This window comes from Nonomuraea spiralis, assembly GCF_014648435.1.
Lineage (GTDB): Bacteria > Actinomycetota > Actinomycetes > Streptosporangiales > Streptosporangiaceae > Nonomuraea > Nonomuraea spiralis.
Genome location: NZ_BMRC01000027.1, coordinates 57,672 through 113,716 on the forward strand (window position 1 = coordinate 57,672; position 56,045 = coordinate 113,716).

The window sequence follows — 56,045 nt, forward strand, 5'->3', positions numbered from 1 at the left end:
GCGCCAGGTGGTCGCGCATGGTGTCGATGACCTGGTTGGGCTTCTGCGAGGAGTTGCCCGAGTCGAGGTAGACGAGCGGGCGCCCGTCGGGCAGCTCGCGGGAGAAGATCGGGAAGTCCTTCCTGATCTTCTCCACGTCAAAGCTGGTGGAAGTCATGCAGACGCCTTCGTGTACTGCTCGTAGCCCTCGGCCTCGAGCTTGTCGGCCAGCTCCGGCCCGCCCTCCTCGACGATCCTGCCGCCGGCGAAGACGTGCACGAAGTCGGGCTTCACGTACCGCAGGATGCGGGTGTAGTGGGTGATCAGCAGCACGCCGGTCTCGCCCGAGTCGCGGAAGCGGTTGATGCCCTCGGAGACCACGCGCAGCGCGTCGACGTCGAGGCCGGAGTCGGTCTCGTCGAGCACGGCGATCTTCGGCTTGAGGAGTTCGAGCTGAAGGATCTCGTGGCGCTTCTTCTCACCGCCGGAGAAGCCCTCGTTGAGGTTGCGCTGGGCGAAGGCGGCGTCGATGGACAGGGCGTCCATGCCGGCCTTGAGGTCCTTGGCGAACTCGCGCAGCTTGGGCGCCTCGCCGCGGACCGAGGTGACGGCCGAGCGCAGGAAGTTGGACACCGAGACGCCGGGGACCTCGACCGGGTACTGCATGGCGAGGAACAGGCCGGCGCGGGCGCGCTCGTCGACCGACAGCTCCAGCAGGTCGACGCCGTCGAGCAGCACCTGGCCGCCGGTGATCGTGTACTTGGGGTGACCGGCGATCGCGTAGGCGAGCGTCGACTTGCCCGAGCCGTTGGGGCCCATGATGGCGTGCGTCTCGCCGGACTTCACCGTCAGGTTGACGCCGCGCAGGATTTCCTTGTCCTCGACGGCGACCTTGAGGTCACGGATCTCTAGGGTGGACATGTTGTTATGACTCCTTCGAGAGCGAGACGAGGACGTCATCGCCGTCGATCTTGACTGTGTAGACGTTCACGGGCTTGATGGCGGGCGGGCCGGTCGGCTTGCCGGTGCGTACGTCGAAGCACGAGCCGTGCAGCCAGCACTCCAGCGTGCCGTCGTAGACCTCACCCTCGCTGAGCTTGACCTCGGCGTGGGAGCAGACGTCGTGCAGGGCGAAGACGTCGTCGCCCTTGCGCACCAGCGCCACCGGGGTCTCGCCGACCTCGACGCCGATGACACCGCCGTCGGGGATGTCGGTGACCTGGCAGACCTTCTCGAAACTCATCGCGCGAGCTCCGCCTCCACCGCCGACAACACGCGGTCGCGGATCTCCTCGATCTGGATCTTCTCGATGAGCTGGCCGAGGAAGCCCCTGATGACCAGGCGACGGGCCTCGTCGTAGGGGATGCCGCGGGCCTGGAGGTAGAAGATGTGCTCGTCGTCGAGGCGGCCCGAGGCCGAGGCGTGCCCGGCTCCGGCGACCTCGCCGGTGAGGATCTCCAGGTTGGGGACCGAGTCGGCGCGGGCGCCGTCGGTGAGGATGAGGTTGCGGTTGAGCTCGTAGGTGTCGGTGCCCTCGGCCTCGACCCGGATGATCACGTCGCCGATCCAGACGGCGTGCGCGTCCTGGCCCTGCAGCGCGCCGCGGTAGTCGACGTTGCTCTTGCAGTTGGGCTGGGAGTGGTCGACCAGGAGGCGGTGCTCCAGGTGCTGGCCGGCGTCCACGAAGTAGACGCCCGACATGTCGGCGTCGCCGCCGGGCGCGGTGTAGGCCACGCTGGGCGACAGCCGGACCAGGTCGCCGCCGAGCGTCACCACGAAGCTGCGGAAGGTGGCGTCCTTGGCGAGCTGGGCGTGGTGGTGGGAGACGTGGACGGCGTCGTCGTCCCAGTCCTGAAGGCTGACGACCTTGAGGTTGGCGCCGTCGCCGACGACGAACTCGATGTTGTCGGCGTAGACCGCGCTGCCCTTGTGGTCGAGCACGACCACGGCCTCGGCCATCGGCTCCACCTTGACCACGATGTGGCCGTAGGCGGCGCCGTCGCCCTCACCGGTCAGGGTGAGGACGGTCGGCCTGGAGGTGACGGCCTCGCGCGGCACCGTGATCACGGTCGCCTTCTCGAAGCTGTTCCACGCCTGGGCGCTGACCCGGTCGGTGGGCGTGAACGCCTTGCCGACGCGGGCGTCGTCGCGCCCGACCGTCTCCACGACGACCTCGGGCGCGGCCTCGACGTCGAGGCGCACGTGGCCCACGGGCTCGGCCTTGCCGTTGTGCAGGCCCTTCAGGCGGGAGAGCGGCGTGAAACGCCACGACTCCTCGCGCCCGATCGGGACCTCGAAGTCGCCCAGGTCGAAGGACGCCTTCTCGTGCAGGGTCGACAGGGGCTTCTCGTTCAGGCCCATCAGCCGACGGCTCCTTCCATCTGCAGCTCGATCAGCCGGTTGAGCTCGAGCGCGTATTCCATGGGCAGCTCACGGGCGATCGGCTCGACGAAGCCGCGCACGATCATCGCCATCGCCTCGTCCTCGCCGAGCCCGCGGCTCATGAGGTAGAAGAGCTGGTCCTCGCTGACCTTGGAGACCGTGGCCTCGTGGCCCATCGAGACGTCGTCCTCGCGCACGTCGACGTACGGGTAGGTGTCGGAGCGGCTGATCTGGTCGACCAGGAGCGCGTCGCACTTGACGGTGCTGGCGCTGCCGTGGGCGCCCTCCTCGATCTGCACGAGACCGCGGTAGGAGGTGCGGCCGCCGCCGCGCGCCACCGACTTGGAGATGACGCTGGAGCTGGTGTTGGGCGCCAGGTGCACCATCTTGGAGCCGGCGTCCTGGTGCTGGCCCTCGCCGGCGAAGGCGACGCTCAGCGTCTCGCCCTTGGCGTGCTCGCCCATCAGGTAGACGGCCGGGTACTTCATCGTGACCTTGGAGCCGATGTTGCCGTCGATCCACTCCATGGTCGCGCCCTCGTAGGCGACGGCGCGCTTGGTGACCAGGTTGTAGACGTTGTTCGACCAGTTCTGGATGGTCGTGTAACGGCAGCGGGCGTTCTTCTTCACGATGATCTCGACGACGGCGCTGTGCAGCGAGTCGGAGGAGTAGATCGGCGCGGTGCAGCCCTCGACGTAGTGGACGTAGGAGTTCTCGTCCACGATGATCAGGGTCCGCTCGAACTGGCCCATGTTCTCGGTGTTGATCCGGAAGTAGGCCTGCAGCGGGATCTCGACCTCGACGTTCGGCGGCACGTAGATGAACGAGCCACCCGACCACACGGAGGTGTTGAGCGCGGCGAACTTGTTGTCGCCGACCGGGATCACCGAGCCGAAGTACTCCTTGAAGAGCTCCTCGTGCTCCTTCAGGCCCGTGTCGGTGTCGACGAAGATGACGCCCTTCTCCTCAAGGTCCTCACGGATCTTGTGGTAGACGACCTCCGACTCGTACTGGGCCGCGACGCCGGCGATGAGGCGCTGCTTCTCCGCCTCGGGGATGCCGAGCTTGTCGTAGGTGTTCTTGATGTCGGCGGGCAGCTCGTCCCAGGAAGCGGCCTGCTTCTCGGTCGAGCGCACGAAGTACTTGATGTTGTCGAAATCGATGCCGGTGAGGTCGGAGCCCCAGGTGGGCAGCGGCTTCTTGCCGAACAGACGGAGGCCCTTCAGGCGAAGGTCGAGCATCCACTCCGGCTCGTTCTTGAGCGCGGAGATGTCGCGGACGACCTCCTCGGACAGGCCACGCTTGGCCGCCGCGCCCGCGGCATCCGGGTCGGCCCAGCCGAACTTGTAATTCCCGAGGCCTTCCAGCTCCGGGCGGTCGGTGACAGTCACCTTCCGGTCTCCTTGCTCTTGTCTCTGTGTGCGGATTCAGCCAGCGACTTGGGGCTCACGTGCGTCGTGCACACCCCGTCGCCGTGCGCGATCGTGGCCAGGCGCTGCACCGGGGTGCCGAGCAGTTGCGCGAACGCCTCCGTCTCGGCCTCGCAGAGTTGCGGGAACTCCGCGGCCGCGTGAGCCACCGGGCAGTGGTGCTGGCAGAGCTGGTCGCCGCCCGACTTGGCCTTGCTGGCCGAGGCGGCGTATCCCTCTACCGACAGCGCCTGCGCCAGCACCTGTACGCGCTGGTCGGCCGGCACCGTCCGCATGACCGGCTCCAGCCGCCTCAGCAGGCTCGACACCTGCGAGCGGGCGAAGTCGGTCACCGCTTCTCGTCCCATGCGCTCGGCCAGGAAGCGCAGCGCGCTTCCGGCGAGATCGTCATAGGCGTGCTCGAAAGCACTGCGCCCCGCGTCGGTGATGGCGAACAGCTTGGCGGGCCGTCCGCGTCCGCGCTGACCGCGCGGCCTGACCGTGCGAGGCTCTATCATTCCCTCGGCCAGCAACGCGTCGAGGTGCCTGCGCACCGCGGCGGGCGTCAGCCCCAGCCGCTCGCCGAGCGAGGCGGCCGTCACGGGACCATGCTCAAGGATCAGCCTGGCGACACGGGCGCGTGTGCTGCGCTCGCTGCCGGGCTCGATCGTGGGCATGTTTTTCACAACATCAGTGTGCCTTAATTCCTTCCCGCTCCACAAACGAATCGGAGCAGGCCGGCAATGGAATTCCTCACGCAGGTAAGGCTTACCTAACCTTTCGGCGTCCCAGAATCGCGAACACCAGCGCCGAGCAGGCGATGAGCCCGAGCATCACGACGGCCATCGGCAGGGCCGTGCCCTCGCCCGCCAGCCCGACCAGCGGGGCTGCGACGGCGCCCAGCGCGAACTGGAGCACGCCGAGCAACGCCGAGGCGCTGCCGGCGATCTGCGCGGGCTGCCCGGCCAGCGCCAGCGCGCCGGTGCCGGGCAGGACGAGTCCCTGACCCAGCATGATCACGAACAGGCCCGTCACGATGCCGGCCAGGCCGAGCCCGGCGAGCGCGGCGGTCAGCAGCACCCCCGCCCCGACCAGGCCGGTGACGAGCCCGACGACGACCAGGCGGGCGGGCTCCACGCGGCCCGACAGCCGGCCGCCGAGCTGGGCCATCGCGGTCAGGCCGAGCGCGTTGAGCCCGAAGATGAGCGAGTACTGCTGCGGGGTGGCGCCGTACACCTGCTGGAGGACGAACGGCGAGCCGGAGATGTAGGCGAACATCGCCGCGAAGGCCAGCCCGGCGGTGAGCGCGCAGCCCATGAACGAACGGTCGCGCAGGAGCTGCCAGAAGATGCGTACGGTGTGGCCGAGCCCGCCGCTCTCACGCTGCTCGGCGGGCAGCGTCTCGCGCACGCCCGGCAGTACGGCCAGCAGCAGCACGAGCCCGGCCACGCTGAGCGCCACGAACACGCCGCGCCAGGAGGTGAAGGAGAGCAGCTGGGCGCCCGCGATGGGAGCCAGGATCGGAGCCAGGCCGCTGACCAGCATCAGCGTGGCGAAGATGCGGGCGATGGCGGCGCCGTCGTACAGGTCGCGCACGACCGCGCGGACGATGACCAGCGCGGCCCCGCCCAGGACGCCCTGGAGCAGCCGCAGGACGATGAGCACGGGCACCGACGGCGCGAACGCGCACAGCAGCGAGGCCACCATGAACCCGGAGACGCCCACGAGCAAGGGGCCCCTGCGCCCGCGTACGTCGCTGACCGGCCCGGCGACGACCTGGCCGACGGACACGCCGATGAGGCAGGCGGTGAGGGTGAGCTGCACCTGCGCCGGGGCGCTGAGCATCTCCTCGGTGATGGCGGGCAGCGCGGGCAGGTACATGTCGATGGACAGCGGGCCGATCGCCGACAGCGCGCCCAGGATGACCAGGAGCAGCCCCCGGCTCCCCCCGCCCTTGCGCTCGACGGCGGTGGACGTGGCTTCTGCCACGGACATGCGTGAACCCCTCTCCCTCGCAGGCCGATGACCCACGAGGGCCGAGAGATCCAACCGGGATTCGGTCCTCCTAATTCCCGCTTATCAGATATTTCAGGCTGTTTCGTTGAGCTGGATGACGCCGAAGGCCGCGCCCTGCGGATCGATGAGCTGCGCGAACCGGCCGGGAGGGGCCTCGGTCACGCCCACGAGAACGTTCACGCCCACGTCCTCGGCGCTGCGGAGGGCGGCGTCGAGGTCTTCGACCGCGAAGTAGGTCAGCCAGAACGACGGCAGCTCCGCCGGGGCCTGCTCGGGCATCGCCATCATGCCCGCGACGCTCGTCTCGCCCGCCAGCCACTCGGTGTACGGCATGCCGCCCATGTCCGACGTACGGGCGGTCCAGCCGAAGACCTGCGCGTAGAAACGCTCGGCGGCCGGCACGTCGCGCGTGTACAACTCGTTCCAGCAGAACGCGCCCGGCTCGTTGACCAGCTCGGCGCCCGGGTGGGCGGCCGCCTGCCAGCCGCAGGCGAAGGAGCCGTCGGGGGCCTGGAAGACGGTCATGCTGCCCTCGTCGAAGATCTCCATGGGCTCGGCCACGACGGTGCCGCCGGCGTCCTTGACCCGGGCGGCCAGCGCGGCGATGTCGTCGGTGGCGACGTAGGTGTTCCAGAGCGAGACCGGGCGGCCGTTCCTGGCGGGGCCGACGCCCGCGACCTTCTTGCCGTCGTGGAGGAACATCCCGTACCCGCCGGCCTGCGGGTCGTCCACCATGTCGGCCTGCCAGCCGAACAACTCCCCGTAGAACCGGGTCGAGCCGGGGACGTCGGTGCTGGCCAGGTCCACCCAGCACGGGACTCCAGGGTCATATCCACTGCGTCGCGACATGCAACCTCCTCAGACGTGAGGCTCATCGCCGGACTTCCCCCCGTTCTCACGCCTTTCCGGGGAACGGTCCGGTCAAGGGCCGTCCATTTCCGGACAGGGCGCCCGGCAGCCGCCCGCCGGGCCCGTACCTGAGGGGCGGACCGCCCGGCGCAGTCCCTAAACTCGTGGCCATGGATTCCCCAGCCGTCGAGATCGTCGACCTGGTCAAACGCTACGGCGGCAGGACCGCCCTCGACGGCCTCACCCTGCGGGCCGGCCGCGGCGCGGTCACCGCCGTCCTCGGGCCCAACGGCGCGGGCAAGACGTCCACGGTCGAGATCTGCGAGGGGTTCCGCAAGGCCGACTCCGGCACGGTCCGGGTGCTCGGCCTGGCGCCCACACTGCCCGAGCTGCGGCCGCGTGTCGGGGTGATGCTCCAGGCCGGCGGGGTGCCGCCGGCGATGCGCTGCGCCGAGTGGCTGCGCCTGGTCTCCCGCTTCTACGCCCGCCCCCTCGACCCGGACGCGCTGCTGGCCCGGCTCGGGCTGGCCGAGCACGCGCGCACCGCCTACCGGCGGTTGTCGGGCGGGCAGCAGCAGCGGCTCTCGCTGGCCGCGGCCGTGATCGGCCGGCCGGAGCTGGTCTTCCTCGACGAGCCGACGGCGGGTCTCGACCCTCAGGCCCGGCACGCCTGCTGGGAGCTGGTCGGCGAGCTGCGCGGCGCGGGCGTGTCGGTGGTGCTGACCACCCACCACATGGACGAGGCCGAACGGCTGGCCGACCACGTCGTGATCATCGACAGGGGGCGCGTGGTGGCCGAGGGCAGCCCCGCCTCGCTGACCGGGGCCGAGCGGCAGCTCAGGTTCAGGGCCAGGCCGGGGCTCACGCTGGAGGAACTGCTCAACGCGCTCCCGGCGGGCAGCGCGGCCAAGGAGTCGCCCGCCGGCCACTACATCATCGAGGGCCAGGTCGGGCCCGAGTTGCTGGCCACGGTCACGGCCTGGTGCGCGGCCGAGGGCGTCACGGCCGACGACCTGCGCATCGAGCGCCGTACCCTCGAAGACGTCTTCCTCGAACTGACCGGCAGGGAGCTGCGATGACCGCCGCGCTCGACCTCACGCCCGCGCCGGGCGCCGCGCCGTTCCCGCGCATGGTGCTCGCGCAGGCCGGCGCCGAGATCCGCACGATGTTGCGCAACGGCGAGCAGCTCCTGCTCACGCTGATCATCCCGGTGCTGCTGCTGGTGGGCTTCTCGCTGGCGCCGCTGGTCGACGTCGGCGGCGGACGGCGGGTCGACTTCCTCGTGCCGGGCGTGCTCGCGCTTGCCGTCATGTCCACGGCCTTCACCGGGCAGGCCATCGGCACCGGCTTCGAGCGCCGCTACGGCGTGCTGAAGCGGCTGGGCGCGACGCCGCTGTCCAGGGCCGGGCTCATGCTGGCCAAGACGGCCGCGGTGGTGGCCGTGGAGGTCATCCAGGCCGTGGTGATCGTCGGCGTGGGGCTGGCGCTGGGGTGGCGTCCGCACGGGTCGTTCCTGGCCGCGGCGCTGCTGATCGTGCTCGGCACGGCGGCCTTCAGCGGGCTCGGGCTGCTCATGGCCGGCACGTTGCGGGCCGAGGCGACGCTGGCCGGGGCCAACCTGGTCTACCTGGTGCTGCTCGGGGCGGGCGGGGTGGTGTTCCCGCTGTCGAAGTTCCCCGAGGGCGCGCGGCCGTTCCTGGAGCTGCTGCCGATCTCGGCGCTCACCGGCGGGCTGCGTACGGTGCTGGCCCAGGGGGCGGCGCTGCCGGTCGGGCCCGTCCTGGTCCTGGCCGGCTGGGCCGTGGTGACCCTCGCCCTGGTCTCCCGCCTGTTCCGCTGGGAGTGAGCGGCCCAGGTCAGGCGTAGCACCCCGGATGCGGAGAAGTCCTCCGAGGTCAGTACGCTCTGACGACTGCTCAAGCTTCTCCCGAGGTGTTCCCCTTGACCGAATTCGCCCTGGACGATCCCTTCGATCGCCGCCCGGCGCTGCCCGGGCCAGGACGCCTGCTGCGCCAGGCCGCGGACTCGATCCCGCCCTCGTCGCTCGTGCTGCTGGCCATCGTCTCGGTGCAGATCGGCGCCGCGTTCGCCAAGGATCTGTTCGCCACGCTGCCGCCGAGCGCCGTGGTGTTCCTGCGCATCGCGACCGGCGGCCTGATCATGGCGGCGGTGGCCCGGCCCAAGCTGAAGGGGCTGAGCTGGCGCGACTGGGCGGTCGGGGTCGGCTTCGGCGTGACGCTCGCCCTGATGAACCTGTCGTTCTACGAGGCCCTGGCGCGGCTGCCGATGGGCGTCGCGGTGGCGATCGAGTTCCTCGGTCCGCTGGGCGTGGCCGTGGCGGCCTCGCGGCGCCGGCTCGACCTGGTGTGGATCGGCCTGGCGGGGCTCGGCGTGGCGCTGCTGGCGCCCTGGGGCGAGCCGGTGTCGGCGGGCTGGTGGCTCGGCATCGGGTTCGCCCTGGTGGCGGGCGCGGGCTGGGCCGGCTACATCCTGCTGTCGGCGGCGGCCGGTCGGCGTTTCCCCGGCACGACCGGGTTGTCGTTCGCGATGATCGTCTCGGCCGTGGTGATCGCGCCGGTGGGCGTCACGAGCGGCGGGGCCGACCTGTTGCAGCCGCACCTGTTGCTGATCGGGCTGGGGGTCGGGCTGCTGTCGTCGGTGATCCCGTACTCGCTGGAGCTTCAGGCGCTGCGGCGCATGCCCAAGCACGTGTTCGGCATCCTGATGAGCCTGGAGCCGGCCGTGGCGGCGATGGCCGGCGTGCTGCTGCTGGGCGAGGTGCTGCACGTGCAGCAGTGGACGGCGATCGTGTGCATCGTGGCCGCCAGCCTGGGCTCGACCCGGATGACGACCGGGCGGAAGTAGGTGCCGCCGCGCGCCCGTGGGATGGGGTTCTCTCGGGCGCGCGGCGGAGGGCTCGGCGTCAGGTGGGCGGTCGCCGAGCCCGGGAAGGCCAGCGGAGCGGGCTTCCGCGTGACCAGGGCCTGTGCGGCTGAATGTCAGCGTGCCCAAAGATTACCGCAAAACGGACAAATCCTCTAATTTTGGACAGTAAAACCTGTGGTCCGTGTCAGTGTTCGGCCCAGATGCCGCGTACGTGCCCGATGTGCTCGGCCATGAGGTGGGCGACCGCCGCGGCGTCGCCGCTCTTGAGCGCGTCGAGCAGGGCCAGGTGCTCCCTGGCCGAGTCGGTCAGGGAACCGCGCTCGGCGAGCTGGGACAGGCCGTAGAGGCGGGCCCGGTTACGCAGGTCGCGCACCACCTCCACCAGGTGGACGTTGCCGGACAGTGCCAGCAGCTCCAGGTGGAAACGCAGGTCGGCGTCGACGTAGGCGAGCAGGTCGGCGCGGTCGGCGGCCGAGACGATCTCCTGGGCGACCGGGCGCAGCCGTTCGAACTCCTCGGCGCGGGCGCTGTCGGCCAGCCGCGAGACGGTGGGCACCTCGATCAGCTCGCGGATCTGGGTGAGCTCGTCGAGGTCGCGGTCGGACAGCTCGGTCACCCGGAAGCCCTTGTTGCGCACGGCCTCGACCAGGCCCTCCTTGGCCAGGTCGAGCATGGCCTCGCGGACCGGCGTGGCCGAGACACCGAACTGCGCGGCGAGCACGGGCGCGGAGTAGACCACCCCCGGCCGCATCTCGCCGGTGATCAGCGCGGCCCGCAGCGCGTGCGCGACCTGCTCACGCAGGCTCTGCCGCTCCCCCACCATCGGCAGGTCGAGCCGGTCCTCGGCAGCCATCCGCCTTCCCTCCTACATCCACGCCTCGTACGCGGCCGCGGCGACCACCAGGTCCTCCCACGCCATGCCCGTGCTCTTGAACACCCGCGGGCCAGGATCGGTCACCACCCTTCCGGCGATCAGCTCGGCGAGGTTTCCGGCGAGATGACCAGAGGTGATCGTACCGTGGCGGATCGGGATGATCACGTCACCGGCTTCGTCCAGGGCGGCCGCTCTGGCCTCGACGACCAGGGTGGCGCGGGCGACGAGGTCACCGTCGAGCTCGCGGGCCCCGGGCTCGTGCGAGCCGACCGCGACGACGGTGACGCCGTCGCGGGCGAGCTTACCGGGGAACAGCGGTTCTCTGGCGGTGGTGCAGCAGGCGACCAGGTCGGCGGCCCGGATCGCCGCCGCCGTCCCGGGCTCCCCGGCGGTCAGCGCCTCGGCGGTCAGGCCCAGGTCGCGGCAGCGGGCGGCCAGGGCTTCGGCGCGGGCGGAGTCTCGGCCGACGACCGTGACGTGCTCGACGGGCCGTACCTCGCGCAGGGCCAGGACATGGCCCCACGCCTGCGGCCCGCTGCCGAACACCACCAGCCGCCGCGCGTCCGGCTCGGCCAGGTGCGCGACCGCCAGCGCCGAGACCGCGGGCGTGCGCAGGGAGGTGAGCGCGATCCCGTCGAGCGCGGCGAGCGGCGCCAGGGTCTCGCCGTCCAGCAGCAGGTACGTCCCCTGGATCCGGGGCAGCCCGCGCCCGGGGTTGCCGGGCGCCACGCTGACGGCCTTGACCCCGGCGTAGCGGCCGGCGGCGGCCGGCATGAGCAGGAGCTGACCGGCGGGCAGATCCACGCCGGTCCGCGGGGGCGTCAGCTCGGGGTCGAGCCCGGCGCGCAGGGCCTCTTCGAGCAGGCCCACGGCCCGGCCGACCGGCACCAGCCGCTCCAGCGCGGCCCCGTCGAGGTAGGGGAGCGTGCTCATCGCAGCGTGAACCCCGTTCCGATCGGGTCGGCCGGATCGAGCTCGAAGACGTGCCTACCGGTGCGGTAGGCCATGCCCTCGATCTCCGGCACGATCCCCTCGCCGGTCACCCGGGCCACGCGCGCCCTGAAGACGGACCCGACGACGCTCTCGTGGACCAGCGTGCCGCGCAGGCCCGCCTCGTGCAGCAGCGCCATCCGGGCGGCGCTGCCCGAGCCGCACGGCGAGCGGTCCACCTCGCCGTCGGCGAAGACGGTGACGTTGCGCTGGCGGGCATGCCCCTCGTCGTCGTCCGGCAGTTCGTCGTAGAAGATCACGCCGTACACGCCGGACAGGCGGTCGTCGGCCGGGTGCCGGGTGGCGGGGTGGCCCGCCAGGGCGGCCTTGATCCGGCGGGCGTGCTCGACGAGCGCGGTCAGGTGCCGGGGCTCGACGGACAGGCCCAGCGCCCCGGCCGGTACGGAGGCGTAGATCGCGCCGCCGTACGAGAGGTCGACCCGGGTGCCGGCGGCGGCCACGTCCCGGGCCAGCACGTACGACGGGACGCTGACGAACGTCACCGCCTCCACCCGCCCGCCCGAGCAGCGCACCCGGGCCGTGACGCGCCCCGACGGCACGTCCACCACCACGTCGGTCTCCCCGTCGGGATCGGCCTCGACCAGCCCCTCGTGCACCGCGTACGCGCCCAGGGCGATCGTGCCGTGGCCGCAGGCGGTGGAGAAGCCGTCCTTGTGCCAGAACAGCACGCCGAGATGCGCCCCGGCGTCGTCGGGCGGGACCAGGAAGCAGCCGTACATGTCGGCGTGCCCGCGCGGCTCGTGGCACAGCAGCCGCCGGACGTGGTCGGCGTGGCCGGGCGCGTTCTCCCGCCGGGTGAGCACGTCCCGCCCGGGGATCTCGGGCACGCCGCCGGTGACGATCCGGAACGGCTCACCGCCGGTGTGGTAGTCGACAGTACTGATCACGGTTCGAGTCCTTCGGGGAACGGGTCGAGCGGGGGCGTCCGGGAGCCTCCAAGGATACGCCTCTCGGTAATATGTCACATGGCGGATCGCGCTGAGAAGCCTCTGACGGGACCGTCCCACCCGGCCCGTACCATCGATGACGTGAAACCATCCACGGACCGCTCCAACGTCCTCGTCCGCGCCCTGAACACCTTCTGGGCGCCGACCGCGCGCTCGATGCGCGGCTGGGCGCTGGCGTCCGTGGTGGCCAACGCGGGCATCGCGGTGACCGGCGCCGGCGTGCGGGTGACCGGCTCCGGGCTCGGCTGCCCGACCTGGCCGAGGTGCACGCCCGACAGCTTCGTGCCGATCGCCCATCCCGAGATGTCGATGCTGACCATGCTCATCGAGTTCGGCAACCGGCTGCTGACGTTCCTGGTGCTGGCGGTGGGCGCGGCGTGCGTGCTCGCGGCGCTGCGCCTGGTCCCGCGCAGGCGGGTGCTGGTGCGCCTGGCGCTGCTGCAGCCCGCGGGTGTGCTGGCCCAGGCGCTGTGGGGCGGCCTGGTGGTCAGGAGCGCGCTCAGCCCGTTCACGGTCGGCATGCACTTCCTGATCTCCATGGCCCTGATCGCCGCCTGCTGGATGCTCTACGCCCGCGCCGGCGAGGGCGACGGCCCGGCCGTCCGGATCGCCCACCGCGACGTGCGGCGGCTGGGCTACGCACTGCTCGCGGCCACGGCCGTGCTGCTGGTGGCGGGCGTCGTGGTCAGCGGCACCGGCCCGCACTCGGGCGACGCGATCGCCTCCCGCTTCGACTTCGACATCGAGGCCGTGGCCCGGCTGCACGCCGACATCGTCTACCTCGTCGTCGGGCTGACGTTCGCGCTGCTGTTCGCGCTGCACGTGACCGGCGCGCCGCGGGCGGCCGTCCGGGCCGTGCTCGGGTTGTTCGCGGTGGAGCTGGCCCAGGGCGTGCTCGGCTACACCCAGTACTTCCTGGCCGTGCCGGCCGCGCTGGTGCTGCTGCACGTGCTCGGCGCCTCGCTGGTGTGGATCGCCGCGCTGCGGGTGGTCACCTCGCTGCGCACCCGCGACCCGCTGGAGTCCGCCGCCGCCGCCGTTCCCGCGGAAGCGCCCGCCGCCGTCTGATCCCTTGTGTCAGGGTATGGGGTGTGCTGGAACTCCGGGCCCGGAAGGGACTGCTCTCGCGTACGGCGCTGCGGCGCGCGTACCAGGGGCTGGTGCTGGTCAGCGTGCTCGCCCTCGCGCCCATGACGTGGGCCTGGCTCGACAGCTCGCCGCACCGCGTGGTCGCCGACAGCGGCGGCTGGCTGACGCGGGTGCCGCCCGCGCAGGCCGCGCTGGTGCTCGGCGCGGGCCTGTGGCACACGCAGCCCACGCCCATGCTGGCCCGCCGGCTCGACGTCGCCGCCGAGCTCTATCGGGCGGGCAAGGTACGCGCGCTGCTGCTGTCGGGTGACAACAGCCGCAAGGAGTACGACGAGCCCACCGCCATGCGCGACTACCTGCTGCGCCGGGGCGTGCCCGCCGGAGTGATGGTGCTGGACTACGCCGGGTTCGACACCTGGGACTCGTGCGTACGGGCCCGCGAGGTGTTCGGCGCCGAACGGGTCACCGTCGTCACCCAGGTCTTCCACCTGCCGAGGGCCGTGGCGCTGTGCCGGACGGCCGGCCTGGAGACGTTCGGCGTGGGCGACGACTCCACCCGGCAGTGGGCGGCCACCACGTACGTCTACGCCACCAGGGAGCTGCTGGCCACGGCCAAGGCCGTCGCCGACGCGCTCGTGCTGCGCTCCGAGCCGGTCTACCCCGGGCCGCGCGAGGTCTCGCTGACCGCGATCCTGGCTCAGCGGGGCGCGCCGGGCGCGTAGCCGGGCGGCGGCGTGCCCCTGGCCACCGAGCGGGCGTGCACCGGCGGCACCGGGAAGTCGGCGCGGGCCGTGCTCATGCACTCCAGCAGTGCCCGCTGCTCCTCGTGGAAGGCCTGTTCGTCGACCATGTGGCGGGCCGCCCGCTCGTGCAGCAGGCCGAGCTCGGTGGCGGCGAGCTGGTAGTCGCGCATCGCGCGCACCCCGCGCTTGCCGCCGTAGGCCCTGGCCCACTGCCTGGCCTGACGCCGCCGGGCGAACGTGGACAACATGTAGATGTCGGCGGCCCCGACCAGCTTGGTCGGCTCGTACGGCGGCAGGTAGGTCTGGATGAGCGCGACGATGCGCCGCCGGTCCCTGAACACCACGCCGATCAGCACGACGAGCACCACCAGCAGCGCCAGGTAGGCCACCACGAGCCCGGGAAAACCGCCGTAGGAGGCCAGGCCGTTCCACAGGCCGTGCAGGATCATCGCCCCGGACCAGCCGGCCAGCACCAGGAAGGCCCGCTCCGGCCCCTGGCGCTGGGCCGCGTACGCGACGGCCACCCCGATCATCGAGCTGAACAGCGGATGGGCGAACGGCGACAGGACGCCGCGCAGCACCACGGTGACCGCCAGGCTGCTGACGCCGTTGCCGTTGAGCGCCGACAGGTAGTAGCTGACGTTCTCGCTCATGGCGAAGCCGAGGCCGACCATGCTGGCGTAGATGATGCCGTCGGTGGGCCCGTCGAGCTCGGCCCGGCGGAACTTCAGCAGCCCGAGCAGCACCAGGCCCTTCATCGTCTCCTCGACGACGGGCGCGCCGAAGGTGGCCGCCAGGTTGCGCGCGCTGGTGGGCGAGAGCTTGGCGGTGTCGATGAAGTAGTGGAGGTTGAGCGAGTTGATCGCGCCCGCGATCAGCACGGCGATGCCCGCGCCCCACGCGAAGGCGAAGATCAGGTTGCTGCGCGGCTCGGGCTCCATGCGGTCCAGCGCCAGTACGGCGGCCAGCAGCAGCGGCACCGGCGCCAGCGCGAGGACGAGCGCGATGAAGAACTGCACCGGCTCGCCGTTGAGCACGTCGAAGGAGAACGAGACCAGGGCGCAGATGCCGGTGAGGACCAGCCCGGTGATCAACGCGAACGACGGGCGGTCCTTCAACACCCAGCGTGGATCACGGGACGCCATACCGTGACTTTAACGGATCAGAGTGACGGGGTCCGTGCCGGTCTGGGCACTGCCGGTCGAGGTCGGACCCACCGTGACCGGCCCGCCCGACGGTACGGCCGATCGCGAGGCGGTCGTGGGGCAGGTCCGGCGGACGGGAGCACGCTCGGCGACCGCCGGCGCCCTCGGGAACGATCACGTGAACCGGCCGTCTGGGATAGTCACTCGTCACCGTCCGGACATGGGGGGTCGTACGCCCCGGCCGCTTCGCCGTCCCCGGCCGGGAGGCCCGCCGGGTCAGGCCAGCAGCGGGTCGATCGCGACGGCCAGGAAGAGCAGCGCGAGGTAGGCGTTGGACCAGTGGAAGAACCGCATCGGGCGCAGGTCGACGCCGCTCCGGCCGGCGTTGAGCCGGGCCAGCAGGCGGTGGACCTCCCACAGGCAGACCACGCCGAGCACGACCGCGACGACCGGGTAGAACAGCGTGGTGTGCGCCACCGGCCACAGGGCCAGCGAGCACAGCACGGTCGCCCAGGTGTAGGCCACGGACTCCAGGATGACCCGCCGCTCGGTGGCCACCACCGGCAACATCGGCACCTTGGCCGCCGCGTAGTCCTCCTTGTAGCGCATGGCGAGGGTCCAGGTGTGCGGCGGCGTCCAGAAGAACACCACCCCGAACAGCACCAGGGGCGCCCAGTCGAGCCGCTCGGTGATGCCCGCCCAGCCGATCATGACCGGCATGCAGCCCGCGATGCCGCCCCACACGATGTTCTGGGCGGTACGCCGCTTCAGGATCATCGAGTAGACGATCACGTAGAACAGGATCGCCGCGGTGGACAACACAGCGGCCAGCCAATTGGTGGTGACCCACAGGCCAACAGTGGACAAAATCCCCAGAACGATGCCGAAAACCAGCGCGCCCCGCGGCGACACCTGGTGCCTGGCCAGCGGGCGGCGGCGGGTGCGCCGCATCTTCTGGTCGATGTCGCGATCGACGTAGCAGTTGAGCGCGTTGGCGCTGCCCGCCGACAGGGTGCCGAAGACCATGACGGCGATCGACTTCCACAGCGGCGGCAGGCCGCCGGCCGCCAGGAACATCACCGGAAGGGTCGTGATCAGCAGCAGCTCGATGATCCGCGGCTTGGTGAGCGCGACGTAGGCCTTCACGACCATGCCGAACGTGCGCGGCGCCCCGGACTCGGTCGAGGGGGCCGTGGCCTGCCTGTTGGTCAGCACCGTCAAGGCGCTTCCAGCCTGTGCGGAGTCAACGCGTAACCTCTGATTAGAGCGGATCGATGAGTGGCGCCGTGGCGCCTCTGCGAACAACCAAACTGTAGTCGCAGGGGCGGACGGTCCGGCCAATGGGGGGCTTGAGCCATTCATGGACACGCAAGGGTGGAATGGGAATCGATCGCCAGCTCCACTCGGTTAGGGTCCCGTGTGGGCGGGATAGCCAACAGGTACTGCCAAATGACAACTAGATTCCGGAGATCGCGCACTTGAGCACCGAACTCGTGCCAGCCCTTGAATGGACCGACCTCGACAAGAAGGCGGTCGACGTCGTCCGGGCGCTGGCGATGGACGCAGTGGAGAAGGCGGGCTCGGGTCACCCCGGCACCGCCATGAGCCTGGCCCCCGCCGCATACCTGCTGTTCCAGCGCGTGATGCGCCACGACCCGAGCGACCCCAACTGGGCGGGCCGCGACCGGTTCGTGTTGTCGTGCGGCCACACCAGCCTGACGCTCTACATCCAGCTCTACCTGTCGGGCTACGGCCTGACGCTCGACGACCTGAGGCGCCTGCGGCAGTGGGACAGCCTCACCCCCGGCCACCCCGAGCACGGGCACACCGCCGGAGTTGAGACCACCACCGGTCCGCTCGGCCAGGGCCTCGGCAACGCGGTCGGCATGGCGATGGCGGCCCGCCGCGAGCGCGGCCTGTTCGACCCCGAGGCCGAGCGCGGCGCCTCGCCGTTCGACCACCACATCTGGTGCTTCGTCAGCGACGGCGACATCGAGGAGGGCATCAGCCACGAGGCCAGCGCCCTGGCCGGCCACCAGAAGCTGGGCAACCTCGTCGTCCTGTACGACGACAACCACATCTCCATCGAGGACGACACCCTCATCGCCAAGTCCGAGGACGTCGTCAAGCGCTACGAGGCCTACGGCTGGCACACCGAGAGCGTCGACTGGACCGCCGGCGGCGAGTACGAAGAGGACGTCCAGGCCCTGTTCGAGGCCCTTGAGGCGGCCAAGGCCGAGACCGACCGGCCCTCCTTCATCCGGCTGCGCACGATCATCGGCTGGCCGGCGCCCAACAAGAAGAACACCGGCAAGATCCATGGCGCGGCCCTGGGCGAGGCGGAGATCGCCGCGACCAAGGAGATCCTGGGCATGGACCCGGCCAGGACCTTCGACGTGCCGGCCGCGGTGCTCCAGCACGCCCGCGAGGTGGTCGCCCGCGGCCGTACCGATCGTGCCGAGTGGGACAAGGGCTACGCCGAGTGGCGCCTGGCCAACCCCGAGCGCGCCAAGGAGTTCGACCGCATCTCCCACCGCGAGCTGCCCGCCGGCTGGGCCACGGCCCTGCCCGAGTTCGAGACCGGCTCCTCGATGGCCACCCGCAAGGCCAGCGGCGAGGTGCTGGGCGCGCTGGCCCCGGTGCTGCCCGAGCTGTGGGGCGGTTCGGCCGACCTGGCCGAGTCGAACCTGACGACCATGAAGGGCGAGCCGTCCTTCATCCCCGACGAGTACCAGACCAAGGACTTCCCCGGTAACCCCTACGGCCGCACGCTGCACTTCGGCATCCGCGAGCACGCCATGGGCGCCATCCTCAACGGCATCGCCCTGCACGGCGGCACCCGCCCGTACGGCGGCACGTTCCTGGTCTTCTCCGACTACATGCGCCCCGCGGTGCGCCTGGCCGCGCTGATGAAGCTGCCGGTCACCTACGTGTGGACGCACGACTCCATCGGCCTCGGCGAGGACGGCCCCACCCACCAGCCGATCGAGCACCTGTGGGCGCTGCGCGCGATCCCCGGCCTCGACGTCGTCCGCCCGGCCGACGCCAACGAGACCGCCCATGCGTGGAAGACGATCCTGGAGCACACCGACCGTCCCGCCGCCCTGGCTCTGACCAGGCAGAACGTGCCGGTCTACGAGGGCACGAGCGCCGACGGCGTGGCCCGTGGCGGCTACGTGCTGCGCGAGGCCTCCGACGGCCAGCCGCACGTGATCCTCATCGCCACCGGCAGCGAGGTCGAGGTCGCCGTGCAGGGCCGCGAGCTGCTGGAGGCGCAGGGCATCTCCACACGCGTGGTGTCGATGCCGTGTGTCGAGTGGTTCAACGGGCAGGACTCCGCTTACCGGCAGACGGTCCTGCCCTCGGCCATCCGGGCCCGGGTCGCGGTCGAGGCCGGCGTCGCGCTCGGCTGGCACCAGTTCGTCGGCGAGTGCGGCGAAGTGGTCAGCCTGGAGCACTTCGGCGCCTCGGCGCCGTACAGGACGCTGTACGAGCAGTTCGGGCTCACGGCCGAGCGTGTGGCGGCGGCGGCCAAGGCGAGCCTCGCCAAGCTGGGTCAGGACAAGGGCGAGACGACGGGAAACTGAGAAGAAGATGAGCGACAACCTCAACAAGCTGTCCGGCCAGGGCGTTTCCATCTGGCTCGACGACATCAGCCGCGAACGCCTGCGCACGGGCAACCTCGAGCAGCTGATCCGCGAGAAGAACGTCGTCGGGGTCACCTCCAACCCGACGATCTTCGCGGGCGCGCTCAGCAAGGGCGACGCCTACAACGCCCAGCTCCACGACCTGGCCGTGCGCGGCGTCACCGTGGAGGAGGCCGTACGCGCGATCACCACGTACGACATCCGCTGGGCGGCCGACGTGCTGCGCCCGGTCTACGACTCCACCGGCGGCGTCGACGGCCGCGTATCGCTGGAGGTCGACCCGCGTCTGGCCCGCGAGAGCGAGAAGACCGTGGCCGAGGCCAGGGCGCTGTGGTGGATGGTCGACCGGCCCAACCTGTTCATCAAGATCCCGGCCACCCTTGAGGGCCTGCCCGCGATCACGCAGGCGCTCTCGGAGGGCATCAGCGTCAACGTCACGCTGATCTTCTCCCTTGAGCGCTACCGCGCGGTCATGGACGCCTGGCTGGCCGGCCTGGAGGCCGCGCAGGCCAAGGGCCTCGACCTGGCCTCGATCGAGTCGGTGGCCTCGTTCTTCGTCAGCCGCGTCGACACCGAGATCGACAAGCGGCTCGACAAGCTCGGCAAGCCGGAGCTCAAGGGCAAGGCGGGCATCGCCAACGCGCGCCTGGCCTACGCCGCGTACGAGGAGGCCGTCAGCTCCGAGCGCTGGCAGCGCCTGCGCGCGGCGGGCGCCCGCCCGCAGCGCCCGCTGTGGGCCTCGACCGGGGTGAAGAACCCCGACTACTCCGACACCATGTACGTCGACCAGCTCGTCGCCCCCGGCACCGTCAACACGATGCCGGAGAAGACCCTCGACTCCACCGCCGACCACGCCCAGATCACCGGCGACACCGTGCGCCCCTTCTACGAGCAGGCCTGGAACACCATGGCCGCGCTCAAGGACGCCGGCATCGACTACGACGACGTCGTACGCGTCCTGGAGGACGAGGGCGTGGAGAAGTTCGAGGCGTCCTGGAACGAACTGCTCGAAAGCGTCACCAAGAATCTGGTGCCATGATCGAGGTGTCCTACCGCGAGGAGGGGGTGGCCGCGGCCGCCTCCTCCGTCGCGGGGCGCCTCGTCGCCGACGGCGTGCCCGCGCGGCTGGCCGGCGGCGACCCCACGCTGTGGGGTGAGGACGCCGAGGCGGTGGCGGCGGTCCGGCTCGGCTGGCTGACGCTGCCGCGTACCTCCCGCGAGCTCCTTCCCGAGTTGGGCAAGCTCGTGGAGCGGGCCCGTGCCGAGGGCCTGACGAACGTGGTGCTGGTCGGGATGGGCGGCTCGTCGCTGGCTCCCGAGGTGATCTGCCAGACCGCCGACGTACCGCTGACCGTGCTCGACACGACCGACCCGGCGCAGGTCCGCCGGGCCCTGGCCGACCTGCTGGAGTCCACCGTCGTGGTGGTGGCCAGCAAGAGCGGCTCGACCGTCGAGACCGACTGCCACCTGCGCATCTACGAACAGATCTTCACCGAGGCGGGCATCTCGCCCGCCGACCGGATCGTGGTCGTCACCGACCAGGGCTCGCCGCTGGAGCAGCGGGCGATCGACGGCGGCTACCACCTGGTGCTGGCCGTTCCCGACGTGGGGGGCCGCTACTCGGCGCTGTCGGCGTTCGGGCTGGTGCCGAGCGCGCTGGCCGGGGCCGACGTCGAGCGGCTGCTGGACGACGCCGAAGAGGTGTTGCCGCTGCTGTCGCAGGACACCGGCAACCCCGGGCTCGACCTGGGCGCGGCCCTCGGCGGCGCGGCGCTGGCCGGGCGCGACAAGCTGGTGCTCGAAGACCAGCTCTCGGGCATCAACGGGCTGCCCGACTGGATCGAGCAGCTCGTCGCCGAGTCCACCGGCAAGCAGGGCAGGGGCATCCTGCCCGTCGTCAACTCCGACCCCAATCACACCCACGACGAGCTGATCGTCGCGATCGAGTCCGACGACGGCGCCGTGCGCGTCGACGGGCCGCTCGGCGGCCAGTTCCTGGTCTGGGAGTACGCGACCGCCGTGGCCGGGCTGCTGCTGGAGATCGACCCCTTCGACCAGCCCAACGTGGCCGAGTCCAAGGAGAACACCGCGACTCTGCTGGCCCTGCCCGACCTGCCGCTCGGCGCGCCCACGCTGGTCGACGGGCCCGTCGAGATCTACGGCGCGGTCCGGTCGCACGACCTGCCCGGCGTGCTGGCCGAGCTGCTGAAGGCCATCCCGCACGGCGGCTACCTGGCCGTCATGGCCTACCTCGACCGGCTGGCGGCCTTCGACGCGCCGATGCCCGAGGGGGCCGACTTCGAGCAGATGACCGACGCGTGGATGATGGCCGACGCCGCCACTCTGCGCGCCCTGCTCGCCATCCGTACGAACCGGCCGGTGACGTTCGGGTGGGGGCCGCGTTTCCTGCACTCGACCGGCCAGTACCACAAGGGCGGGCCGCAGAACGGCGTGTTCCTGCAGATCACGGGCGCGGTGACCGAGGACGTCCCGGTCCCGGGCCGGCCGTACACGCTGGGGCGGCTCCAGCTCGCGCAGGCGCTGGGCGACCTGGCCTCGCTGGAGACCCGCGGGCGGCCCGCCGTACGCCTGCATTTGACGGACCGCGCGACGGGTGTCGCGCATTTGCTCGCAGCCGCACAGGAGGTTTGAGATGACTGACGAAGCATCTCCTGAGGAGGAGGTCGTCGCGGTGGCGGCGGCCGTGGCGAACACCGCCACGACATTGGAGGTCGCCGAGGCCAACCCCTTGCGCGACCCGCGTGACAAGCGGCTGCCGCGGGTGGCGGGGCCGTGTGTGCTGGTGCTGTTCGGCGTGACGGGCGACCTGGCCAAGCGCAAGCTGCTGCCGGCCATTTACGACCTGGGCAACCGCGGCCTGCTGCCGCCCGGTTTCTCGCTGGTCGGTTTCGCCAGGCGCGACTGGAAGGACCAGGACTTCGCCCAGTTGACGCACGACGCCGTCAAGGCGCACGCGCGTACGCCCTTCCGCGAGGAGGTCTGGAAGCAGATCCTTGAGGGCATCCATTTCGTGCCGGGCGAGTTCTCCGACGACGGGGCCTTCGACGCCCTGGCGATGGCGTTGGCGGAGATCGACCAGACGCGCGGCACGGGCGGAAACTACGCTTTCTACCTGTCTGTGCCGCCCAAGTTCTTCCCCGTGGTCGTCGAGCAGCTCAAGCGCACCGGCCTGTCCGACGCGCCCGAAGGCTCCTGGCGGCGGGTGGTCATCGAGAAGCCGTTCGGCCACGACCTGAAGTCGGCCCACGAGCTGAACGAGATCACCACCTCCGCCTTCCCGGAGAGCTCGATCTTCCGGATCGACCACTACCTGGGCAAGGAGACCGTCCAGAACATCCTGGCGCTGCGCTTCGCCAACAACCTGTACGAGCCCATCTGGAACCGCAGCTTCGTCGACCACGTGCAGATCACCATGGCCGAGGACATCGGTATCGGGGGGCGCGCCGGCTACTACGACGGCATCGGCGCGGCCCGCGACGTGATCCAGAACCACCTGCTCCAGCTCCTCGCGCTGGTCGCCATGGAGGACCCGACCTCCTTCGACGCCTCGGCGCTGCGCCGGGAGAAGGAGAAGGTGCTCAAGGCCGTACGGCTGCCGTCCAACCTGGGGCTCAACACGGCCCGCGGCCAGTACTCGGCCGGGTGGCAGGGCGGCGAGAAGGTCGTCGGCTACCTCCAGGAGGACGGCATCCCCGCCGAGTCGATCACCGAGACGTACGCGGCCATCAAGCTGGAGATCGCCAACCGGCGGTGGGCCGGGGTGCCGTTCTACCTGCGTACCGGCAAGCGGCTGGGCCGCCGGGTCACGGAGGTGGCCGTGGTGTTCCAGCGCGCGCCGCACCTGCCCTTCAGCAAGACCGACACCGAGATCCTGGGGCAGAACGCCCTGGTGATCCGGGTTCAGCCGGACGAGGGCATCACCGTGCGGTTCGGGTCGAAGGTCCCGGGCACCGCCATGGAGGTGCGCGACGTGTCCATGGACTTCGCCTACGGCGAGTCGTTCCTGGAGTCCTCGCCCGAGGCGTACGAACGCCTGCTGCTCGACGTCATGATCGGCGACCCGCCGCTCTTCCCGCACCAGCGTGAGGTCGAGCTGTCCTGGACGATCCTCGACCCGATCGAGGACTTCTGGGCCACGCAGGGACAGCCCGAGGGGTACGAGTCGGGCTCGTGGGGGCCGGAGTCGGCCGACGCGATGATGGCGCGCGACGGCCGCGTGTGGAGGAGACTCTAGTGACCACGTTCATGTTGTCGGACACGACGGCCGGCAAGATCTCGGCGCAGCTCATGCTGCTGCGCCACCAGATGGGCGCGCCCGCCATCGGCATGGTGCTGACCCTGGTGGTGATCTCCGAGGAGCGCCACCAGTACGACGCGCTGCGCGCGGCCACCGAGGCTGCCCGCGAACACCCCTCGCGCATCATCGTGGTGATCAAGCGCGAGGAGGCCGAGCCCAACCGGCTCGACGCCGAACTGCGCATCGGCGAGAACACACCCGGCGAGGTCGTGGTCCTGCGCCTGTACGGCGAGCTCACCCAGCACGCCGACTCCGTGGTCAGCCCGCTGCTGCTGCCCGACACGCCCGTGGTGGCCTGGTGGCCGGGCGCGGCCCCCGACGTGCCGTCCAAGGACGCGATCGGCGCCCTGGCCCAGCGGCGTATCACCGACGCCAAGGGCTTCGAGGACGGCGGCCCCAAGTCGCTGGTGACCCGGGCCAAGGGCTACGCCCCCGGCGACACCGACCTGTCGTGGTCCCGGCTGACGCCGTGGCGCAGCCTGCTGGCCGCCGCGTTCGACCAGCCGGTGGGCAAGGTGCGCAAGGGCGTGGTGGAGGCCAGCCCCGGCCATCCGAGCGCGCCGCTGCTGGCGGCCTGGTTGTCGGAGCGGCTGGGCGCCCCGGTCAAGGTGACCGACTCGGCCGGTCCCGGCCTGACCTGCGTACGGCTCCAGACCACCGACGGCGAACTGTCGGTCACGCGCAGCGACGCACGGCTGGCCACGCTCTCACGTCCCGGCCAGCCCGACCGGAACGTGGCCCTGGCCAGGCGGCACACCTCCGAGCTGATGTCGGAGGAACTGCGCCGGCTGGACAGCGACGAGGTCTACGAGGCCGCCGTCAAGCGGTTCGCCCGTACCTACAAGGGCTGACCGCCCTCCACTCCAGAAAGAAGAGTTGTGAGCGTTCCCAACGTTGTCGTGCACCGCGACGCCGACGTCCTGGCCAAGGCCGTGGCGGCACGCATCATCACGCGCCTGGTCGACGTCCAGTCGGCCAAGGGGTCGGCCTCGATCGTGCTGACCGGCGGCACGGTCGGCATCGCCACGCTGGCCGCCATCGCCGCCACGCCCGCCCGCGACGCCGTCGACTGGCGACGCCTCGACGTCTGGTGGGGCGACGAACGTTTCGTGCCCACCGGCGACAAGGAACGCAACGAGACCGGCGCCCGCCAGGCGCTGCTCGACCACGTGGACCTGGACCCCGACCGGGTCCACGTCATGCGCGGCCCCGACTCGGGCCTGACGGCCGAGGAGTCCGCCGAGGCGTACGCCGCCGAACTGCGCGCCGCGGCCCGCCCCGAGGACCACGGCCCGGTGCCGGCCTTCGACATCATGCTCCTCGGCATGGGCCCCGACGCCCACGTGGCCTCCCTGTTCCCCGGCATGCCCGCCCTGTACGACACCCGCCCGGTCGTCTCCGTCCACGGCTCCCCCAAGCCGCCCCCCACCCGCATCTCCCTGACCCTGCCCGCCATCCAGGCGGCGCGCGAGGTGTGGGTCGTGGCGGCCGGCGAGGAGAAGTCGGGCGCGGTGCGCCTGGCCCTGTCGGACTCGGGCCCGGTCCAGGTCCCGGCCGCGGGCGCCCGCGGCCGAGCCGGCACCCTGTTCCTCCTCGACCGCGCGGCCGCCACCAAGATCCCCCCGGAACTCGGCCGCCTGGCCTCCCCCTGAGGTCAGCGCGGATCGGGGGTGGGCGCGCACCCGAACATCTCACCGAACCGCCGTTCAGCGATCTCCACAAGCTGGACGAGATCGTAGTTCTGGTCCCGTGCGGGGTTCTTCATGACCGTGACGCCGATGAACGGACTCCTTTCCCCGCACCGGAACCAGACGCCCGCGCTGCGGAACGGGTACAGCCGGGCCTCGAAGTCGTGGATCTGCCCCTTGCCCAGTTCGGCCGGCAGGTTGTAGACGTCGGTGTCGCGGGGCAGAAAGCGCACCCCGTGCTCCTTGAGGTAGTCGCGGTCCCAGCGGATCATGTCGCGCCCGACCGTTCTCATGAACCACGAGCTGTACGGCTCCTGCGGCCCGGCGGCCAGGATCTGGCCGAGCGCCCAGCAGCCGGGGGCGGTGAGCCCGCCCATCCCCGGCGCCTCCGTCTCCGCACGGCCGCGCTTGTTCAGCTCGTCCAGGAACCGCGTGCCGAGGCGGGGGGCGCCCTCCTTGGCGGTGGTGGCGTGGGCGAGGGCCGTCGCCAGCATGGACAGCAGCTCCCGGTTCTGGGCGCGCATCCCGCGAGCCGCCTCCGGGCTCTGGTCCAGCGCCTTGCGCACACGGGCCGACAGGTGCACGGGCAGCGTGGTGAGCGCCTGCGGGCCGAGCTTCTCCAGCAGTGCCGTGGCGAAGCGGGGATCGGTCATCCGGTCCTTGAACGCGGCGAGCTTCGTGAGGGTGTCCTTGTCCCCCCTGCCGGCCGCCTCGACCAGTCCGGAGGCCTGCTCGGCCTCGGCGCGCACCCGGGACGGGATCAGCCGCCCCTCGTCGATCCGGACCGCGCCGGGCGGCACCACGGAGCCGGGCACCGGGTGACCGAACACGTCGGTGCGGACCTTCTCGGCCTATTAGGCCAGGTCGCGCCGCCGGTACAGGTCGGGCGCCTGCTCGGTCAGCCAGCGCGCCGCCCGGTCGATCGCGGTGACCCCCGGATGGCTCAGCTGCACCGCCGCCAGGATCGCGCGCACCTGGCTCGCGCAGCCGGCCAGGGCCTTGCCCGCCTCCTGTACGCCCTGCCCGAGCCGGTGCATCTCGCGCGGGTCGAGCGAGGAGGACGTCACAGGTTCCGCCGTTCGTCGAGGGAGTAGCGGGCGGCCTCCTCGCGCAGTCGCTCGATGACCTCCCGCAGCCCGTGCCACACCTCCAGCCGGCGGCGCACGAGCTCCTGGGCGAAGGCGTCGGCGGCCGGGCCCGTCCAGGTGCGCCCGTCCGTCAGCCGGCGCACGGCCTCGTCGAGGCAGTGCCAGTGCTGGTCGGACAGCGCCTGCACGCGGCGCTGGGCGTCCAGCAGGTCCGCCGGAGTAGTCATGTGAACCTCCCACCGACCGTGGTACGCACGACGCGCCCCCTCAGGCTCACTCCGTGTTCCGCGATGCCAGGAGAGTCCCGCCGCGTCATGCCGTTCGGTGAGGACGGCATGAGGACGGCATGACGGACGTGGTGGGGCCGGTCAGGCGAGGGGGGCCAGGGTGTCGATCTCCTTGAGGAGGGACTGTTTGCGGTCGGTGGTGAGGTAGGAGGCGTTGACGGCGTTGCGGGCGAGCTGGGCCAGTTCCGCGGCGCCGAGCCCGAGCACGTGGGCGGCCGCGCGGTACTCGCCGGCCAGGGTGGTGGCGAACATGGGCGGGTCGTCGCTGTTGAGGGTGACGTACAGGCCCTCCTCCAGCATGCGGGGCAGCGGGTGGGCGGCGAGGTCGGGCACCTGGCCGGTGCGGACGTTGGAGGTGGGGCAGACGTCCAGGGGGAGCTGGGTCTCGCGCAGGTGGGCGACCAGGCGGGGGTCGGACAGGCAGTTGATGCCGTGGCCGATGCGTTCGGCGCCGTAGCCCTCGATGACCTCCCACATCGTCTCGGGGCCGCTCATCTCGCCGCCGTGCGGGACGCTGTGCAGTCCGGCGGCGCGCGCGGCGGTGAAGGCGTCGCGGTAGGCGTCGCGGTACTTGGGGCGTTCCTGTTCGATGCCGCCGATCCCGAAACCTACCAATGCGGCGGGAGGTTCCTGGAGGGCGTGCTCGACGGTGATCCGGGCGGCCTCCTCGCCGTACTCGCCGGGGATGTCGAAGATGTACGCCATCTCCACCCCGTGGTCGGCGAGGGAACGCCGGGCGGCCAGGTCGAGGGCCTGTGTCACCTCGCGCATGGGCATGCCGACCATGTGGTGCGCGTACGGGGTGACCTGCAGCTCGGCGTACCGGCCGCCCTGTCCGGCGAGGTCCCTGGCCAGGCCGAGGACGAGGGTGGCGACGTCCTCGGGGTCGCGGACGAGGGCGTTGACGGCCTGGTACACGCGGGCGAAGTGGGGGAAGTCGACGAAGGTGTAGAAGCGGCGCAGTTCCTCCTCCGAGGTCGGGACCTCGCTTCCGGGATGGCGGCGGGACAGCTCCAGCACGGTCTCTACCGAGGCCGAGCCGACCAGGTGTACGTGCAGCTCCACCTTGGGAAGCGCGTCGATGAAGGCGTCGATGGTCATGGCGAAGACCATAAGCCCGAAATTTCCCCACAAAACAGAGAAACGGCCGAAATTTCACGTAAGAATGTCAGAATTCCGCTGAGCGTATGCTGGTGGCCCGTGAGAGACCCGGCGGCCTACGACCGCGGCTTCGCACGGCTCACCTCGTACACCGTCGAGCCGCTGCTGGACGCCCTGGGCCCGCGCCCGCGCAGGCTGCTCGACCTCGGCTGCGGCACGGGCGTCGTCACGGCCGCGGCGCTCGCGCTCGGCGCCGAGGTCACCGCCGTCGACTCCAGCCCCGCCATGCTGGACGTGGTCGCCCGCCGCCACCCCGGCGCCACCGTACGGGGGGCCACCCTGCCCGTCCTGCCCTTCGACGACGGCTCCTTCGACGCCGCGGCGGGCAACTTCGTCATCAACCACGTCACCGACACCCCGGCGACGCTCGCGGAGTTGCACCGCGTGCTGCGTCCCGGCGGCGCGCTCGCGCTGACCTGGTGGACGTCCGAGGAGATGACGGCCACGAACGTCTTCGCCGAGGCGCTGGCGGCGGCGCGGGTCCCGTACGAACCCCCGGCCCGGCCCTTCACCGCGGTGGAGCGGCCCGAGCGGTTCGCCGGGCTGCTGACGGCGGCGGGCTTCGGGGAGGTGGGCGTGCGGACGCTGCGCTGGCGGCACCGGGTCGACCCGGCCGCCTGGTGGACCGGCGTCGTCGAGGCGGCCGGCCCGCGCTTCGAGGTGATCACCCGGCAGCCGCCGGAGACCCTCGCACGGGTACGGGCCTGCTACGACCGCCTGGCCGCCCCGTACGCCGCCGCGGGGTTCCCCGTCTGCGCCCGCCTAGCCCACGGCCTCCGCTGACCAGGCCGTGACCAGCGGCACCAGCACCCCGTCGACCGACCCGGTCACGAACTCGGCGTCGAAGGGCGGCCCGATGAAGATCATGCGATGCCACACCAGGGCCTCGGCGACCCCGAACAGCCGTACGGGATCGACCGCGGCGGACAGCTCGCCGCGCGCCCTGGCCCGCTCGACGAGCGCGCCCACGTCGCCGAGGTTGCGGGCGGGCATGTGGGCGCGCAGCGTGCGGGCCAGCTCCTGGTTGGACACCAGCGTCGAGGACAGCCCGATGACCATCGCGTGTTTGCGTTCGACCGTCTCGCACAGGCCACGGAAGATCGAGACCAGGTCGCCGCGGAGCGAGCCGGTGTCCTCCCCCGGCGGCGCGTCCATGTCGAGCCGCCGGCAGATGACGTCGACCACCAGCTCGGGCTTGCCCGCCCAGCGCCGGTAGATGGTGGCCTTGCTGGCCTTCGCGCGCTTGGCGATCTGGTCGACCGACATGCGGTCGTAGCCCACCTCGGACAACAACTCCATCGTGGCGTCGAGGATGGCCCTGGCGCGGTCAGGGTCGAGTGGGGCCACGGGCACATCCTTCAGCGATAGGCGATCTCCTCGAATCGTACGCCCGTAAGCTGCGTGGACACCTCCCACAACCGCCGGGCGAGCTCCTCGGACCGGGCCGTCTTCGAGGGCGTGAGCAGCTTCAGCTTCGGGCCGACGAACTCGCCGCCGGTGATCTGGGGCGAGGTGGCGGCGTACAGGGAGGTGACGGCGCCGGCGTCCGCCGACTGCAGGAACACGCCCAGGAGGGGCTGTAGGGGCCCCAGCTTGAAGATGTGGGTCGCGGTGGCACCTGGGTGGGTGGCGACGCTGGTCAGGCTCGTACCGGCCGCGTCGGCACGCCGCTGGAGCTCCAGGGCGAACAGCAGGTTGGCGAGCTTGGACCGCCCGTACGCCTTCATCCGGCCGTAGCCGCGTTCCAGTCCGAGGTCGTCGAAGTCGATTCTGCCGATGGCGTGCGCCTCGCTGGAGACCGTCACCACGCGGGGCTTCGGGGCGGCGAGGAGCAGCGGCAGGAGCAGCCCGGTGAGCGCGAAGTGGCCGAGGTGGTTGGTGCCGAACTGCAGCTCCCAGCCGTCCTTGGTCATCCGGCGGGGGATCATGGCGATGCCGGCGTTGTTGACCAGCAGGTCCAGCTTGTCCATCGTGTCGCCGACGGTGGCCGCGAAGCTCCGGACCGAGGACTGGTCGGCCAGGTCGAGGCCGCCGTGCACGACGTCGGCGCCCGGCACGGCCCGCCGGATCTCGGCCACCGCGGCCTCGCCCTTGTCCGCCGAGCGGGTGGCCACGACGACGCGGGCGCCGCGGCGGGCCAGCTCTCGGGCGGTGGGCAGGCCGATTCCGCTGTTGGCGCCGGTCACGATGGCCGTCGTGCCGGCGAGGTCCGGGATGTCGGCTGGCGTCCAGGGGGTCATCGCCCCTCCTTTGGTGTACGAAACCGTTTCGTACACCCTAACTCAGTCGTTGCCGCGCGTGGCGCTCTTCCCTGCGGGTGACCTCAAGTCGCTGGCGGGCCTCCTCCAGCTTCTTGCGCGCCTTGGCGAGTTTGCCTTCCAGCCGGGCGACCCTGTCGGCGCGCTCGTCGTACTCGCGGGTGACCGACTCCAGCGCCCGCGCCCACTCCCGATGGGCCGCCTCGGCCTCCTCCCGTTCCCTGGCCCTCCTGGCCTCCTTCGCCTCGGCCTCCGCCCGTGCCTTCGACTCGGCCTCCGCGTCCGCGGTTTTCCGGGGGGACGACGTTCGCCCGCGCGGCGCGGGACGGGCGGCGGTGACGGGGGCGGGCGCGAAGCCGCTGTAGCTGAGGGGCTTGGCCAGCCGCCCGGCCCGCACCTGGCCGGCGGCGTCGGCGTCCACGACGGCGGCGTCCAGCGTCTGGTCCACCTCCGAGGCGGCCGCCGCCGACAGGCCGCCGCCCTGCCTGGCGAGCCTGGCCACCTTGGCGGTCACCTCGCCCCGCCGCCGGGTCAGCCCGGCCAGCGCGCCGGCGTCCTGCTCCTGCCAGGCCGCGCGCAGCCGTTCCCCCAGGGCGAGCAGTTCGGCCAGCTCCTGCGGGTGCTCGCGGGCCAGCCGGTTGACCGCCCAGGCCGAGACGGTGGGCTTGCGCAGCTTCGCGATCTCGCGCGAGAGCCGTACGTCGCCCGCGTCCTTGGCCGCGCGGACCTCGGCCGCGCGGGCGGCGGTGAACTCCGCCGGCGGGATTGCGTAGAGGCGGCCGGCCACCTCGTCAAGATCCACACAGGACAAATACCCCACACGCCGGGGTTTGTAGCGCATAGTGGAGACAGCCCCAGCCGAACGGAGGCCCCCCGGTGTTCGAGCGCTTCACCGACCGCGCGCGCAGGGTCGTCGTCCTCGCCCAGGAGGAGGCGCGGCTGATGAGCCACGACTACATCGGCACGGAACACATCCTGCTGGGTCTCATCCGCGAGGGTGAGGGGCTGGCCTCGCTGGTGCTCGACGGCTGCGGCGTGGAGCTGGAGGCCGTACGGGTGTTCGTGGAGCGCGAGGTGGGCCGCGGGGCCAGCTCCCCGACCGGGCACATCCCCTTCACCCCGCGCGCCAAGAAGGTGCTGGAGCTGTCCCTGCGCGAGGCCCTGCAACTGCGCCACAACTACATCGGCACCGAGCACATCCTGCTCGGGCTGATCAGGGAGGGCGAGGGCCTCGCCGCGCAGGCCCTGGTGGACATCGGCGCCGACCTGACCGACATCCGCCAGCGCCTGCTCGACCGCGTCGGCCGCGGCGCCAAGGAACGCCCGACGGAGATGTACTTCTCCGGCAGCCCGGTCCTCGGCGAACGGCTCACCCGCATCGAGGAGAGCCTGGAACGCATCGAACGCCACCTGGGCATCAGCCGTCCCGCCGGCAGGCCCGACGGGAGCGAGGGCGAGGAGCGCCCCCGCGAGGAGGGCCTAGGCTGAGGCCAGGGCGCCGACCGGCAGCCGCGCCTCCACGATCGCGGGGTCCTCGGTGTGGCCGAGCGTGGCCCCCAGGGTGGTCAGCAGGCCGCGCATGCGGGCGTTGTCGGCCAGCAGGGTGGCCCTGACCTCGGCGTACCCGAGGTCGCGAGCCTGCCTCACCAGCATCCGGGCCAGCGTCGCGCCCAGGCCGAGCCCCTGCCAGCGGTCCTCGACCAGGAGGGCCAGCTCGGCGACGCCGGGGTCGGGGGTGAACATGAGGTTCGCCATGGCCACGACCTGCCCGTCGTGCCCGGCCACCAGCGAGAAGCCCCTGCCGCGGTCGCAGAGCCGGTCGAACGTGCGCGGCGGCAGCGCGGGCATCGAGGTGAAGTAGCGGAACCTGCGGGCCTCCGGCGAGCAGCGGTCGTGCAGGTCGCGCACGGCCTCGCGGTAGATCGAGGTGAGCGGGCGCACGGTGACCTCGGCGCCGTCGGCCAGCTTCACCGGGCGTTCGGCGGCGCTTCGCGGCGCGGGCTGGGCGAGCCGGGCGAACCCGGCCGCCCGCGCCGCCTCGGTCAGCGTGAACGGCAGCCCGGCGCGGCGCAGCCGGACCGCGCGCCGCTGCGCGACCGGTACGACGAGCAGGGTCGGGTCGGGCAGGTCGCTCACCGGTTCGCCGTAGACCCACCTGGCGTCGTCCGCGCGCAGCAGCTCGGCCAGCAGCTCCGGCAGCCGCCAGGGTGTCGTACGCAGCCGGGAGGCCAGCAGCAGCGCCCTGGTCGGCTCGTCGGTGAGCTCGTGGGCCGTGGCCGGCACCACCTGGACGCGCCGGCCACCGGCGGCCTCCAGCGCCTCGCGCACGGCCTCGGGGCTCGCGGGGATGTCGGCCACGAACTCGTCGACCGTGCCGTCGGCGTCGGACTGGACGCTCAGGCCGAGGATGTTGCCGCCCCTGGCGGCCAGGGCCGAGGCCAGCGAGGCCAGCCGTCCGGGTCGCTCGTCCACCGTGGTCCGGATGCGCAAGAATCCCATACGAAGGAGCATGCCTGGGATGTGTTACACGCCCGCTAACGACGGGTTTCATCACGAATTTCGTCGTGAGATGCGCCACCTAATCCCGATATAGCAGGATATGGGGCCATGAATGCGCGAGTTCCCTTGTCGTCCGGATTCGTCAACGGTGACGTGTCCTTCTGGTACCGGTCGTCGGGGGTGCCGGAGCCCGGCCCGCGGCTCGACGGCGACCTCCAGGCCGACGTGGCGATCGTCGGTGCGGGCTACACGGGACTGTGGACGGCGTACTACCTCAAGAAGGCCCGTCCCTCGCTGCGGGTGGTGCTGCTGGAGCAGGAGTTCGCCGGGTTCGGCGCCTCCGGGCGCAACGGCGGCTGGCTGACGGGCGACCTGGCCGGCTCCCACGAACGGTACGGCGCGGGCGCGCGACGCCTCCAGCGCGAGATGTACGCCTCCATCGACGAGGTCATCGCGGTCTGCGAGACCGAGTCCATCCACTGCGACGTCGTCAAGGGCGGCGTGGTGAACGTGGCCCGTACCCCCGCCCAGGCCAACCGGCTGCGCGCCTCCATGGCCGCGGCCCGCGCGTGGGGCATCGAGGAGGCGGACCTGCGCCTGGCCGACCCCGCGGAGCACGTACGGGTGGCGGGCGCGCTGGCGGCCTCCTGGAGCCCCCACTGTGCCAGGATCCAGCCGGCCAAGCTGGCGCAGGGGCTGGCCAGGGCCGTACGCGACCTCGGCGTCCCCGTCTACGAGCGCACCCCGGTCACCGAGATCGCCCCGGGCCGGGCGGTGACCCCGTACGGGACGGTCACGGCCGCGTACGTGATCCGCGCCACCGAGGGCTTCACCGCCCGCCTGCACGGGCTGCGCCGCCAGTGGCTGCCCATGAACAGCTCGATGATCGTCACCGAGCCGCTCCCCGCCTCCTTCTGGGACGAGGTCGGCTGGCGCGGCGCCGAACTGCTCGGCGACATGGCGCACTACTACATGTACGCCCAGCGCACCGCCGACGACCGCATCGCCTTCGGCGGCAGGGGCCGCCCCTACCTGTACGGCTCCCGCATCGACGCCCGCGGCCGCACCCACGAGTGGACGGTCGAGGCCCTGTGGCGGCTCCTGGTCGACTTCTTCCCCGCGGCCCGTTCCTCCTCGGTCGCGCACGCCTGGTCGGGCGTGCTGGGCGTGCCGCGCGACTGGTGCTCGACCGTGCACGTGGACCGCGCGACCGGCCTCGGCTGGGCCGGCGGGTACACCGGACACGGCGTGACCACGACGAACCTGGCCGGGCGCACGCTGCGTGATCTGATACTCGGGGAGGAGACGGAGCTGACGTCCCTGCCGTGGGTGGGCCGCAGGGTACGGTCCTGGGAGCCCGAGCCGCTGCGCTGGATGGGGGTGCACGCCATGTACCGCCTCTACCGGGTGGCCGACCACCGGGAGCGTTCCATGCCCAGGACGTCGGCCCTGGCCCGTTTCGCCGACCTGATCACCGGCCACTGACGATCTTGGAGAAAGGGAGTACCCCATGAACATCCTCTTCCGCGGGGGAAGCGCCTTCGTCGGCGGCGCCGTACGGCCCGACGCCGTGCTGGTGCGGGACGGGGTGATCGCCGCCGTGGGCCCGGAGGGCGAGCTGTCCCGCAGCGCCCCGGGCCACGACACCGTCGACCTGGACGGCGGCCTGCTGACGCCCGGCTTCATCGACGCGCACATGCACCCGGTGCAGGCCGGCCTCGAACGAGCAAAGTGCGACTTGTCCGAGATCTTCGGCCTAGACGCCTACATAGCCAAGATTTCCGACTACGCCACGAAAAATCCCGAAAAAACGTGGATCGACGGCGGAGGCTGGGACATGTCGGCCTTCCCCAACGGCCTCCCCCACCGTTCCCAGCTCGACTTCCTCGACCGCCCCGCCTACCTGATCCAGCGGGACCACCACGCCGCCTGGGTCAACTCCCGCGCCCTCGACCTGGCCGGCATCACCAAGGAGACCCCCGACCCGGCCGACGGCAGGATCGAGCGCGACGCCGACGGCACCCCGTCCGGCGTCCTGCACGAGGGCGCGATGGACCTCGTCGGCCTGCTGGCCCCCCGCCCCACCGCCGAGGACCAGGCCCGCGCCCTCGCGGAGGCCGAGCGGCACCTGTTCTCCCTGGGCGTCACCGGCTGGCAGGACGCCATCGTGGGCTCGTACGCCGGCTCGGACGACCAGCTTCCCACCTACGTCGAGGCCGCCCGCGCGGGCCGGCTGCGCGCCCGCGTGGTGGGCGCGCTGTGGTGGGACAGGACGCGCGGCGAGGAGCAGATCGAGGACCTGGTCCGCAAGCGGGCCACCGCCGAGGGGCTGGACCGGTTCGCCGCCACCTCGATCAAGATCATGCAGGACGGCATCACGGAGAACTTCACCGCCGCGACGCTGGAGCCGTACTGCCGGTGCGGCGGCACGGGCCTGTCGTACATCGACCCCGGCAAGCTCAAGGGGTACGTGGCCGAGCTGGACCGGCTCGGCTTCCAGGTGCACTTCCACGCCATCGGCGAACGGGCCGTACGCGAGGCTCTGGACAGCTTCGAGGGCACCGACCCGGCCAACCGCCACCACATCGCCCACCTGCAGATCATCGAGCCGTCCGACGTGCCGCGCTTCGCCGCGCTGGGCGTGACGGCCAACCTGCAACCCCTGTGGGCCACCCACCACGCCCAGATGGACGAGCTGACGCTGCCGTTCCTGGGCGAGCCGCGCTCGTCGTGGCAGTACCCCTTCAGGGACCTCCAGGAGCACGGCACCCGGTTCTGCGCGGGCAGCGACTGGCCGGTCTCCGACCCGGACCCGATCCAGGGCATGCACGTGGCGGTGAACCGTACCGAACCGGGCGGTTCGGTGCACGCGGGCTACCCGACGGCGCAGACGCCGTTCCTGCCCGGCCAGCGTCTCGACCTGGCCACCGCCCTGAGCGCGTACACCGAGGGGTCGGCCTGGATCAACCGCTCGCCGGCCGGCGCGATCGAGCCCGGCCGCCCGGCCGACCTGGTCGTGCTCGACCGCGACCCCTTCGAGCTGCCCCCGGCCGACATCTGGACGACGCGGGTGCGCATGACGTTCGTCGACGGCGTGGCGGTGCACGGGCGATGACGCGCGAAGGGCCCCGGTGACCAGCACCGGGGCCCTTCGGACGGCTCGCCTACCAGGGGGACTTGTTGTTGCGCAGGCGCTCCAGTGCCTCCTCGAGGATCGCCTTGCCGTCCTTGTCGCTCCGGCGCTCCTTCACGTAGGCCAGGTGCGTCTTGTACGGCTCGTTCTTGGGCGGGGCAGGCGGTGCCTCCTCGTCCTGTCCGGCTGGGAGGCCGCAACGGGGGCAGTCCCATGTCTCGGGGACCGCCGCGTCGCTGGCGAAACTGGGGCGCGTCTCGTGCATGTTGGCGCACCAGAACGAGACCCGCACTCTCGGAGCTGCCTCGCCGCGCTCGGCCTCCCCCATAGGGCCGGCGCCGACTCGGCTGCCACGGATCGCGTTGCCACTACCCACGGATGAACTCCTCGCTCGATCGCCCCGCGTCGTGACACGGGGGGAGAATCACTGTCACGCGTTAACCAGTTGTCTTACGGCCTCAAGAGCAGGCCGAGCGCGATGATGCAGACGAACCAGACGGTGCCCGTGATGACGGTCAGCCGGTCGAGGTTGCGCTCCACCACCGAGGAACCACCGAAGTTCGACGAGAAGCCACCGCCGAACATGTCAGACAGGCCGCCACCCTTGCCCTTGTGGAGCAGGACGAGCAGGATCATGAGACCGCTCGCCAGGATGAGGGCGATGGAGATTCCGATTTCCACGGTATGCCTGTTCCTTCAGTGCTCTGTTACGCGTGACGATTCAAACTTGCCTCTTGAGGGTACGGCCTGTTGTCAAGTCGCACCCTCAGAACGACTCAGTTAGCCAGGCAATTCGGAGAATCGGCAGATCTTGGCGAACTCCCCGGCATCGATGCTGGCACCGCCCACGAGCGCGCCGTCGACATCGGGTTGAGCCATGATCCCCGCGATATTGCCGGACTTGACCGAGCCACCGTAAAGGATACGGACCGCGGAGGCCACTTCGGGGTCGTAGAGCTCCGCGAGTCTGACCCGCAACGCTCCGCAGACCTCCTGGGCGTCCTCCGGGGTGGCCACCTCGCCCGTGCCGATCGCCCACACGGGCTCGTAGGCCACCACTATCGATTTTGCCTGCTCGGCGCTGATTTTGCGCAGGGCGCCGTCGAGTTGGCCGAGACTGTGCGCGATGTGGCCGCCCTCTTGGCGTACGGCCAGCCCCTCGCCCACGCACAGGATGGGGGTGAGCGAGTGCCGGTAGGCCGCCTGCACCTTGGCGTTGACGAGGTCGTCGTCCTCACCGTGGTACTGGCGCCGCTCGGAGTGGCCGATGACCACGTACGTGCAGCCGAGCTTGGCCAGCATGACGCCCGACACCTCGCCGGTGTAGGCGCCGCCGTCGTACTGGGACAGGTCCTGGGCCCCGTAGACGATGCGCAGCTTGTCACCGTCGACCAGCGTCTGCACGCTGCGCAGGTCGGTGAAGGGCGGCAGCACCGCGACGTCGGTCCGGTCGAAGTCCTTGTCGCTGAGCGCGAAGGCCAGCTTCTGGACCAGGGCGATGGCCTCAAGGTGGTTGAGGTTCATCTTCCAGTTGCCGGCCATGAGCGGCTTGCGCTGGGCCATCTCAGTCCTCCAGAGCCGCGAGTCCGGGCAGGGTCTTGCCTTCAAGGTATTCCAGGCTGGCGCCGCCGCCGGTGGAGATGTGCGAGAAGCCGTCCTCGGGCAGGCCCAGCCTGCGCACGGCGGCCGCGGAGTCGCCGCCGCCGACCACCGTGAAGGCGCCGGAGCCGATCAGCGCCTCGGCCACCGCACGGGTGCCGCCGGAGAACGCGTCGAACTCGAACACGCCCATCGGCCCGTTCCAGAAGACGGTCTTGGCGTCGGCCAGCTTGCTCGCGAACAGCTCGCGCGTCTTCGGCCCGATGTCGAGCCCCTCGCGGTCGGCCGGGATCGCCGTGGCCTCGACCACGTCGTGCTCGGCGTCGGCCGCGAAACCGGTGGCCGCCAGCACGTCGACCGGCAGCACGAGGTCGACGCCCCGCCTGCCGGCCTCGTCGAGGAAGCCGCGCACCTGGTCGAGCTGGTCCTCCTGGAGCAGCGAGCGGCCCACCTCGTGGCCCTGGGCCTTGAGGAAGGTGTAGGCCATGCCGCCGCCGATCAGCAACCGGTCGACCTTGGTCAGCAGGTTGGCGATGACGCCGAGCTTGTCGGAGACCTTCGCCCCGCCGAGGACGACCACGTAGGGACGCTCGGTGTCCTCGGTCAGCCTGCGCAGCACCTCGACCTCGGCCACGATCAGCCCGCCGGCCGCGTGCGGCAGCAGCTTGGGCACGTCGTAGACGCTGGCGTGCTTGCGGTGCACCGCGCCGAACCCGTCGCCGACGTAGAGCTCGGCCAGCGCGGCCAGCTTCTCGGCGAACGCGCCGCGGGCGGCGTCGTCCTTGGACTCCTCGCCCGGCTCGTAGCGCAGGTTCTCCAGCAGGGCGACCTGGCCCTCCTGGAGGGCCTCGACCGTCTCGCGCGCGCTGTCGCCGACCACGTCGGCGGCGAAGGCGACGTCCTGGCCGAGCAGCTCGCCCAGGCGGGCGGCCACCGGCCGGAGCGAGTACTTCGGGTTGACCTGGCCCTTGGGCCTGCCCAGGTGGGCGCAGACGACGACCTTGGCGCCACGTCCGGCCAGCGCCTGGATCGTCGGCACCGACGCGCGGATGCGGCCGTCGTCGGTGATCGTCTCCCCGTCGAGCGGGACGTTGAGGTCGGCGCGCACGAGCACGCGCCGCCCCTTGACGTCGAGATCGTCGAGCGTGCGCATGCTCATGCTCCTGTTCCAGCCTCGGCCCTGACCACGCTCACAGGCCGCGGCCGACCAGCTCGATCAGGTCGGCGAGGCGGTTGGAGTAGCCCCACTCGTTGTCGTACCAGCCGACGACCTTGACCTGGTTGCCGATGACCTTGGTGAGGCCGGCGTCGAAGATGCAGGAGTGGGGGTCGGTGACGATGTCGGAGGAGACGATCTCGTCCTCGGTGTAGCTGAGGATGCCCTTGAGCGGGCCCTCGGCGGCGGCCTTGACCGCGGCGTTGACCTCCTCGACGGTGACCTCGCGGCTGACGTCGACGGTGAGGTCGGTGGCCGAGCCGGTGGGGATCGGCACGCGCATGGCGAAGCCGTCGAGCTTGCCCTTGAGCTCGGGCAGGACCAGGCCGATGGCCTTGGCGGCGCCGGTGGAGGTGGGCACCACGTTGAGGGCGGCGGCGCGGGCGCGGCGCAGGTCCTTGTGCGGGCCGTCCTGGAGGTTCTGGTCCTGGGTGTAGGCGTGGATCGTGGTCATCAGACCCTTCTCGATGGTGAAGGTGTCGTGGATGACCTTCGCCATCGGGGCCAGGCAGTTGGTGGTGCAGGACGCGTTGGAGATGATCGTGTGGCTGGCCGGGTCGTAGTCGCCGTCGTTGACGCCCATCACGACCGTGACGTCCTCGTTCTTGGCGGGCGCGGAGATGATGACCTTCTTGGCGCCGTTCTCGGCGTGCACCCTGGCCTTGTTGGCGTCGGTGAACAGGCCGGTCGACTCCACCACGACGTCGACGCCGAGGTCGCCCCAGGGCAGCTTGGCCGGGTCGCGCTCCGCGAACACCTTGATCGCCTTGCCGTCGACGGTGATCTCGTCGCTGGAGGACTTCACCTCGTACGGCAGGCGGCCCAGGATGCTGTCGTACTTCAGCAGGTGGGCGAGCGTCGCGTTGTCGGTCAGGTCGTTGACCGCGACGATCTCGATGTCCTTGCCGCTGGCGGCGACCGCACGCCAGAAGTTGCGACCGATGCGGCCGAAGCCGTTGACGCCTACGCGGATGCTCACGGAAACCGATCTCCTCGAACAGATGGCGGTTGAATCTCAACCACGAACACTATCGGACCCAAATTGGTTTAGACCACTGCAGGTGCCGCCCTGCGTATCCCCGTTCGGGCGGCGTAATTTGCGAGCTTCGAGTAAAGTGCCCGACTCGTCGGAGTAAATTCGTGCATTCTCTGGGGGCTGAGATGTCACATAAGCGGTCCGGCCTGCTTCCTGGACTGATCGCGGGGCTGGTCGCCATGCTGGTGTGCGCGGCGGGGCTGGGGTTCGCGGTGCTCTTCCAGGACCGGCTGCCGAGGGCCGTGGCCACGCTGGGCAACGGCCACGCGCTGTCGGTCACGCTGTCGCTCCTGATCGCGCTGCTGGTCGCCCTGGCCGTGGGCGCGGCCAGGCCACGCAACCGGGCGCTGCCGGTGGTGGCCGCCCTGTACGCGGCCGCCGCCGTGGCCGGGGGCCAGATCTCGGGCGCTTCCATCATGATCGGCGCCGCCCGGCGCGCACCCGCGTCCGGCACGCACTCCTCCCCCCGGTTCGGTGACATCACGGCCGCCAACGCCGGCGAGGGACTTCCCCACGCCCTGGCGGTCTACCGCGAGCCACTGGCGCAGACGTGGCAGATGTGGTTGTACATCGCGGTGGCGGCCGTGGCCACGCTCCTGCTGGTCACGCTGCGCGTCCTGCGTGTACGCCGGGCCGACCGGGCCGAACCGGCCGCGGAGACGGCGGACGAGCCCGAGCAGGAGTACCGGGCGCCGTTCGAGCCCGCGCAGGCGCCGGCCCAGCAGGCGGGTGGCGGCGACCTGTTCACACCGCGCAAGCCCGCCAAGGACTGACCGCCGCGAGGGGCGCGTGCGCAGCCGTACGGGATGGGGGAGTCCCGGAACGGCGTCGCGCGCGCCCGCACGGCGGCAGGGCGGCTACGGGGCCAGCATGTCGACGGTGAGGTTGGCCTCGGTGTTGGGGATGCCCAGGTCGGAGGCGCGCTTGTCGGCCATCGCCAGCAGCCGCCTGATGCGCCCGGCGATGGCGTCCTTCGTCAGCGGCGGGTCGGCGATCTGCCCCAGCTCCTCCAGCGACGCCTGCTTGTGCTCCACCCGCAGCCGTCCGGCGACCACCAGGTGGTCCGGCGCCTCCTCGCCGAGGATCTCCAGCGCCCGCTGCACCCGCGCGCCCGCCGCGACGGCCGCTCGGGCCGAGCGCCGCAGGTTGGCGTCGTCGAAGTTGGCCAGCCGGTTGGCGGTCGCCCGCACCTCGCGCCGCATCCGGCGCTCCTCCCAGGCCAGCACGCTGTCGTGCGCGCCCAGCCGGGTGAGCAGCGCGCTGATCGCGTCGCCGTCGCGGACCACGACCCGGTCGACGCCGCGCACCTCCCTGGCCTTGGCGTGGATCTTCAGCCGCCGCGCCGAGCCCACCAGCGCGAGCGCCGCCTCGGGCCCCGGGCAGGTGACCTCCAGGGACATCGAACGCCCCGGCTCGGTCAGCGAGCCGTGCGCCAGGAAGGCGCCGCGCCAGGCCGCCTCCGCGTCGCAGGCGGCGCCCGCCACCACCTGCCGGGGCAGGCCGCGCACCGGACGCCCGTGATTGTCGATCAGGCCCGTCTGCCGGGCCAGCGCCTCACCGTCGCGGTAGACGCGCACCACGTAGCGCGAGCCCTTGCGCAGCCCGGCCGGCGCCAGCACGAGCACCTCGGCCTTGTGCCCGAACACCTCGCCGATGTCCTTGATCAGCCGCCGCGCGGTGGCGTTGGTGTCGAGCTCGGCCTCGATCACGATGCGCCCGCCCACCAGGTGCAGGCCGCTGGCGAACCGCAGCAGCGTGGAAACCTCCGCCTTGCGGCAGCACGGCTTCAGCACCGGCAGGCGGCTCAGTTCGTCCTTCACCACACCTGTCATCGCCATAAGCGTTAGTCCTTCCCCCATTCAGACCGGCTCTCGCCAGTCTCTCGCACCTTCGCGCCACGCCGACCAGGATCAACGCTTCTGGAGGAAAATCTCGTCCAGGACGGAGGCAAGACGTCGTGGGTCATGCCGGGGCGAGCCGTCGGCCGCGGCCACGTCGGCCAGGACGAGCCGGGCGCCGAGGGCGGCCGCGGCCTTGTCCAGGGCGTCGAGGTCGTCGACCACGCCGGTGTCGGCGAGCACGACGTCGAAGGCCAGGTCGGGGGCGTGCTGGCGGAGCACCTCCAGGTGTTGCTGGGGGGAGAAGTCGTCGGTCTCGCCGGGCTGGGGGGCCAGGTTGAGCGTGACGAGCCGCCGGGCCCTGCTCTCGTGCAGCGCGCGGGCCAGCTCGGGCACCTTCAGATGTGGCAGCACGCTGGTGAACCACGAACCCGGCCCGAACACGAGCCAGTCGGCCTCCTGCACCGCCGCGACCGCCTCGGGCCGCGCGGGCGGGTCTTCGGGGACCAGGGAGATGGCCTGCACCCGGCCGGGGGTCAGCGCGCAGGCGACCTGCCCGCGCACGGTCGAGGTGACGCCGTCGAGCTCCACCTCGGCCACGATGTCGAGCGGGACCGAGGCCATCGGCAACACCCTGCCGTGCGCGCCGAGCAGCCGGCCGACCCAGTCGAGCCCGGCCACCGGGTCGCCGAGCAGCTCCCACAGCGCCACGATGAGCAGGTTGCCCACGGCGTGGCCGTGCAGGTCGCCCTCACTGCGGAAACGGTGCTGGACGACCTCGCTCCAGGTGATGCCCCACTCGTCGTCGCCACACAGCGCGGCCAGGGCCATCCGCAGGTCGCCGGGCGGCAGCACGCCGAGCTCGCGGCGCAGCCGGCCGCTGGAGCCGCCGTCGTCGGCCACGGTCACCACGGCCGTCAGCCGGTCGGTGACGACCCGTAAGGCCGACAGCGAGGCGTACAGGCCGTGGCCGCCGCCCAGGGCCACCACACGGGGGCCGTTCAGCGGGTGGGGAAGGGCCGCCTCCATACGTTCATGGGTCACTCCCGCCCCACATCCCGGTGACTCACCTGGACCTCCATGCCGCGGTCGCGCAGGCGGGCGGCGACCTGCTCGGCCATGGCCACACTGCGGTGCTTGCCGCCCGTGCAGCCCACCGCCAGGGTCGCGTAGCTCTTGCCCTCGCGGGTGTAGCCGTTGGCCACGACCTGCAGGACCTCCTCGTAGGCGTCGAGGAACTCCTTGGCGCCCGGCTGGCCGAGCACGTAGTCGCTGACCGGCGCGTCGAGGCCGTTCATCGGCCGCAGCTCGGGCACCCAGTGGGGGTTGGGCAGGAAACGGCAGTCGACGACGAGGTCGGCGTCGACCGGCAGGCCGTACTTGAACCCGAACGAGACGACGTTGAGCCGCAGCCCCGGGCGGTCCTCGCCGCCGAAGTAGGCGACGATCTTGTTACGCAGGTCGTGCACGTTGTGGGACGAGGTGTCGATCACCAGGTCGGCGTTGGCCCGCACCTCGCGCAGGATGCCGCGCTCGCGGGTGATGCCGTCGACCAGGCGGCCCTCGCCCTGCAGCGGGTGGGGCCTGCGGACGTTCTCGAACCTGCGCACCAGCTCCTCGTCGCTGGCCTCGAGGAAGACGACCCGTACGCGCACGCCACGGCCCTCCAGCTCCTCGATGGCCGCGTTGAGGTCGGTGGTGAAGGCCAGGCTGCGCACGTCGACGACCGCGGCCACCTTGTCGGCGGCCAGCTTGACCTTGCCCGCCTCCTCGGCCATCGCGAACAGCAGCCCCGGCGGCAGGTTGTCGATGACGAACCAGCCCAGGTCTTCCAGCGCCTTGGCGGCCGTGCTGCGCCCCGCCCCGGACATGCCGGTGACGATGACGAACGCCGGCTCGGTGCTCATGGCCTCACTCCGTTCGCCGACACCTGCGCTCCCTCGCGGGTGTTCACGATGTCTCTCCCTTCAGCGTCGACACGATGACCTCCGCGATGGACGGCCCGATGCCGGGCACCTCGCAGATCTCGGCCGCGCTGGCCTCGCGTAGCTTCTTGACGGAACCGAAGTGCTTGAGCAACGCCTGCCTGCGCGCCGGCCCGAGGCCCGGCACGCTGTCGAGCGCGCTCTCCTTCACCGTCTTGGACCTCTTGGAACGATGGTAGGTGATGGCGAACCTGTGTGCTTCGTCGCGCACGCGTTGCAGCAGGTAGAGACCCTCACTTGAACGAGGCATGATCACCGGCTGGTCGTCTCCGGGCAACCACACCTCCTCCAGCCGCTTGGCCAGGCCGCACACCGCCACGTCGTCGATGCCGAGCTCGTCGAGCGCCCGCTGCGCGGCGGCCGCCTGGGGGCCCGCGCCGTCGACGACGACCAGGTTGGGCGGGTAGGCGAACTTGCGCGGCCTGCCGGTCTCGGGGTCGATGGGGCCGTGGCCGTCGTCGTCCTCGGCGGCCAGCTCGCCGGTGGCCGAACGTTCCTCCAGGTAGCGGCGGAACCGCCGCATGATCACCTCATAGATCGAGGCGACGTCGCCCTCCTTGGTACGGACCGCGAAGCGCCGGTATTCGCTCTTGCGCGCCAGACCGTCCTCGAAGACCACCATGGACGCCACGACGTTCTCGCCCTGAAGGTGGGAGACGTCGTAGCACTCGACGCGCAGCGGCGCCTGGTCGAGGTCGAGCGCGTCGGCGATCTCCTGCAGCGCCTTGCTGCGCGTGGTCAGGTCGCCGGCGCGGCGGATCTTGTGCTGGGCCAGGGACTCCTTGGCGTTGCGCTCGACGGTCTCCATCAGCGACTTCTTGTCGCCGCGCTGCGGCACGCGCACCTCGACCCGGGCCCCGCGCTGCTCGGTCAGCAGCTCGGCCACCGCCTCGGCGTCGGGCGGCAACGCCGGCACGAGCACCTCGCGCGGCATCGACTCGGGGCCGGCCTCGCCGTACATCTGCAGCAGGAACTGCTCGACCAGCTCGCCGGGCGAGTTCTCCTCGACCTTGTCGACCACCCAGCCCCGCTGCCCCCGGATGCGGCCACCGCGTACGTAGAAGACCTGGACGGCGGCCTCCAGCGGGTCTTCGGCCAGCGCGATCACGTCGGCGTCGGTGGCCTCGCCGAGCACCACGGCCTGCTTCTCCAGGGCCCGCTGGAGCGCCTGGATGTCGTCGCGCAGCCGGGCCGCCCGCTCATATTCCTGCTCACCGGCGGCGTCGCGCATGTCCTTCTCGATGCGCTTGATGAAACGGGTGGTGTTGCCCGCCATGAAGTCGCAGAAGTCTTCGGCCAGCTCGCGGTGCTCCTGCGGGGTCACCCGGCCCACGCACGGCGCCGAGCACTTGTCGATGTAGCCGAGCAGGCACGGCCGGCCGATCTGCCCGGCCCGCTTGAACACCCCGGCGCTGCACGTGCGCACCGGGAAGACGCGCAGCAGCAGGTCGACGGTCTCGCGGATGGCCCAGGCGTGCGAGTAGGGGCCGAAGTAGCGGGTGCCCTTGCGCTTGGCGCCCCGCAGGACCTGCACCCGCGGGAAGTCCTCCCCCATCGTCACCGCGAGGTAGGGGTAGGACTTGTCGTCGCGGTACTTGACGTTGAAGCGCGGGTCGAACTCCTTGATCCAGGAGTATTCGAGCTGCAGCGCCTCGACCTCGGTGCCGACGACGGTCCAGTCGACGTCGGCGGCCGTGGTCAGCATCGACTGGGTGCGCGGATGCAGCGCGGAGAAGTCGGCGAAGTAGGAGTTGAGCCGCTGCCGCAGGCTCTTGGCCTTGCCGACGTAGATCACCCGGCCGTGCGCGTCCCTGAACCGGTAGACCCCCGGCGACTCGGGGATCGAACCTGGTCTGGGCCGGAAACTCAAGGGGCTGCCCGCTGCTCTCGCCACGGTCAAAGACTAGTCGGCCCCACCGACAAGCCGGCCCGCCGAGCCTTCCGGCGGCACGACGGGACCACACCGGCCGAGCGGGTCACGCGAGCGTGATCTGGTCGCCCTCCACCTTGATCTGCTGGGCGGCCAGCGGCTTGTCCGCCGGTCCGTCGGCGACCGAGCCGTCGGCGATGTTGAACTTGCTGCCGTGGCACGGGCACACGATCGCGCCGTCGGCCACACTGCCCACCGGGCAGCCCTTGTGCGTGCAGATCGCGCTGAAGGCCTTGAACTCGCCCGCCGTCGGCTGGGTCACCACGACCTTCTGGTCCTTGAAGACCGTGCCGCCGCCGACGGGGATGTCGGCGGTCTTGGCGAGCGCGCCACCGGCCTGCGGGGCGCTGGACTGCGGGCTGCCGGACTGCGGGGCGCTCGACTGGCCGCCCGCGTCGGGGGCCGTGGCGGCCGGTGTCTCGGCGCTCCCGCCGCAGGCGCTGATGGCCAGGGCCAGCCCGCCCGCGCCCACGCCCGCTATCACTGCCCTACGGCTTCGAAGGTCATCTCCCATGCGTCCCACCCAACCGCAGGCAGGTGAGAAATTCATGAGATGGGGATTAGGCGAGTCTGATCTTGCCATCGGCCACGGTGATCTTCTTCTCGGCGAGCGGCTCGCCGGCGGGCCCGTCGGCCACCGAACCGTCCTCGATCTTGAACTTGCTGCCGTGGCAGGGGCAGTTGATGGTCCCGTTCGAGACGGCGGCGACCGTGCAGCCCGCGTGGGTGCAGACCGCCGTGAACGCCTTGAACTCCCCCTCCGCCGGCTGCGTCACCACGACCTTCTGGTCCTTGAAGACCTTGCCGCCGCCGACCTGGATGTCGCCGGTGTCGGCCAGCGCCTTGGGCTTCTTCTTCGCCGCCTTCTTCGTGGGCTCCGACGACGGCTCCTCGGCGGCCGGCGCCTCGTTCGCGGCCGTCGTCGGCGAACCGTAGCTCGCGCACGCCGTCAGAACCGCCGCGAGCCCGGCGCCTCCGGCGCCGAGCATGACCGTCCGGCGCGTCGTTTCCGTCATGGTGCGTCCTCCCAGGTCTCGGTCTCATCTCCAGGTACGGCCGGCGCCCCGGCACCGGTTCAGCCTGAACGAGTCGAATCCCGCGAACCACGCACAATTACCCAGAAGCGATCCGTCCTCAGACCACGACGATGCCGTCGCCCTCGACCTTGACCTGGTAGACGGTCAGCGGCGCGGTCGCCGGCCCCTTGGTGGCCTTGCCGCTGTCGGCGGCGAACTCGCTGCCGTGGCACGCGCACGTGATGACGTTGTCCTTCGGCGTGCCGACCATGCATCCCTTGTGCGTGCAGACCGCGCTGTACGCCTTGTAGACGCCCTGCGTGGGCTGCGTCACCACGATCTTCCACTCGTTCACGAGCTTGCCGCCGCCGACGGGCACGTCCGCGGTCTTGGCGATGACCTTGCCCTTGATCGTCGACACCTGCTGCGCCTTGGCGTCGCCCGCGCCGCACCCGGCCAGCGCCAGCCCGCACGCGGCGACCCCCGCCACGCCGAGCATCTCGCGGCGGCCGAGCCCGCTGTCGTTTTCGGGCATGGCTTCGCCCTGATTCGTTATCGTCATGAATTAGCCGACCCTTCGCGTCTCCGCCGACCCCCAGCAGGTCAGGCCATTACCCGTGCTTCAACTTTATTGGCCCCACCCCTCGGTCCGCCCATCGGGTGACCGCCGCGAGGGCGGGCCGGTCAAGGAGCGGACGGCGATCGGTCAGCACGTGGTATGCCCGCGGTCAGCACGGCGTCCGAGCCTGGGCGCATGACTCTCACCGAGACCCCCGCGCCCGACACGTCCAAGCCGCGCTGGTGGCGCCGCCCGTGGGTGGCTCCGCTCGTGGTGGTGGCGATCGCGTTCGTCGCCTTCTCCCTGCCGCCCTACCTGTCGCTGGACCCGAGCAGGTCCAGGGTGCCGGCCCCCGGCTCCTTCCCACCGCACTTCGCGGTGCTCTCCTTACATGTGATCTTCGGCTCGATCGCGATGATCTCCTGCTGTTTACAGGTCTGGCCGTGGTTCCGCGCCCGCCACCCCCGCGCCCACCGTCTCATCGGCCGCGTGTACGTCTTCGGCGGCTGCCTGCCCGGCGGCCTGCTCGGCCTGGTGGTCAGCCTGGCCACGCCCTTCGGCCCGGTGACCAGGGCCAGCGGCGTGGTGCTGGCCCTGGTGTGGCTGGGCTGCACGGTGGCGGGCTGGCGGATGGCCAGGCAGCGCAGGTTCGTCGATCACCGCAGGTGGATGATCCGCAGCTTCGCCCTGACGATGTCCATCATCACCAACCGTCTGTGGGGCGCGGTGTTCGTGATCGCCCTGTCCCCGCAGCTCGACACGACCTTCCACGGCGACCAGGAACTGCTGGCCGGGACCGTGGGCGCACTGAGCGCCTGGCTGGGCTGGGTGCTGCCGCTGCTGCTGGCCGAGTGGTGGCTGGAGCGCGGCGACGCCGCCAGGCGTCGCCGCCGCGCCCTAGCCGCCGTGTGACTCAGAGCGAGAGGATCTTCCGCAGGAAACGCCCGGTGTGGCTCTCGTTGACCAGAGCCACCTCCTCGGGGATGCCCGCGGCGACCAGCGTGCCGCCGCGGGACCCGCCTTCGGGGCCCATGTCGATGATCCAGTCGGCGGTCTTGATGACGTCGAGGTTGTGCTCGATGACGATCACCGTGTTGCCGCCGTCGACCAGCCGCCCGAGCACCCCGAGCAGCCGGCGGATGTCCTCGAAGTGCAGGCCGGTGGTGGGCTCGTCGAGCACGTAGATCGTCCGGCCGGTCTGGCGGCGCTGCAGCTCGGAGGCGAGCTTGACGCGCTGGGCCTCGCCGCCGGACAGCGTGGTGGCCGGCTGCCCGAGCCGTACGTAGCCCAGGCCGACGTCGTTGAGCGTCTGCAGGTGGCGCTTGATCGCCGGGATCGCCTCGAAGAAGCCCAGCGCCTCCTCGATCGGCATGTCGAGGACCTCGGAGATCGTCTTGCCCTTGTAGTGGACCTCCAGCGTCTCCCGGTTGTAGCGGGCGCCGTGGCAGACCTCGCAGGGGACGTAGACGTCGGGCAGGAAGTTCATCTCGATCTTGATGGTGCCGTCGCCCGCGCACGCCTCGCAGCGCCCGCCCTTGACGTTGAAGCTGAAGCGCCCCGGCTGGTAGCCGCGCACCTTCGCCTCGGCCGTCTGCGCGAACAGCTTGCGCACATGGTCGAACACCCCGGTGTACGTGGCCGGGTTGGAACGCGGCGTACGCCCGATCGGCGACTGGTCGACGTGGACGACCTTGTCCACCTGGTCCATGCCGTTGATGCGGGAGTGGCGCCCCGGCACCGTGCGGGCCCCGTTGAGCTCCTTGGCCAGCGCGTTGTAGAGGATGTCGTTGACCAGCGTCGACTTGCCGGACCCGGACACCCCGGTCACCGCGGTGAACATGCCCAGCGGGAACTCGATGTCGACGCCCTTGAGGTTGTGCTCGCGCGCGCCCTTGACGGTGATCTGCCGCTTCTTGTCGCGCTTGCGGCGCTTGGGCGGGATCGGAATGCTACGGCGGCCCGACAGGTACTGGCCCGTCATGGACTCCTCACTGGCGAGGAGCTCCTGGACGGTGCCGGACACGACGACCTGGCCACCGTGCTCGCCGGCGCCCGGCCCGATGTCGACCACCCAGTCTGCGGCGGCGATGGTGTCCTCGTCGTGCTCGACGACGATCAGCGTGTTGCCCATGTCGCGCAGCCTGATCAGCGTGTCGAGCAGGCGCATGTTGTCACGCTGATGCAGCCCGATGGACGGCTCGTCCAGCACGTAGAGGACGCCGACCAGGCCCGAGCCGATCTGCGTGGCCAGCCGGATGCGCTGCGCCTCGCCGCCGGCGAGGGTGGCCGCGGCGCGGTCCATGGTGAGGTAGTCGAGGCCGACGTCGAGCAGGAAGCCCATGCGGGCGTTGATCTCCTTGACCACCCGCTCGGCGATCTGCATGTCGCGGTCGGACAGCTTGAGCTCGGCCAGGAACTTCGCGCACTCGCCGATGGACATGGCCGCGACCTCGGCGATCGACCGGTCGTCGACCGTGACGGCGAGGGTGACCGGCTTGAGCCTGGCGCCCTTGCAGGCCGGGCACGGGATCTCGCGCATGTAGCCCTCGAAGCGCTCGCGCGTGGCGTCGCTCTCGGCCTCGGCGTGCCGGCGCTGCACCCAGGGGATGACGCCGTCGAAGGTCGTGTAATAGGAGCGCTGGCGGCCGTAGCGGTTGCTGTAGCGGACGTGCACCTGCTCCTCGTGGCCGAACAGCAGCGACTTCTGGGCCTTCTTGGGCAGCCGCTCCCACGGCGTGTCGAGGGTGAACCCGACCGTCAGGCCGAGCGCCTCGATCAGCCTGACGAAGTACTCGCTGGTGTGGCCGCCCGACCACGGGTGCAGCGCGCCGTCGCCGAGCGTGCGCTCGGGGTCGGGCACCACCAGGTCGGGGTCGACCTCCATCTTGGTGCCGAGGCCGGTGCACTCGGGGCAGGCGCCGAATGGCGAGTTGAAGGAGAACGAGCGCGGCTCCAGCTCCTCGAACGACAGGTCGTCGTAGGGGCAGTAGAGGTGCTCGGAGTAGAAGCGCTCACGGCCCGGGTCGTCTTCCGGCAGGTCGACGAACTCCAGCGTGATCGTGCCGCCGGACAGCTGCAACGCGGTCTCGACGGAGTCGGTGAGCCGGCGCCGCGAGGACTCCTTGACCGACAGGCGGTCGACGATGACCTCGATGTCGTGCTTCTCGTACTTCTTCAGCGTCGGCGGTTCCTCCAGCCGCACGACCGTGCCGTCGACCCTGGCCCGCGCGAAGCCCTTGGTCTGCAGCTCGCGGAACAGCTCGGCGTACTCGCCCTTGCGGCCGCGGACGACGGGGGCGAGCACCTGGAAACGGGTGCCCTCCTCCAGGTCCATCACGCGGTCGACGATCTGCTGCGGCATCTGCCGCGCGATCGGACGGCCGCAGGCGGGACAGTGGGGCTTGCCGATGCGCGCCCACAGCAGCCGCAGGTAGTCGTAGACCTCGGTGATGGTGCCGACGGTCGAGCGGGGGTTCTTGCTGGTGGCCTTCTGGTCGATGGACACCGCGGGCGACAGGCCCTCGATGAAGTCGACGTCGGGCTTGTCCATCTGGCCGAGGAACTGGCGGGCGTAGGCCGACAAGGACTCGACGTAGCGCCGCTGCCCCTCAGCGAAGATCGTGTCGAAGGCCAGGCTCGACTTGCCAGAGCCGGACAGGCCGGTGAAGACGATCAGAGAGTCTCGCGGCAGGTCGAGCGAGACGTCCTTGAGGTTGTGTTCTCGTGCACCACGCACGATCAGGCGGTCTGCCACGGCGATCCCGGAGGTCGAAAGGCGGATAGGTCCACGGGGGATGGTAGACGGGGGCACCGACATTTTCGGCGACCCGCTTCCCGGCCCCCGAAAACCGTCCCTCACAGGTTACGGCCATCTCCCGCGTCGGCAGGAGCCCTTTGAAAGTCAACCAGTTGACCTGCTGCTTTATGCCCTGCCCACACGACGGACACCCTAGATAGGGAAATATCAAGACATGACCGTTCTGCCCGCTGTACAGGCCGAACTCGCCGCCGCGACCGACCGACTGCTGGCCACGGCCGCGTCCCTGTCCGACGCCGACGTCGCCGCGCCGTCCCTGCTGCCCGGCTGGACCAGGGGCCATGTGCTGGCCCACGTGGCGGGCAACGCCGCTTCCCATCTCAACCTGCTGACCTGGGCCAGGACGGGGATCGAGACCCCGCAGTACCCCTCACCGGAGGCGCGGAGCGCCGAGATCGAGGCCGCCGCGGCCCGGCCGGCCGCGCGGCACCTGGCCGACCTGGAGGACAGCGCGGCCCGCCTGGCCGCCGCGATCCGCGACCTGCCGTACGAGGCGTGGTCCGCGACGGTCCAGGGCATGCGGCCGCCCCCGCATCCCGCCTGGTACGTCCTGATACGCCGCCTACGCGAAGTCGGCATGCATCACGTGGACCTGGCCACCGGGTACGGCCCCCGCGACTGGCCGGAGACGTTCGTCCGCCGCGAACTGCACGACCTGCGCCTTTCGTGGCCGTACGGCCACGGCACGGTGAGCGAGGTCGTCCTGACGGCCGAGCCGGGGCAAAGGTGGCGCAACCTCGGTCAGGGCCCCGCCGTCCGGGGCGCGCCCGCCGACATGCTGGCCTGGTTGACGGGAAGGTCGGATGGCCGGGGCGTTACCCTGGTGCCCGCGGGGCAGTCGTCGACGCCTGGTGACGGTGGCGCGCTCCTCCCCGAGCCGCCGCCGTGGCTGACGATGCCGGCCCCCGCTGACCTACCCGCGATGCCCCCGAAGGACTATCCATGACCTACACCGGCGACGTCCGGGTCGGCGGCCCCGCCGATGTGCGCGAGCTGCCCGCCCTGACCATCTCCAAGCTGGCGGTCGGCCCTCACGACAACAACGCCTACCTGCTGCGTTCCACCGAGACCGGCGACGAGCTGCTGATCGACGCCGCCGCCGACGCCGACCGGCTGCTGGCGCTCGTGGGCGACCAGCCGCTCGGCGCGATCGTCACCACCCACCAGCACGGCGACCACTGGCAGGCCCTCGAACAGGTCACCAGGGTCACGGGCGCCGAGGTGATCGCCCACCCGCTCGACGCGCCCGCCCTGCCCGTCCCGGCCGGCCGCACGGTCGGCCACGGCGACACGATCTCGCTCGGCCCGGTCAGCCTGGAGGTCATCCACCTGCGCGGCCACACCCCAGGTTCGATCGCCCTGCTCTACGACGGCGGCCCCGACGGCCACCACCTGTTCACCGGCGACTCCCTGTTCCCCGGCGGCGTGGGCAACACCCGCAAGGACCCCGAACGTTTCGAGCGCCTCTACACCGACGTGGTCGAGCGGATCTTCGACCGCCTGCCCGACGACACCTGGGTCTACCCCGGCCACGGCAAGGACACCACGCTCGGCGCCGAGCGTCCCTCACTGCCGGAATGGAAGGCCAGGGGCTGGTAGCTCATCGGCCCGCGGCCAGGGCGATCCCGCCCTGGCCGGTCCGCGCCGCGGCGTGTCCGCACGCGGCCTGGCGACATGAGTCCATCAACACCGAAGATGGACGAAAAATCGCCTAGTTGCCGATCCGCTCGGCTTCCTTGCGCAGCTCCCGCTTGTAGAACAACATGCGCAGCGGGATCGCCGCGACGAGCGCGATCTGCATGCTCGCGCCGATCTTGATCGGCAGGTCGCCACCTTCCGGCCAGGCGACCCAGAACGTGAGGAACGCCACGTTCACCATGATCCACCCGAGGACGACCGCCGCGAGCTGACCCTTCGGCTTGGGGTACTCGATGCGGCTGACCATCAGCCAGGCCACGCCGAGCACCGCGAACAACGCCCAGATGCTCGGCTGGAACAGCAGCACGATCGAGATCACGGTCATGGCGCCCATGGGGATGGGCAGGCCCATGAAGTCGCCGCTCTTGGTCTTGACGCAGGCGAAGCGGGCCAGGCGTACGACACCGGCGACCAGCACGGCCGCGGCGGCGGTGACCACCGCGATGAACGGCACCGAAGGCGGCGCGCCGACACCCCAGATCACGACCATGAACGCGGGCGCGAACCCGAAGCTGATCACGTCGGCCAGGTTGTCCAGCTCGGCGCCCATCGCCGAGGCGCGGAAGCGCCGCGCGACGAGACCGTCGAACAGGTCGCAGGTCGCGCCGATGAGCAGCAGGACGATGGCGGTGGCGAAGTAGCTCGGCGTGGGCGTGAACTTGCCGTCCGCGACCGTGAGCTGCTGGATCGCCGAATAGGCGAGCACGCAGACCGCGAGGAACCCGCAGACCGCGTTGCCCAGCGAGAGCGAGTCGGCGGCGGACAGGCGGAACGCCTTGCCCACGGGACCGCGCGGGTCGTCCTCGCCCGCCTGCCAGCTGCCGGCGTCAGCCGTGGTCAATTCTGGTCACCCCCGCAACCGTCTTCTCGCCCACGGTGACCGCGGGCGAGATGCCTTCGGGAAGGTAGATGTCGACCCGCGAGCCGAACCGGATCAGACCGATGCGCTCAGTCTGCGTCACCTTGGCCCCGGCGCTCAGGTACGGCACGATCCGGCGCGCCACCGCGCCCGCGATCTGCACCATCTCGATGTCACCCAGCGCGGTCTCGAAATGCCACACCACGCGTTCGTTCTGGTCGCTGTCCTTGTTGAACGCCGGCAGGAACCCACCTGCCACATGCTGCACGGAGGTGACATTTCCCGCAAGAGGGGCACGATTGACGTGCACGTTCAGGGGGCTCATGAAGATCGCGACCCGGGTGCGGCCGTCCGGCCAGGGGTCGATGCTCTGCACCACACCGTCGGCCGGCGACAGGATGCGCCCCCGGCCCGGAGTGCGGTCGGGGTCGCGGAAGAACCAGAGCATGCCACCGGTGAGCGCGCCCAGCGGCGCCGCCGCCAGGGCCCAGCGCCGGTCTCGGCGCGTCAGCAGCGCGGTGGCGGCCGCCGCGGCCGCCGTCGGGAGGAGCCACGGGGAGACCCCGCGTGCGAGCCTGACGCGGCTCGGCTTAGCAGAATCGTCTGACACGTACAACCTTTGGTGGTGACTGGACTAGGCGCTTTGCCATGCCGTTACGGAACTCGCAACTATTACACGGCGCAACTACACAAGCAAAGCCCCTCGATAGCCGTTTCGCTAGACCTGCTCCGGGTGCGTTTGCTCGCCCTCGCCGCTCATCATGCGGGCTTTGATCAGGCTCGCCACCGTGGTGATCGCCATGGTGGAGCCGATGACCGTGAGCGACACCCAGATGGGAATTTCGGGTGCCCAGGAGACGCCGCTGGCATGCAACGCCTCCATTATCAGCTTAACCCCGATGAACCCGAGGATGAACGCCAAACCATAGCTGATGTAGACGAGCCGCTGCAGCAACCCACCCAGCAGGAAGTAAAGCTGACGCAGCCCCATCAGGGCAAATGCGTTGGCCGTGAAGACGACGTAGGGGTCTTGGGTGAGCCCGAAGATGGCCGGAATCGAGTCGAGGGCGAACAGCAGATCGGTGGTTCCGATGGCGACCATCACGATCAGCATGGGCGTCACCATGCGGCGGCCGTCGATCTTGACGGTGACCTTGGAGCCGGCGTACCCCTCGGTGGTCGGGAACGCCCTGCGTACCCACCTGAGCAGGACGTTCTCGTTGAACTCCTCTTCCTCGCCCTTGAGGTGCTGCCGGATCAGGTTGACGGCGGTGTAGACGAGGAAGGCGCCGAAGACGTAGAAGAGCCAGCTGAACCGTTCGAGCGCGGCGGCCCCGAGGGCGATGAAGATGCCGCGCATGACCAGCGCGAGCACGATGCCGACGAGCAGCACCTTGTGCTGGTAGGCCCGCGGCACCGCGAACCGGCTCATGATGATGAAGAAGATGAACAGGTTGTCGACGCTCAAGCTGTATTCAGTGATGTACCCGGCGAAGAACTCCCCCGCCTTGTCGGCCCCGAACGTGGCCCACAACCCCACGCCGAACAACGCGGCCAGGGCGACATAGAAGGTGACCCAATATCCGGCCTGCCGCATGGAGAACTCACGGGCTTCACCGCGGTCGACGATCCACAGGTCAAAGGCGAGGACGACCAGCAGACCGCCGATGACGGCGATCCAGGCCCACAAGGGTACGGTCACGGCTCACAACCTCCGGCATGCATGACTCATTGCCGGAGGTCTCTCCCGCCCGCCGAGAACGCGGACCGGCAGCCCCGGGGGCCCCGTGGAGCGGGGCTGCACCGTGATGACGGGGCTGTCGCGAAGGGATACTCCCCTCCCTAACCCACGCAGTATACGCCGACATCTTGACCTATCATCCAATCGATCTTGCGGCCTCGTACACCCCGAGCACGCTCTCCACGGCATCGTCACCGTCCGGCAACTCGCGCCCTCGCCGGGCCGCCGCCTCCGCCATCGTCCGCGCGATCCCGGGCTCGGCGAGCACCTTCCGCAGCGCGCCCCGCATCCCCTCGGCGTCTCCGTACGGGACCAGCGTCCCGGCGTCGCCGACCAGCCACGGGATCCCGCCGACCGCGGAGGCGATCACCGGCTTGCCCGCCATCAGCGCCTCGCTGAGGCTGAGCGGCAGCCCCTCCCACCGGCTGCAGTTGACCACGACGGCGGCGGCCGCGAGCAGGTCGGGGACGTCGTCACGATCCCCTAGGAGCAGCACCGGAAGCTCCCGCTCCCGGATCCGCTCCTGGAGCTCCGTCCGCAGCGGCCCCTCCCCCGCGACGGCGAACAGGGGCGCCGGCGCCTCCCAGGGCCCCGCCGCCACCTCCAGCAGGGTGTCGAACCCCTTCTGCTGGGCCAGCCTGCCGACGGTGAGCACCAGAGGCCGATCTCCCGCCCCCAGTTCCTCCCGGACCTCGTCGGGGGTACGGCGGGCGGGCCGCAACGCGGGCGCGGGCACGACCGCGTCCGCCACCTGTCGAGCTCCCAGGGCGGTCATCCGGTCCCCCAGGTCCGGCGAGACCACCAGCACCCGATCGGCCCGCCGCGCGACCACCCGCTCCAGCACCCCGTAGACGAACCCGACAAATCCACCAGCGGTCAACGCATTGTGCAACGTCACCACCAATCTCCCAGAGCCCGCCCGCCGGCGTCCTGCCCCTCTGAGCGCCAGCCCCGCCAGGGCCCCGGCTCGCAATCCATGGGCGTGCACGACGTCGGCATCCCGCGTGAGCTTCCGGATCGCGAACACCGCCCGCACGTCGTTGAACGGATGCGGCCGATCGGAGACCGGCACCTCGGCGAACGCGGCCCCGGCCTCCCGATAGGAGAACGCCTTCTCCACGCTCCCCGGCCCCACCACGGCCACCTGGTGCCCGCGGCGTACCAGGCCCTCGACCAGCATGCGTACGTGCCGTCCCGTACCACCCGACGTGGTCCCCACCACAAAAGCCACCCGCACGCCCCGCTCCTTCGCCCTCACGAGAACCCCGATCCACACCCGCAGCCCGAACCAGAACCGTAGCCCGATCCCCTCACCGCCACCCCCGAAGCCCGTCGGCCCGAC

56 protein-coding genes and 1 pseudogene (1 of these 57 only partly in view) are annotated in these 56,045 nt (G+C 71.0%); 19 read left to right on the forward strand and 38 right to left on the reverse strand.

The genetic code is table 11. The features are described 5' to 3' along the window. From IEZ27_RS42140 to IEZ27_RS42175, 8 genes are all read right to left on the reverse strand, one after another. A protein-coding gene (locus tag IEZ27_RS42140; protein ID WP_189652389.1) for a cysteine desulfurase crosses the window boundary here: on the reverse strand, positions 1-157 show its 5' portion. 1,100 nt of this gene lie to the left of the window's left edge; 157 of the gene's 1,257 nt are visible here — the first part of the coding sequence; its start codon is at positions 155-157; the stop codon falls past the left edge of the window. Next, positions 154-900 carry a Fe-S cluster assembly ATPase SufC gene (gene sufC / locus IEZ27_RS42145; RefSeq protein ID WP_125642253.1) on the reverse strand — a complete coding sequence of 249 codons (747 nt, stop codon included), beginning with the start codon at positions 898-900 and terminating at the stop codon, positions 154-156. Before sufC ends, IEZ27_RS42140 begins: the two co-directional genes overlap by 4 nt. A 4-nt stretch (positions 901-904) precedes the next feature. Continuing rightward, on the reverse strand, positions 905-1,222 hold the full coding sequence (locus IEZ27_RS42150) for a non-heme iron oxygenase ferredoxin subunit (protein ID WP_189652390.1): 318 nt from the start codon (positions 1,220-1,222) through the stop codon (positions 905-907). After that, on the reverse strand, positions 1,219-2,340 hold the full coding sequence (sufD, locus tag IEZ27_RS42155) for a Fe-S cluster assembly protein SufD (RefSeq protein ID WP_189652391.1): 1,122 nt from the start codon (positions 2,338-2,340) through the stop codon (positions 1,219-1,221). The genes IEZ27_RS42150 and sufD overlap by 4 nt, the downstream gene beginning before the upstream one ends. Next, positions 2,340-3,752 carry a Fe-S cluster assembly protein SufB gene (sufB, locus tag IEZ27_RS42160; RefSeq protein ID WP_125642244.1) on the reverse strand — a complete coding sequence of 471 codons (1,413 nt, stop codon included), beginning with the start codon at positions 3,750-3,752 and terminating at the stop codon, positions 2,340-2,342. The genes sufD and sufB overlap by 1 nt, the downstream gene beginning before the upstream one ends. Beyond that, positions 3,749-4,447, reverse strand: a complete 699-nt coding sequence (locus IEZ27_RS42165) for a helix-turn-helix transcriptional regulator (RefSeq protein ID WP_189652392.1) — start codon at positions 4,445-4,447, stop codon at positions 3,749-3,751. The genes sufB and IEZ27_RS42165 overlap by 4 nt, the downstream gene beginning before the upstream one ends. Before the next feature lie 91 nt (positions 4,448-4,538). Continuing rightward, positions 4,539-5,765: a multidrug effflux MFS transporter gene (locus IEZ27_RS42170; protein WP_189652393.1), complete on the reverse strand. Its 1,227-nt coding sequence runs from the start codon at positions 5,763-5,765 to the stop codon at positions 4,539-4,541. A gap of 93 nt (positions 5,766-5,858) precedes the next feature. After that, entirely contained in the window at positions 5,859-6,635 is a 777-nt protein-coding gene (locus IEZ27_RS42175; RefSeq protein ID WP_189652394.1) for a VOC family protein, read from the reverse strand. Between the two features lie 170 nt (positions 6,636-6,805). Here IEZ27_RS42175 and IEZ27_RS42180 point away from each other — a divergent pair, with 170 nt between their 5' ends. The 3 genes from IEZ27_RS42180 to IEZ27_RS42190 all read left to right on the forward strand — a co-directional run bounded on the left by IEZ27_RS42180 (position 6,806) and on the right by IEZ27_RS42190 (position 9,500). Then, on the forward strand, positions 6,806-7,714 hold the full coding sequence (locus tag IEZ27_RS42180; RefSeq protein WP_125642233.1) for an ABC transporter ATP-binding protein: 909 nt from the start codon (positions 6,806-6,808) through the stop codon (positions 7,712-7,714). Then, positions 7,711-8,481, forward strand: a complete 771-nt coding sequence (locus IEZ27_RS42185; protein ID WP_189652395.1) for an ABC transporter permease — start codon at positions 7,711-7,713, stop codon at positions 8,479-8,481. The genes IEZ27_RS42180 and IEZ27_RS42185 overlap by 4 nt, the downstream gene beginning before the upstream one ends. Before the next feature lie 95 nt (positions 8,482-8,576). After that, positions 8,577-9,500 carry an EamA family transporter gene (locus tag IEZ27_RS42190; RefSeq protein ID WP_189652396.1) on the forward strand — a complete coding sequence of 308 codons (924 nt, stop codon included), beginning with the start codon at positions 8,577-8,579 and terminating at the stop codon, positions 9,498-9,500. Between the two features lie 205 nt (positions 9,501-9,705). Here IEZ27_RS42190 and IEZ27_RS42195 read toward each other — a convergent pair whose 3' ends face one another. The 3 genes from IEZ27_RS42195 to IEZ27_RS42205 are packed head-to-tail and all read right to left on the reverse strand — an operon-like array spanning position 9,706 to position 12,293. Next, positions 9,706-10,374 (reverse strand): GntR family transcriptional regulator, encoded by a 669-nt coding sequence (locus IEZ27_RS42195; RefSeq protein ID WP_189652397.1) that lies wholly within the window; start codon positions 10,372-10,374, stop codon positions 9,706-9,708. A 12-nt stretch (positions 10,375-10,386) separates the two neighbouring features. Beyond that, complete coding sequence (locus tag IEZ27_RS42200) at positions 10,387-11,328, reverse strand: ornithine cyclodeaminase family protein (RefSeq protein ID WP_189652398.1); 942 nt, start codon at positions 11,326-11,328, stop codon at positions 10,387-10,389. After that, on the reverse strand, positions 11,325-12,293 hold the full coding sequence (locus tag IEZ27_RS42205; protein WP_189652399.1) for a proline racemase family protein: 969 nt from the start codon (positions 12,291-12,293) through the stop codon (positions 11,325-11,327). The genes IEZ27_RS42200 and IEZ27_RS42205 overlap by 4 nt, the downstream gene beginning before the upstream one ends. 141 nt (positions 12,294-12,434) lie before the next feature. On the opposite strand from IEZ27_RS42205, the gene IEZ27_RS42210 reads away from it, so the two are divergent. Next, on the forward strand, positions 12,435-13,421 hold the full coding sequence (locus IEZ27_RS42210; protein WP_229824821.1) for a COX15/CtaA family protein: 987 nt from the start codon (positions 12,435-12,437) through the stop codon (positions 13,419-13,421). A 23-nt stretch (positions 13,422-13,444) separates the two neighbouring features. Next, the gene (locus IEZ27_RS42215; protein WP_229824822.1) at positions 13,445-14,164 is read left to right on the forward strand and encodes a SanA/YdcF family protein; all 720 of its coding nucleotides are present in this window, start codon (positions 13,445-13,447) and stop codon (positions 14,162-14,164) included. Here the strand turns inward: IEZ27_RS42215 and IEZ27_RS42220 are convergent. Further along, positions 14,140-15,330: a PrsW family intramembrane metalloprotease gene (locus tag IEZ27_RS42220; RefSeq protein ID WP_189652401.1), complete on the reverse strand. Its 1,191-nt coding sequence runs from the start codon at positions 15,328-15,330 to the stop codon at positions 14,140-14,142. The genes IEZ27_RS42215 and IEZ27_RS42220 overlap by 25 nt on opposite strands. Before the next feature lie 276 nt (positions 15,331-15,606). Beyond that, a complete protein-coding gene (locus IEZ27_RS42225; protein WP_125642207.1) occupies positions 15,607-16,551 on the reverse strand; it encodes a heme o synthase in 945 nt (314 codons plus the stop codon). A 335-nt stretch (positions 16,552-16,886) separates the two neighbouring features. Here IEZ27_RS42225 and tkt point away from each other — a divergent pair, with 335 nt between their 5' ends. The 6 genes from tkt to pgl are packed head-to-tail and all read left to right on the forward strand — an operon-like array spanning position 16,887 to position 24,947. After that, a complete protein-coding gene (gene tkt / locus IEZ27_RS42230) occupies positions 16,887-18,917 on the forward strand; it encodes a transketolase (protein ID WP_229824830.1) in 2,031 nt (676 codons plus the stop codon). Positions 18,918-18,924: 7 nt separating this feature from the next. Continuing rightward, entirely contained in the window at positions 18,925-20,016 is a 1,092-nt protein-coding gene (tal, locus tag IEZ27_RS42235; protein ID WP_189652403.1) for a transaldolase, read from the forward strand. Next, entirely contained in the window at positions 20,013-21,629 is a 1,617-nt protein-coding gene (locus IEZ27_RS42240) for a glucose-6-phosphate isomerase (protein WP_125642198.1), read from the forward strand. The genes tal and IEZ27_RS42240 overlap by 4 nt, the downstream gene beginning before the upstream one ends. Position 21,630: 1 nt before the next feature. Next, positions 21,631-23,232, forward strand: a complete 1,602-nt coding sequence (gene zwf / locus IEZ27_RS42245; protein WP_229824823.1) for a glucose-6-phosphate dehydrogenase — start codon at positions 21,631-21,633, stop codon at positions 23,230-23,232. Continuing rightward, a complete protein-coding gene (locus tag IEZ27_RS42250; protein WP_189652404.1) occupies positions 23,232-24,146 on the forward strand; it encodes a glucose-6-phosphate dehydrogenase assembly protein OpcA in 915 nt (304 codons plus the stop codon). The genes zwf and IEZ27_RS42250 overlap by 1 nt, the downstream gene beginning before the upstream one ends. Before the next feature lie 27 nt (positions 24,147-24,173). Further along, positions 24,174-24,947: a 6-phosphogluconolactonase gene (gene pgl / locus IEZ27_RS42255; RefSeq protein WP_189652405.1), complete on the forward strand. Its 774-nt coding sequence runs from the start codon at positions 24,174-24,176 to the stop codon at positions 24,945-24,947. Positions 24,948-24,949: 2 nt separating this feature from the next. On the opposite strand, the gene IEZ27_RS42260 is transcribed toward pgl, so the two are convergent. From IEZ27_RS42260 to add, 4 genes are all read right to left on the reverse strand, one after another. Next, on the reverse strand, positions 24,950-25,813 hold the full coding sequence (locus IEZ27_RS42260) for a hypothetical protein (protein ID WP_189652406.1): 864 nt from the start codon (positions 25,811-25,813) through the stop codon (positions 24,950-24,952). A gap of 24 nt (positions 25,814-25,837) precedes the next feature. Further along, complete coding sequence (locus tag IEZ27_RS42265) at positions 25,838-26,050, reverse strand: hypothetical protein (RefSeq protein ID WP_189652407.1); 213 nt, start codon at positions 26,048-26,050, stop codon at positions 25,838-25,840. Next, positions 26,047-26,298, reverse strand: coding sequence for a hypothetical protein (locus IEZ27_RS42270; RefSeq protein ID WP_189652408.1), 252 nt, complete (start codon positions 26,296-26,298; stop codon positions 26,047-26,049). The genes IEZ27_RS42265 and IEZ27_RS42270 overlap by 4 nt, the downstream gene beginning before the upstream one ends. Positions 26,299-26,439: 141 nt before the next feature. Beyond that, on the reverse strand, positions 26,440-27,459 hold the full coding sequence (gene add, locus IEZ27_RS42275; RefSeq protein WP_189652409.1) for an adenosine deaminase: 1,020 nt from the start codon (positions 27,457-27,459) through the stop codon (positions 26,440-26,442). A gap of 99 nt (positions 27,460-27,558) precedes the next feature. On the opposite strand from add, the gene IEZ27_RS42280 reads away from it, so the two are divergent. Next, positions 27,559-28,302 (forward strand): class I SAM-dependent methyltransferase, encoded by a 744-nt coding sequence (locus IEZ27_RS42280; RefSeq protein ID WP_189652410.1) that lies wholly within the window; start codon positions 27,559-27,561, stop codon positions 28,300-28,302. Here the strand turns inward: IEZ27_RS42280 and IEZ27_RS42285 are convergent. Genes IEZ27_RS42285 through IEZ27_RS42295 form a run of 3 tightly spaced genes read right to left on the reverse strand, consistent with a single transcriptional unit; the run spans position 28,282 to position 30,579 of the window. Next, positions 28,282-28,866: a TetR/AcrR family transcriptional regulator gene (locus IEZ27_RS42285; protein ID WP_229824824.1), complete on the reverse strand. Its 585-nt coding sequence runs from the start codon at positions 28,864-28,866 to the stop codon at positions 28,282-28,284. The genes IEZ27_RS42280 and IEZ27_RS42285 overlap by 21 nt on opposite strands. A gap of 11 nt (positions 28,867-28,877) precedes the next feature. Then, entirely contained in the window at positions 28,878-29,759 is an 882-nt protein-coding gene (locus tag IEZ27_RS42290; RefSeq protein ID WP_189652411.1) for an oxidoreductase, read from the reverse strand. Positions 29,760-29,796: 37 nt separating this feature from the next. Beyond that, on the reverse strand, positions 29,797-30,579 hold the full coding sequence (locus IEZ27_RS42295) for a hypothetical protein (protein WP_189652412.1): 783 nt from the start codon (positions 30,577-30,579) through the stop codon (positions 29,797-29,799). Between the two features lie 74 nt (positions 30,580-30,653). On the opposite strand from IEZ27_RS42295, the pseudogene IEZ27_RS42300 reads away from it, so the two are divergent. Beyond that, positions 30,654-31,070 (forward strand): annotated as a pseudogene (locus IEZ27_RS42300) (Clp protease N-terminal domain-containing protein); the annotation flags it as partial. A 186-nt stretch (positions 31,071-31,256) separates the two neighbouring features. Here IEZ27_RS42300 and IEZ27_RS42305 read toward each other — a convergent pair. Continuing rightward, positions 31,257-32,276, reverse strand: a complete 1,020-nt coding sequence (locus IEZ27_RS42305; protein ID WP_189652414.1) for a GNAT family N-acetyltransferase — start codon at positions 32,274-32,276, stop codon at positions 31,257-31,259. 108 nt (positions 32,277-32,384) lie between these two features. Between IEZ27_RS42305 and IEZ27_RS42310 the strand changes: the two genes are divergently transcribed. Together IEZ27_RS42310 and IEZ27_RS42315 are read left to right on the forward strand one after the other, a co-directional pair. After that, positions 32,385-33,761 carry an NAD(P)/FAD-dependent oxidoreductase gene (locus IEZ27_RS42310; RefSeq protein ID WP_189652415.1) on the forward strand — a complete coding sequence of 459 codons (1,377 nt, stop codon included), beginning with the start codon at positions 32,385-32,387 and terminating at the stop codon, positions 33,759-33,761. A gap of 25 nt (positions 33,762-33,786) precedes the next feature. Further along, positions 33,787-35,391: an amidohydrolase gene (locus tag IEZ27_RS42315; RefSeq protein ID WP_189652416.1), complete on the forward strand. Its 1,605-nt coding sequence runs from the start codon at positions 33,787-33,789 to the stop codon at positions 35,389-35,391. Between the two features lie 49 nt (positions 35,392-35,440). Here IEZ27_RS42315 and IEZ27_RS42320 read toward each other — a convergent pair whose 3' ends face one another. The 5 genes from IEZ27_RS42320 to gap form a co-directional block, all read right to left on the reverse strand. Continuing rightward, complete coding sequence (locus IEZ27_RS42320) at positions 35,441-35,785, reverse strand: RNA polymerase-binding protein RbpA (protein WP_103961760.1); 345 nt, start codon at positions 35,783-35,785, stop codon at positions 35,441-35,443. Positions 35,786-35,859: 74 nt separating this feature from the next. Beyond that, positions 35,860-36,090, reverse strand: coding sequence for a preprotein translocase subunit SecG (gene secG / locus IEZ27_RS42325; RefSeq protein WP_189652417.1), 231 nt, complete (start codon positions 36,088-36,090; stop codon positions 35,860-35,862). Between the two features lie 99 nt (positions 36,091-36,189). After that, positions 36,190-36,972: a triose-phosphate isomerase gene (gene tpiA, locus IEZ27_RS42330; protein WP_125642155.1), complete on the reverse strand. Its 783-nt coding sequence runs from the start codon at positions 36,970-36,972 to the stop codon at positions 36,190-36,192. Between the two features lies 1 nt (position 36,973). After that, positions 36,974-38,161 (reverse strand): phosphoglycerate kinase, encoded by a 1,188-nt coding sequence (locus tag IEZ27_RS42335; protein WP_308427344.1) that lies wholly within the window; start codon positions 38,159-38,161, stop codon positions 36,974-36,976. A gap of 37 nt (positions 38,162-38,198) precedes the next feature. Further along, positions 38,199-39,203 carry a type I glyceraldehyde-3-phosphate dehydrogenase gene (gene gap / locus IEZ27_RS42340; RefSeq protein ID WP_189652419.1) on the reverse strand — a complete coding sequence of 335 codons (1,005 nt, stop codon included), beginning with the start codon at positions 39,201-39,203 and terminating at the stop codon, positions 38,199-38,201. Positions 39,204-39,385: 182 nt separating this feature from the next. Here gap and IEZ27_RS42345 point away from each other — a divergent pair, with 182 nt between their 5' ends. After that, positions 39,386-40,033 carry a hypothetical protein gene (locus IEZ27_RS42345; RefSeq protein WP_189652420.1) on the forward strand — a complete coding sequence of 216 codons (648 nt, stop codon included), beginning with the start codon at positions 39,386-39,388 and terminating at the stop codon, positions 40,031-40,033. 84 nt (positions 40,034-40,117) lie between these two features. On the opposite strand, the gene whiA is transcribed toward IEZ27_RS42345, so the two are convergent. From whiA to IEZ27_RS42380, 7 genes are all read right to left on the reverse strand, one after another. Continuing rightward, positions 40,118-41,098 (reverse strand): DNA-binding protein WhiA, encoded by a 981-nt coding sequence (gene whiA / locus IEZ27_RS42350; protein ID WP_138714326.1) that lies wholly within the window; start codon positions 41,096-41,098, stop codon positions 40,118-40,120. Between the two features lie 72 nt (positions 41,099-41,170). Then, positions 41,171-42,127, reverse strand: coding sequence for a gluconeogenesis factor YvcK family protein (locus IEZ27_RS42355; RefSeq protein WP_189652446.1), 957 nt, complete (start codon positions 42,125-42,127; stop codon positions 41,171-41,173). 11 nt (positions 42,128-42,138) lie between these two features. After that, positions 42,139-43,005, reverse strand: a complete 867-nt coding sequence (gene rapZ / locus IEZ27_RS42360; RefSeq protein WP_189652421.1) for an RNase adapter RapZ — start codon at positions 43,003-43,005, stop codon at positions 42,139-42,141. A 43-nt stretch (positions 43,006-43,048) separates the two neighbouring features. After that, positions 43,049-44,977 (reverse strand): excinuclease ABC subunit UvrC, encoded by a 1,929-nt coding sequence (uvrC, locus tag IEZ27_RS42365; RefSeq protein ID WP_379478637.1) that lies wholly within the window; start codon positions 44,975-44,977, stop codon positions 43,049-43,051. 82 nt (positions 44,978-45,059) lie between these two features. Then, a complete protein-coding gene (locus IEZ27_RS42370; protein WP_308427345.1) occupies positions 45,060-45,485 on the reverse strand; it encodes a Rieske (2Fe-2S) protein in 426 nt (141 codons plus the stop codon). Between the two features lie 88 nt (positions 45,486-45,573). Next, complete coding sequence (locus tag IEZ27_RS42375) at positions 45,574-46,029, reverse strand: Rieske (2Fe-2S) protein (RefSeq protein ID WP_189652423.1); 456 nt, start codon at positions 46,027-46,029, stop codon at positions 45,574-45,576. Between the two features lie 118 nt (positions 46,030-46,147). After that, positions 46,148-46,564: a Rieske (2Fe-2S) protein gene (locus IEZ27_RS42380; protein WP_229824825.1), complete on the reverse strand. Its 417-nt coding sequence runs from the start codon at positions 46,562-46,564 to the stop codon at positions 46,148-46,150. A 219-nt stretch (positions 46,565-46,783) separates the two neighbouring features. Here IEZ27_RS42380 and IEZ27_RS42385 point away from each other — a divergent pair, with 219 nt between their 5' ends. Next, positions 46,784-47,500, forward strand: a complete 717-nt coding sequence (locus IEZ27_RS42385; protein WP_189652424.1) for a DUF2306 domain-containing protein — start codon at positions 46,784-46,786, stop codon at positions 47,498-47,500. 1 nt (position 47,501) lies between these two features. Here the strand turns inward: IEZ27_RS42385 and uvrA are convergent, their stop codons facing one another. Next, entirely contained in the window at positions 47,502-50,342 is a 2,841-nt protein-coding gene (gene uvrA, locus IEZ27_RS42390) for an excinuclease ABC subunit UvrA (RefSeq protein WP_125642126.1), read from the reverse strand. A 217-nt stretch (positions 50,343-50,559) separates the two neighbouring features. Between uvrA and IEZ27_RS42395 the strand changes: the two genes are divergently transcribed. Next, on the forward strand, positions 50,560-51,351 hold the full coding sequence (locus IEZ27_RS42395) for a maleylpyruvate isomerase family mycothiol-dependent enzyme (RefSeq protein ID WP_189652425.1): 792 nt from the start codon (positions 50,560-50,562) through the stop codon (positions 51,349-51,351). Continuing rightward, positions 51,348-52,004, forward strand: a complete 657-nt coding sequence (locus IEZ27_RS42400) for an MBL fold metallo-hydrolase (RefSeq protein WP_189652426.1) — start codon at positions 51,348-51,350, stop codon at positions 52,002-52,004. Before IEZ27_RS42395 ends, IEZ27_RS42400 begins: the two co-directional genes overlap by 4 nt. 112 nt (positions 52,005-52,116) lie before the next feature. Here the strand turns inward: IEZ27_RS42400 and pssA are convergent, their stop codons facing one another. The 4 genes from pssA to IEZ27_RS42420 form a co-directional block, all read right to left on the reverse strand. Continuing rightward, positions 52,117-52,944 carry a CDP-diacylglycerol--serine O-phosphatidyltransferase gene (gene pssA, locus IEZ27_RS42405; protein ID WP_189652427.1) on the reverse strand — a complete coding sequence of 276 codons (828 nt, stop codon included), beginning with the start codon at positions 52,942-52,944 and terminating at the stop codon, positions 52,117-52,119. Beyond that, a complete protein-coding gene (locus IEZ27_RS42410) occupies positions 52,931-53,572 on the reverse strand; it encodes a phosphatidylserine decarboxylase (protein WP_185845030.1) in 642 nt (213 codons plus the stop codon). Before IEZ27_RS42410 ends, pssA begins: the two co-directional genes overlap by 14 nt. Positions 53,573-53,680: 108 nt before the next feature. Beyond that, positions 53,681-54,664, reverse strand: a complete 984-nt coding sequence (locus tag IEZ27_RS42415) for a TerC family protein (protein WP_125642111.1) — start codon at positions 54,662-54,664, stop codon at positions 53,681-53,683. 175 nt (positions 54,665-54,839) lie between these two features. Next, on the reverse strand, positions 54,840-55,940 hold the full coding sequence (locus IEZ27_RS42420) for a glycosyltransferase (RefSeq protein ID WP_189652428.1): 1,101 nt from the start codon (positions 55,938-55,940) through the stop codon (positions 54,840-54,842). Positions 55,941-56,045: the final 105 nt, after the last annotated feature.

What these genes read in the sequence shown, in the direction of transcription:
- IEZ27_RS42375 (WP_189652423.1), bottom strand. Translation starts at nt 46,029, where the DNA reads ATGACGGAAACGACGCGCCGGACGGTCATGCTCGGCGCCGGAGGCGCC.
- IEZ27_RS42200 (WP_189652398.1), bottom strand. Translation starts at nt 11,328, where the DNA reads ATGAGCACGCTCCCCTACCTCGACGGGGCCGCGCTGGAGCGGCTGGTG.
- IEZ27_RS42150 (WP_189652390.1), bottom strand. Translation starts at nt 1,222, where the DNA reads ATGAGTTTCGAGAAGGTCTGCCAGGTCACCGACATCCCCGACGGCGGT.
- IEZ27_RS42400 (WP_189652426.1), top strand. Translation starts at nt 51,348, where the DNA reads ATGACCTACACCGGCGACGTCCGGGTCGGCGGCCCCGCCGATGTGCGC.
- IEZ27_RS42170 (WP_189652393.1), bottom strand. Translation starts at nt 5,765, where the DNA reads ATGTCCGTGGCAGAAGCCACGTCCACCGCCGTCGAGCGCAAGGGCGGG.
- IEZ27_RS42175 (WP_189652394.1), bottom strand. Translation starts at nt 6,635, where the DNA reads ATGTCGCGACGCAGTGGATATGACCCTGGAGTCCCGTGCTGGGTGGAC.
- whiA (WP_138714326.1), bottom strand. Translation starts at nt 41,098, where the DNA reads ATGGCGATGACAGGTGTGGTGAAGGACGAACTGAGCCGCCTGCCGGTG.
- IEZ27_RS42185 (WP_189652395.1), top strand. Translation starts at nt 7,711, where the DNA reads ATGACCGCCGCGCTCGACCTCACGCCCGCGCCGGGCGCCGCGCCGTTC.
- IEZ27_RS42180 (WP_125642233.1), top strand. Translation starts at nt 6,806, where the DNA reads ATGGATTCCCCAGCCGTCGAGATCGTCGACCTGGTCAAACGCTACGGC.
- tal (WP_189652403.1), top strand. Translation starts at nt 18,925, where the DNA reads ATGAGCGACAACCTCAACAAGCTGTCCGGCCAGGGCGTTTCCATCTGG.
- IEZ27_RS42310 (WP_189652415.1), top strand. Translation starts at nt 32,385, where the DNA reads ATGAATGCGCGAGTTCCCTTGTCGTCCGGATTCGTCAACGGTGACGTG.
- IEZ27_RS42315 (WP_189652416.1), top strand. Translation starts at nt 33,787, where the DNA reads ATGAACATCCTCTTCCGCGGGGGAAGCGCCTTCGTCGGCGGCGCCGTA.
- IEZ27_RS42220 (WP_189652401.1), bottom strand. Translation starts at nt 15,330, where the DNA reads ATGGCGTCCCGTGATCCACGCTGGGTGTTGAAGGACCGCCCGTCGTTC.
- IEZ27_RS42380 (WP_229824825.1), bottom strand. Translation starts at nt 46,564, where the DNA reads ATGCCCGAAAACGACAGCGGGCTCGGCCGCCGCGAGATGCTCGGCGTG.
- IEZ27_RS42335 (WP_308427344.1), bottom strand. Translation starts at nt 38,161, where the DNA reads ATGCGCACGCTCGACGATCTCGACGTCAAGGGGCGGCGCGTGCTCGTG.
- IEZ27_RS42305 (WP_189652414.1), bottom strand. Translation starts at nt 32,276, where the DNA reads ATGGGATTCTTGCGCATCCGGACCACGGTGGACGAGCGACCCGGACGG.
- tpiA (WP_125642155.1), bottom strand. Translation starts at nt 36,972, where the DNA reads ATGGCCCAGCGCAAGCCGCTCATGGCCGGCAACTGGAAGATGAACCTC.
- add (WP_189652409.1), bottom strand. Translation starts at nt 27,459, where the DNA reads ATGACCATCGACGCCTTCATCGACGCGCTTCCCAAGGTGGAGCTGCAC.
- sufD (WP_189652391.1), bottom strand. Translation starts at nt 2,340, where the DNA reads ATGGGCCTGAACGAGAAGCCCCTGTCGACCCTGCACGAGAAGGCGTCC.
- IEZ27_RS42355 (WP_189652446.1), bottom strand. Translation starts at nt 42,127, where the DNA reads ATGGAGGCGGCCCTTCCCCACCCGCTGAACGGCCCCCGTGTGGTGGCC.
- IEZ27_RS42165 (WP_189652392.1), bottom strand. Translation starts at nt 4,447, where the DNA reads ATGCCCACGATCGAGCCCGGCAGCGAGCGCAGCACACGCGCCCGTGTC.
- IEZ27_RS42385 (WP_189652424.1), top strand. Translation starts at nt 46,784, where the DNA reads ATGACTCTCACCGAGACCCCCGCGCCCGACACGTCCAAGCCGCGCTGG.
- IEZ27_RS42195 (WP_189652397.1), bottom strand. Translation starts at nt 10,374, where the DNA reads ATGGCTGCCGAGGACCGGCTCGACCTGCCGATGGTGGGGGAGCGGCAG.
- IEZ27_RS42345 (WP_189652420.1), top strand. Translation starts at nt 39,386, where the DNA reads ATGTCACATAAGCGGTCCGGCCTGCTTCCTGGACTGATCGCGGGGCTG.
- IEZ27_RS42290 (WP_189652411.1), bottom strand. Translation starts at nt 29,759, where the DNA reads ATGACCCCCTGGACGCCAGCCGACATCCCGGACCTCGCCGGCACGACG.
- IEZ27_RS42240 (WP_125642198.1), top strand. Translation starts at nt 20,013, where the DNA reads ATGATCGAGGTGTCCTACCGCGAGGAGGGGGTGGCCGCGGCCGCCTCC.
- sufC (WP_125642253.1), bottom strand. Translation starts at nt 900, where the DNA reads ATGTCCACCCTAGAGATCCGTGACCTCAAGGTCGCCGTCGAGGACAAG.
- tkt (WP_229824830.1), top strand. Translation starts at nt 16,887, where the DNA reads ATGGACGCAGTGGAGAAGGCGGGCTCGGGTCACCCCGGCACCGCCATG.
- rapZ (WP_189652421.1), bottom strand. Translation starts at nt 43,005, where the DNA reads ATGAGCACCGAGCCGGCGTTCGTCATCGTCACCGGCATGTCCGGGGCG.
- zwf (WP_229824823.1), top strand. Translation starts at nt 21,631, where the DNA reads ATGACTGACGAAGCATCTCCTGAGGAGGAGGTCGTCGCGGTGGCGGCG.
- IEZ27_RS42395 (WP_189652425.1), top strand. Translation starts at nt 50,560, where the DNA reads ATGACCGTTCTGCCCGCTGTACAGGCCGAACTCGCCGCCGCGACCGAC.
- IEZ27_RS42270 (WP_189652408.1), bottom strand. Translation starts at nt 26,298, where the DNA reads ATGACTACTCCGGCGGACCTGCTGGACGCCCAGCGCCGCGTGCAGGCG.